Consider the following 54,153-nt stretch of genomic DNA (forward strand, 5'->3'; position numbering starts at 1 on the left):
TATGGCCGGCTGCAGCCGATCATCACGACGCTGGCCACCGGCGCGGTCTATTTCGGCCTCGCGCTGGGCCTGCGGCCGGTGCCGGGCGGCGACGTCCATGCCGGCCTGGCCGACGCGCTCACCGGCGCGCTGCCGGGCGGCGTCCCCGCGATGCTGGTGGTGCTGCTCGCGGTGGTCCTGCTGGTCTGGGTACCGTTTCGGCGGTCGGCGGTCGGCCGCGCGGCACTGGCGATCGGCTCGGCCGAAGCGGCGGCCTACATGTCGGGCGTCAACATCGGCCGCACCCGTCTCGTGACCTATACGCTGGCCGGATTGCTGGCGTCGATCGGCGGGCTGCTGCTGACTTTCGTCACCTATTCCGGCGAGGCCTCGGCGGCGATCGGCGGCGTCTACACCCTGAACTCCATCGCCGCCGTGGTCATCGGCGGCACCTCGCTCGCCGGCGGCGCGGGCAGCGCCATCGGCTCGGTGTTCGGCGCGCTGGTGCTGCGCACCATCGGCGACCTGCTCTTCGTGTTCGATCTCGAGCCGCTGTGGCAGCCGCTGTTCCAGGGCGTCATCCTGCTGGCCGCGGTCAGCCTCGGGGCGCTGCGGCTGCTGAAGGTCGACAACCGGCTCGACCTCTTCAAGTGACGCCGCCATCGTGACCGCGCTCGCCCTTCGCCTCCGGCGCTCCCGCCATTTGCCGGTCGTCGCGGCGGCGGCCTGCACGCTCGGGCTGCTGCTGGTCGGCAGCCTCTACTCGAGGAACTTTCTTTCGGCCGACTACCTGTTGCTGCAACTGCAGATCGCCTCGTTCCTCGGTCTCGTCGCGACCGGCGCGATGCTGGTCATCCTGCTGGGCGGCATCGACCTGTCGGTGCCCTGGCTGGTGACGGTCGGCGGTGTCATGTCGGCGGCCGCGGCCGGCTGGTGGGGCCCTGCCGGCGAGTGGCTCGCGATTCCGTTCGGCATTCTCTGCGGCTGCCTGTTCGGAATCGTCAACGGCATCGGCGTGGCCTACCTGCGGGTGCCGTCGATGATCTTCACGCTCGGCATCAATGCGGTGGCCCAGGGCCTGATCGTGGTCCAGACCGGGGGCTTCGCGCCGCAGGACCGCGCCACGCCGGCCATGCACCTGCTGGCCACCGGGCGCTCGCTGCTCGGCATTCCCAATCCGCTGCTGGTCTGGATCGTGGTGGGCGCATGCACCCTGTTCCTGTTGCACCGCACCACGCTGGGCCGTGCCATCTACGGCGTCGGCAACAGCGAGCGCGCCGCCTACCTGTCGGGGGTGGACACGCGGCGGGTCACGTTGCTGTGCTTCGCGATCGCCGGCGCCTGCTCGGCGGCGGCCGGCGTGCTGCTCACCGGCTATTCGACCAAGGCCTACCAGGCCATGGGAGACGCCTACCAGCTGCCCGCGATCGCCGCCGTCGTGCTGGGCGGGACCCACATCCTCGGCGGCCGGGGCTCGTATGTCGGCACGGTGGTGGGCGTGATCCTGATCACGCTGCTGCAGTCGATCCTCTCGGTGATGCAGATCCCCGAGATGGGGCGCCAGGTGATCTACGGCGCGGTCATCATCGCGATGCTGCTGATGTATGGCCGGGGGCGCCGGCATTCGCAGTAGGCTCCAGCGGATAGCCGGCCTCGCGCCAGGCCTTCATGCCGCCATCCAGCGCCACCGCGTGCAGGAAGCCCATCTCCCGCAGGGTCGCCGCCGCCAGGGTCGAGATGTAGCCCAGCTCGCAGCAGGTCAGGATGCGCCGCGTCGGGTCCGGCAGCTCCTGGTTGACGCGCAGCTCGAGCTGCCCGCGCGGCAGCAGCCGGGCGCCGGGGATGTGGCCGGCCTCGAAGGCATCGCGTTCGCGCACGTCCAGCACGATCAGGTCGTCCTCGGCGGCCTCGACCCGACCCTTGAGCTCGACCAGCGACATGAAGGGCACCGACGAGGTGGCTTCGGCCAGCAGCCGGGCCACGGTCTTGCCGCCGCTCATGTTGGTGCGCAGGGCTTCCGTGATGTGGGTCGGCATCGTGAGGTTGAGGCTGCGCATCATCTCGACGAAGGCGGCCCGCTCGCGCTTCTGCAGCCGTGGATTCGACACCAGTTCCTCGCCAATCGTCGAATGGCTGCGGCCCTTGTAGTCGTGAGCCGGGTACACCTTGAGCGCCGGGTCGAGATGCAGCACCCGGTTGAAGAGGCTGTCGTAGAGCGCCTCGGGGTCGCCGCTCGGCAGGTCGGTGCGGCCGGTGCCGCCGATCAGCAGGGTGTCGCCGGTGAAGAGCCGGTCGCCGACCTGGATGCACATCGAGTCCGCCGTGTGGCCGGGCGTGTGCAGCACTTGCAGGCGCATCTGGCCGACCACGATCATCTCGCCGTCGCCGAGCCGCATGTCGACGAAGGGCGCCGGGCTGGCCCGCTGCATCACGACCGGCACGTCGAGCTGGCGCGCCAGTTCCTTGGTGGCCGAGAAATGATCGGCGTGGGTGTGGGTGTCGATGAGGTAGCGGATGCGCACCCCGTTCTGCGCGGCGAGGGCCACGTAGTGGTCGATCTGGCTCAGCGCCGGATCGATCAGGACGGCGGCGCGGGTCTCGTCGCAGCCCACGAGGTAGGACTGGCAGCCGCCGGTTGCAACTTGCTCGAAGATCATGGTGGGGACCTCGCTGGCGGTCGAGTCTAGCGGGCTCTGCGGCCAGGGGAAAGCGCCCTTACGATAGCCGCATGTCCGACCTGCCACCACTCTCCATGCTTGCCGCCCGCGTCGGCGCCACCCTGAAGGAGCGCGGCGAGACGGTCGCGGTCACCGAATCCTCGGCCGGCGGGCTGGTCTCGGCGGCACTGCTGGCGATACCGGGGGCCTCGGCTTTCTTCCTGGGCGGCGCCGTGGTCTACACCCGGCGCGCCGGCCGGGCGCTGCTCGGCCTGACGCCCGCCGACGTCGCCGGCCTGCGCGGCGAGACCGAGCCCTATGCCGCACTGGTCGCCAACCGGGTCCGCCAGCAGCTGCGCGCCACCTGGGGCCTGGCCGAAAGCGGCGCGGCGGGGCCGTCGGGCAGCCCCTACGGCGACCCGCCCGGCCATGTGTGCCTCGCGGTCGCCGGCGCCGCGACGTCGACCCGGACCGTCGCGACCGGCGAAGCCGAACGGGCCTTGAACATGGACCTGTTCGCGCGCCACCTGCTGGCGCTGTTCGACGACGTGCTGCGGCAGTCCTAAGACGGCTCCTTGCCCGCCAGCGCCTGCGCGAACTCCGCCGACAGGCCGCGCAGGTGCAGGTCGCTCTGCGGCCGGGGCACCTCGATGCCGGCTTCCGCCAGGCCTTCGCGCACCGCTACCGCCAGGTTGCTGCGCACCACCACCCAGCTGACGCTGTCGGTGGTCCAGGCGCGCAGGTTGAAGTCGAGGGCGCCGGCAGTCAGGCCGGTCATGAGGGCGGCGGGTTCCGGCACCGTGGCCACGCCGTCGACGCTGCGGGCGATCGCAAGCAGCAGCTCGATGGTGGTGCGCGGGGGCACGTCGGGGCCGGTGCTGACGTTGATGTCGATGCGCCGACGGGTGCCCCGCAGCGTCCAGTTGACCAGCTTGTCGGCCAGCAGCATGCCGTTGGGCACCACCACGTCGGCGCCTTCGAAGGTGGTCACGATGGTGGCCCGCATGCCGATCTGGCGCACCGTGCCGGACATGCCCGCGACGTCGACCACGTCGCCCGGCTGGATCGGCCGCTCGAACATCAGGATCAGGCCGGCGACGAAGTTCTTCACGACGTCCTGCAGCCCGAAGCCGATACCGACGCCGAGGGCACCGAACACGATGGCCAGCTGTCCGATCGGGAAGCCCAGCACGGCCAGCGCCGACAGCAGGCCGACCAGCAGGATCGTGTAGTAGGTCAGGGTCGAGATGCTGTTGCCCACGCCACGCGTGAGCGCGAGCGAAGGCAGGATGTCCTCGGCCAGCAGCATGCGGATCGTGCGCGCCAGCCAGAAGGCCAGGAAGGCGGCGGCCACGAACGCCGCGATGTTCCCGAGGCTCAGCGACACCACGCCGATCGTGAATCCGTAGGAGAGGATCGTCAGCAGGAAGTCCGACAGCGGGCGATAGATGCGAAAGGCCTGCAGCCCGATGACGACGCAGGCAACGGCCATCAGCGTGCGGCCGATCCTGGCGCCGGCGTCGATCAGCGAGCTGGTGTTGCGGGCCCCCGGGCGCGCCGGTCCAGGCCGCGCCAGCAACACCCTGAACAGCGCCACCAGCACCGTGGCCCCGGCATACATGACCAGGGCGAGGTAGCTGGTGTCGAGCACGGCGCTGGTCAGCATGGCCGACAGCGACAGGTTGCCGAGCAGATTGGAGACCGCGGCCGCCACGAGCACCGCCGAGGCGGCGCCCAGCAGGTAGATCATCGGGGTCGGACTGGACGGCGCGTCCGCGGTCCCGGCGGCGCGGCGCGCCCGCGCGACCAGCCAGACCAGGGTGCCGGCCATCGCCAGGTCCATCGCGAGCAGCATGCTCCGGTACAGGAATTCGTTGCCGAGCAGCAGCGAGGCCAGCACGTTCAGGAAGTAGAAGACGGCGCTGAGATAGGCCCAGGGGCCGACGGCCTGCAGGATCCGCTCGGGCAGCAGGCGGAGCACGGGCACCCACGCCAGCAGCATGGCCGCCTGCTGGCGGATGGCCGGGCCCTGGAAGTCGAACACCACCGCACCGAGCGCCAGCAGCACCAGCCAGCAGGCCCAGGGGCGGGTCAGCGCCTGGAGCGAAGCGGCGCTCGCATGGCCCTGGGCGATCAGCTGCCCGGCGCGATGGCGCAGCCAGAACAGCAGCGGCAGCAGCACCAGTCCGACGGCCACCAGCACGCGCAGCACGGGTGCGTTCGCGGCGTCGTGGTCGCGCGCGAAGGCGGTCTCGATGGCCAGGCTCTTGCGCAGGCTGGCGTTGGCCGTCTCGGAGGCCCGGCCGGCGGCGGCGCCCTGCCACAGGGCCGGCGAATCCATCGACAGCAGGCGTCGGTCGAGTTCCTCGACCTGAGTCTGCACCGCCGCCTGGCCGGCCTCTACCTCGGCCGCGAGCACGCTCGCCTTGCGGCCGAGGTCGAGCAGTTCGGCCAGGGGTTGCGCGACCCGCTGCTCGGCTTGCTCGATCTGCGCGATCAGCTCGTCGATGCGCTGCAGCAGCGCCGGCGCCAATTCGGTCGACGCGGCGCGCGTGGCCTGCCAGTCGCTGCGGCGGGCGGCCAGCGAGGCGGCGTCTTCGGCGTGCGCGTGGGTGGTTCGCGAGAGGCGGGCGCGGCCGTCGGCGAGCTCGCGGGCATAGAGCTGCCAGTGCCTCTGCAGGCTCTCGAGGCGGCGCACCGGCAGCGCGGCGAGGTCGGTGCCGGTGGACAGCGTCGACAACGCCTCGACGGCGGCGGACTGGCGGGCCAGCACGTCTTTCGAGCGCTGCAGTTCTTCCGGCGAGGCAGCGCGGCGCATGGCGGCCTGGACGAACTGCTCGTCGGCGTCGGCGCGGGCCGTGATGTCCGCGGTTGCGATCGGGGAGGCCGCCGTGGCGGCGACCGGTGCATCCGCTGCCGTCGCCGACTGCGCGCCAATGAGCCACAACGCGCAGGCGATGAAGGCGAGGAGGCGCGTGGGCATGGTCGGTGGCGGCGATGTTGCTTTCGAATCCTGAAGGGTGTCAAGGAGAACGAAGAGGCGGGCGCACGCCGCGCAGCAGCCGCAGCCCGTTGGCCACCACCAGCAGGCTCGCGCCCATGTCGGCGAAGACGGCCATCCACATGGTCGCACTGCCGAACACCGCCAGCACGAAGAAGACCGCCTTGATGCCGAGCGCGAGCGAGATGTTCTGCCACAGCACCGCGTGCGTGCGGCGCGACAGGCGGATCGTCTCGGCGATCCGGCCGAGGTCGTCGTTCATGATCACGACGTCGGCTGCCTCCACGGCGGTGTCGGTGCCGGCGCCGCCCATCGCGAAGCCGATGTCGGCCTGCGCCAGGGCCGGCGCGTCGTTGATGCCGTCGCCGGTCATGGCCGTCGGGCCGTAGCGCTGGCGCATGCCCCGGATGGCCGCCAGCTTGTCTTCCGGCAGCAGGCCGCCGCGGGCATCGTCGATCCCGGCCTCGCGCCCGAGCGCGAGGGCGGTCGCCTGGTTGTCTCCGGTCAGCATGACCGGGGTGACGCCGAGGGCCCGCAGCGCGGCGATGGCCCGCACCGAACCGGGCTTGATCGTGTCGGCCACCGCGAACACCGCCAGCACGCCGCCCTCGTCCGCCAGCAGGGTGACGGTGCGGCCCTGGGCTTCGTGGGCCGCCAGTTCGGCTTCGAGCGCCGGGTCGGCCTGGCCGCGTTCGCTGATCAGGCGATGGTTGCCGAGGACCATCGTGCGGCCCTCGACCACCCCCTCGACGCCGCGGCCGAGCAAGGCCTTGAATCCGTCCACCGCCAGTGCGTCGTCTTCGATGCCCAGGGCGATCGCGGCCGACACCGGATGGTCGGAGCGCGCCGCCAGGCTCTTGGCCCACTGCCGTGCCTGGCGCTCGTCGGCCTCGCGCCAGGCCGTGAAAGCCACCAGCCTGGGCTTGCCTTCGGTCAGGGTGCCGGTCTTGTCGAGTGCCACGGCCTTCAGCAGGCGGGCGTGTTCGAGGTGGCTGCCGCCCTTGATGAGGATGCCGCGCCGCGCGGCGGCCGCCAGCCCGCTGACCACCGTGACGGGGGTGGAGATGACAAGCGCGCAAGGGCAGGCGATCACCAGCAGCACCAGCGCCTTGTAGACGGCGGCCAGCCAGGGCCAGCCCAGCAGCAGCGGCGGCAGCACCGCCACCGCCAGCGCGATGGCGAAAACGGTGGGCGTGTAGATGGCGGCGAAGCGATCGACGAAGCGCTGGGTCGGGGCCCGCGTGCCTTGCGCTTCCTCGACGGCATGGATGATGCGCGCCAGCGTCGAGTCGCTGGCCGTCGCGGTGACGCGGAACTCGAGCTCGCCGTTCTGGTTGATCGTGCCGGCGAAGACCGGGCTGCCCGGCTCCTTGTCGGCCGGAATGCTCTCGCCGGTGACGGGCGCCTGGTCGATTGTGCTGTGGCCGCGCGTGACCATGCCGTCGAGCACCACGCGCTCGCCGGGCTTGACGCGGGCGATCGCGCCGATGGCGATCCCGGTCGCCGGCACGCGGCGCCAGCTGCCGTCGGGCTGCGCCACCTCGGCGTCGGCGGGCGCGAGATCGACCAGGCCCTTGATCGCGTTGCGGGCGCGGTCGACCGCCCGCGCCTCGATCAGCTCGGCAATGGCGTACAGGGCCATCACCATGGCGGCTTCCGGCCATTGGCCGATGACGAAGGCGCCGGTGACCGCGACCGACATCAGGGCGTTGATGTTGAGCTTGCCGTGCCGCAGGGCGCTCAGGCCCTTGGCGTAGGTCTCGAGGCCGGCCAGCCAGATCGCCGCCGCCGCGACCGCCATGCCGGCGGCCTTCCAGGCCAGGATGTCGGGGGCGAGGAAGGAGATCGCCTCGGCGGCGGCCGCCAGCGCGAGGGCGGCCGCGAGCCGCAGGTGGCCGGGGCTCGCGCCGTGCGCGTGCAGGGCGCCATCGGGCGATGGCGCGGATTGGGCCGCGACATCCAGCGGTTCGGGCACGAAGCCGGCCTTGCGAATGGCCGCCAGCGCGAGCGGCACCGCGGCGTCGGTGCCGTCGATGCGCAGCGTCCGCTGGCCGAGGCGGAAATGCAGCCCCCGAATACCGGCGATCGGCTCCACCAGCCGGCGAATCTCGGACTCTTCGACCGTGCAGTCCATGGTGGCGATGCGGAAGGTGTTCGGCGCGTCGCCGGGTTCGACCCGCGTGGGGTCGGGCGCGCTGAGTGGCGGGGCGGCGCAGCAGGCATCCGCTGCGGCCGCCGGCGCGTGGGGGTGGTGGTGGTGTTGGGCCATCTCGTTGTCGCTTTCGAGGGTATTTCACACCCTATACCCACTACAAGGTCAAGCGGGCCTCCGGCGTCGGGCCCGGGCTGGTCAAAGGGTACTGCCTGCCGGACAATTCAGACCAGTTCGCCCGACTCGCCTCACGCCGGATCTCCCGTCACCCCACCGAGGAGCAGCACCATGACCCCCAGCCCCATGCATGCGGCGATCTCTTGCGTCGCCCTTGCGGCGTGCGCTGCCGCGATCGCGCAATCGTCCGGCCTCGACGCGGCCCGGGCGCGCTACGAGCGCACGCTCGCGGACTGCAATGACGGACATCTGCCGCGCCCGCAACGCGATGCCTGCGTGCGCGATGCGGGCATGACGTGGGACCGGGCCCAACGCGGACTGCCGCCCCTGGACGATGTCACGTCGCCCGGCGGTCGCGCCGTCGTGGTCGTTCCGCAAGGCGCGCCGCCGCCCTTGAGCGACTCCGACACGGTGACTTCGCCGGACGGCGACTCGACGATCGTCCTGCCTGCGGACGGCTCCAGGCCCCTGACGCAGTGACGGCCTGATGCGGCAACACGACGCGGCCGATTCGCTAGACTGTCGAGATGCCGGACCCCACCGTATTCATCATCGATGACGACGAGGCCTATCGCGACTCCGTGCGGGAACTGGTGAGCTCGGTCGGCCTCGCCACCGAGACCTTCAGCTCGGCCCTTGCCTTCCTCGAGGTGTTCGACGCCTCACGTCCCGGCTGCCTGGTGCTGGACGTGCGCATGGCGCGCATGAGCGGCTTGGCGCTGCAGGAACGGCTGGCGGCGATCGGTGCCCGCATTCCCATCGTGTTCATCAGCGGTCACGGCGACATCGCGATGGCCGTCAAGGCGGTCAAGGATGGCGCCGTGGACTTCGTGCAGAAGCCGTACCGCGAGCAGCAGCTGCTCGATGCGATCGACGAGGCCTTGCGCCGGGATGCGAAGCTTCGCACGCCCGTGGACGATGGGCACAACGACCTCGACAAGCGGATCGAGGCCCTGACCGACCGTGAACGCGAGGTGATGCAGCTCGCGCTGAAGGGATTGCCGAGCAAGCTCATCGCCAAGGAGCTGGACATCAGCCACCGGACCGTCGAACAGCATCGCAGCAGGCTGCTCGAGAAGCTGGGCGTGAGTTCGATGACCGAGTTGATACGTCTCAGCCTCGAGCGGCCGGGCGGGTAGGGCGCCCTGGTCATCGGGACCGGGTGCGGCGCAGCATCCAGTTCACCAGGCTGCGAAACAGCAGGTAGGGAACCACCGCGAGCACGAGAGCCACCATCAGCGCCTCGCCCGGATAGACCCAGCGCATCGCGACGAACTGGTAGATCGCGTCCATCACGACCGCCACGATGAACACCTTGCTGACATGTCCCCAGCCCTCGCGGATCAAGGCTCTGCGCTGCGTGCGGTCGCGTACCAGTGCCATGAAGTAGAGCGGGCGTCCGTCCAGTGCATCCCGCCTGCCGGCCCGGTACGCCAGGAAGGCCGCCACCGCCGGCTGCAGGATGAAGCGGAATGCCAGCGGCGCATGCCGGCCGCTCGTGATGTCGGCCCAGGTGCGGGTGAGGAAATCCATCGGAAGATCGACCATGAGTCCTCCGCCTCAAAGCACCCTGAAGCTGATGCCCATGAAAGCGCACAGGCCCGTGACCGCCATGATCAGCGCCATGACGAAAGAGGGCTGGAAGATGCGGAAGCTCTTGGCTTCGCGAAGCTTCCTGATCCGGTACCAGTACTCGACCACGCCCATCAGCATCGCCACCGTTCCGAGGCCGGTGAGGAACAGCCCCATGTCGCGCGGCACGTGGCTGGGCGGCAAGGCCGCGCTCTGTTCACGGATGCTCTCGAGAACCTTGTAGATCGTGAAGCCGAAGCTGATCATGGACAGCGCGGTCCTCACCCATGCCATCAACGAGCGGTCCGCGGCCATCAGGGTGCGATCGATCGCCAGTTCGGTGTTGAACAGCGCCAGCTCGCTGGAGGACTTCTGCGCCAGCGCGGCCGCGCCTCGGGTCGAGTGGGTCGGCGTGGCTGAGGAAGGGTCTTGCATGGAGATCCGTTTCGCATGGTTGCGCGCTGCGAGGAGGCATTGTGCGCACGGCGGCCGGACAAATCCAGTCCTGCGGCCACGTAGCGCCACGTACGTGGCACGGGTGTGCGCCGCCGATCGTCCTCATCCGGCCGAGCCGCGCACCGCCCGGACGCGGGTTGCGCTGCCGGCCATCGCCGGGGCGAATCGCTGCACCAGCAGCGGCCCGAGGATGGACGTGACCAGCACCATGATCAGGACGCCGTTGAACATCCGGGTGTCGAGCAATGGTTGGCCGGCGGCGTTGAATGTCTTGGTCGCCACCAGGGCGGCCGCCAGCGTCGCGGCAACCTGGGGCAGGGTCAATGCCCACATCGTCCTGCGGGCGGCCGGCGCATAGCCGAAGGCGCGGCCGCAGGACTGCGCCGCGATCCACTTGCCCAGCAGCAGGGCGGCGATGATGCCGCCCGCGAGCAGCGCGTCCTCCGACAGGCTGCGGGCCAACGCCAGCGGATCGATCAGGAAGCCGGTGACGACGAAGAAGATCGGGATGAACAGCGTCGTGCCCATGAACTCCAGCTTGCTCTTGGCCGGCTTGTCCTTCACGGCCGCGTTGACCGCCAGACCCGCCATGAACGTGCCGACGATGCCGGGCAGGTTGATGTACTGCGCGAGCAGCGCCGTCACCGCGAGAATGCCGAGCATCAGCACGAAATAGGTCTCTTCGTCGTTCTCCACCTTGTGCAGGACGTAGCCGGCCGCGCGACTCAACCCGGCCAGCACGAAGACGACGAACGCAACGATCTCGGCGACCTGGATGACGAGGGCGGAGGCCGAGAAGCCGCTGACGTACATCGGCACGCAGACGGCGAACACGAGCAGCGACAGCGTGTCCGACATCATGGTGGCGCCGATGGCCACAACGATGGCTTCCTGGCGCTGGACACCCAGCGCGGTGACGATCGGCAGGGCCAGGAGCGTGTGCGAGGCGAGGAGCGAGCCGACGACGATCGCCGGCAGCACGGGATAGCCGAGCCACCGCGCCGCCAGGGTGCCGAAGACCAGCGGAAGGGCGGTCGTGGCGAGGCCGAACACGAGCGAGCGGAAGATCTTCTGGCGGAACAGTTCCAGGTCGATTTCCCAGCCGGCGAAGAACATCAGCAGCAACATCCCGAGGTCGGAGAAGAATTCGGCGACGGGGTGGTCTCGTGGGAAGACATCGAGCATGTGCGGCCCGAGCAGCACGCCGCTCAGCAGCAAGCCCACCACCACCGGAATACGAAGGGCGCGCGCGATCCGCGGAATGGCGAGGATCAGCGCCATCATGATCGCGAACCTCGCGAGCACGGGAAGGAGGTCGATGGCCCGATGCACGAATTCGATGAATGACATGACACCACCTCCAGCGGAAAGTGCGCCCTGCACCGGATGGATTGAATCGCTGAATCGCCCCTGGCGGGGTCTTTCCAGCCACGTACGTGCTTGGTCGGTGCCGCCACTGCCAGGCTGGGGTTCCAGGACCTCCGGTCTCGCTCGGGCGTCGCGAGTGTCATACTCCGCCCCTGGCGGACGGATCGGAAGTCGCTGCCGGCGGGTTCGGGTTCGGCCATCGGGCAAGCGCATTTTCGAAGGAGCGGCCATGCGGCTGGCCAAGATCCTGAGGATCCTCACTCTTGCAACGGGCGTCTGCCTGGCTGCCGTTTCGCGGGCCGACGACGGCGGCCCGATCAGGTTCCTGGTGCCCTTCGAAGGCGGTTCCGCCACGGCGCTGGCGCTCTACCTGGCGGAACGTGCGAACGCCGACTATGGCGCCCACATCCATGTCGAGGAAAAGCCGGGCGCGAGCGGCCGCATCGGCGCCATGGTGCTGAAGAACGCGCCGCCCGACGGCAAGACCATGGCGCTCTTTCCCTTCGTCGTGCCGGTCCTGGCGCCGCTGATCTTCAAGGATGTCCACTACGACGCGGTGCACGACTTCGCGCCGGTCTCGCAGATCGCGGCATACCCCTTGGCGCTTGCGGTTTCGCAGGACCATCCCGCGACCTCGGTGGCCGGCTTCGTGGCCTGGGCAAGGGACCATCCGACCGAATCGTTCTACGGCATGGGCTCCACCGGAAGCCTGGCTCAGTTTCTCGGCGTCATGATTGCGCAGGAGGCGGGCATCGTCTTGAAACCCGTGCCTTACAAGGGTGCCGGGCCGATGACGGTCGATCTCGTCGCGGGCCATATTCCCGCCGGCATCTCGTCGGTCTCCGACCTGATCGAGATGCATCGCGCGCACAGGTTTCGGATCATCGCGGTGTCGGGCACCCAGCGCCTGGCGCAGCTGCCGGATGTGCCGACATTCATCGAGCAAGGCTATCCGTCGGTCCAGGCCATCGGCTGGGTCGGCATTTTCGCCCCTCGGGGAACACCGAAGACGGTCGTCGATCGATGGTCGACGATGTTCGCGACGATCGTGCATTCGCCGCAGGCGGCCGCCAGGCTCGCCGAGTTGGGTTTCGAACTCACCGGCACTTCGTCGGACGAGCTCGCAGCGACCCTGGATGCCGACATTGCGCGCTGGGCGCCCATCGTGAAGGCATCGGGCTTTCACGCCGACTAGGAACGCCGTCCATGGCTGCGCGACCATCCACTGTCTTGGGGACACCGACCGCGGCCCGGGTGCAAGGGCCGGCGCCGGTCTCCATGCACGACCTCCTGAGCTTCGAACGGCTCCTGTCGGATCTGTCGGCGAGATTCATCGCCCTGTGCCCCGGCGAAATCGACGGTGCCATCCACGACAGCCTGGCGCGCATCGTCTCGACGCTCGGCATCGATCGATCCACCCTCAGTCGGGTCTTTCCCTTGAGCGGGCGGATGCAGGTCACCCATTCGTTCGCGGCGGAAGGCATCGGGCCCGCCATGACGAATGTGTCGGCGCGCGAATTCGCTCCCTGGTCTCTCGAAATGATGATGGCCAACAGGCCGGTCGTGTTCGAGCGTCTCGACGACCTTCCGCCCGATGCCACCGTCGACAAGGAAACCTTGCGCAGCATCGGCCTCAAATCGCACGTGACGATGCCGATCATCGTGGCGGGCGAATTGCATGGCGCGCTGAGCTTCGGTTGCGTGCGCGCGGAGCGCCGCTGGTCGGAAGATCTTCTGAATCGCATGCGGCTGCTGGCGAATGTCTTCGGCAGCGCCCTCGCACGCAAGCATGCGCAGGAGCAGCTCGACCATGCGATCGGTTTCGAGCGACTGGCCAGCAGCATCCTGGCGTCCCTGGTGCTGGCCGAGCCCGGGAAGTCGGAAGTCGCGATCGGAATCGGCTTGCGCGAGATCGGACAGTTCATGGAGGCCGAGCGCGTCGGCCTCTGGGATCGCGGATCCGGCGACCTCATGTTTCGCGCGGTCCAACGCTGGCATGCCGATGGCTTCGTGCCGCCTTCGACCCTGGGCGAACCAGCCGATCTTCCCTGGATCATGCATCGACTGGCGGCGGGAAACATCGTGCGCCTGGCTCGGGTGGGCGAACTGCCGCCCGAAGCCGACGGCGATCGCGCTGCACTGCAGGCCTCCGGGGTGCGCTCGCTGCTGGTGGTGCCGATCTCCGTGCCGGTCGGGGTCACGGGCGCCTTGGCCATCGCCAGCACGCAGCGCGCGCAGGAATGGCCGGAGGCGCTGATGCCCGGCGTCAGCCTGCTGGCCGAAGTGTTCGGCAGCCTGCATGCACGCGACACGGCCGAACGCCGCAAGCTTGCCGCGGAGGTCGAGGCGGCACATTGGCGTGAACGGCTGGCGCATCTCGTGCGGGTCCATACGGCGGGCGAAATGTCGGTCGCGCTGGCCCACGAGATCACCCAGCCGCTCGGCGCCATCGAGAACTATGCGCTGGCGGCACGCCGGCGCGCCGGCGAGTCCGCGCCCGACATGACGCGGGTGTCGGAACTCCTGGACAAGGTCATCGGGCAGGCCACGCGTGCCGGCGAGGTGGTGACACGCATGCGCGACATGGTGCAGCGGCACGAACTGGAACCGAAGCTGATCGACATCCATCGCGCCATCGCCGAATGCATCGGCATGGTGAAGATGGACTGCGACCTGCGCGACATCGAGATCCGCCTGTCGGAGGCGAGCCGGCTGCCGCCGGTCATCGTCGACGAGATTCATCTGCAGCAAGTGGTGCTCAATCTGCTGCGCAATGCGATGGATGCGATCGGGAGTGGCAGCGGCGAGCGCGCCATCGGCGTTTCCGTCACGCGCAACGAGGGCGACGAGATCCAGGTGGAGGTCGCGGACACCGGCATCGGCATCGCCAACGGCGATCTGGAGCGGATCTTCGAATCCTTCTACTCGACCAAGGCGAGTGGACTGGGCGTTGGCCTGGCCATCTGCCGCAAGCTGATCGAGGCGCACGGCGGCAGGCTCTGGGCTTCGCATCGGGCCGGCGGCGGTGCCCTGTTCAGATTCACGATTCCGATCGCCGTCCAGGGCGATTGAAAACGCATGGCCCCGCCCCAACGTCCCTATGGTTGACGCCATTATTGGAAAAATGGAGCATGTCTTCGCTTAATCTCACGACACCATGAAGATCGGCGACCTGAGCAATGCAACCGGTGTCGACGTCGGCACCATCCGCTTCTACGAACGGGCAGGCCTGCTGGCGGCGCCGGCGCGCCAGCCCAACGGCTACCGGGCCTACGGGCAGGCGCACCTGGAGGGCCTGTCCTTCGTGCGCCATTGCCGGGCGCTGGACATTCCCTTGAGCGACATCAAGAGGCTGCTGGATTTCGCGGCGACGCCACAGCAGGATTGCGCCGACATCAACCAACTGGTCGACGAGCAGATCGAGCGCGTGCGCGCCCGGCTGAAGAGCCTCAAGGCCTTGGAGAAGCAGCTGACCGTGCTGCGCGGTCGCTGCTCGCAGCCTCACGCCACCCAGGAGTGCGGCATCTTGAGCGAGCTGGTGTCGGCGGCGCACGGCGAGGCCTGTGTTTGTCACTCCTGCTGACTGAACTGCGCCGGGCGATCCATTCACTTCCCGCCCACCAGCAGCCCCAGCAGGACGACCGTGACCACGCCCAGCAGCGCGGTGGCGCATTGCCAGAAGCGCACCGGATGCCGCTCGATCAGCGGCGAACTCCGTGGCCGCAGGAACTCCGGTCCCGGCGCCTTCAGATCATGCGCGAACTCGGACACCGCCTGCTGGCGCCGGGCAGGGTCCGGGTGCAGCGCCTTCTGCAGCACCGCATCGACCCAGGCCGGCAGGTCGGGCCGGAAGTGGCGCAGCGGCACGTAGCGCAGGCGCTTCGCGTCGGCGGCCGACCGAACGCGTGAAGCGTGCAGGCCGTACGGCAATTGCTTGGTCAGCATCTGGTAGACGATCACGGCCAGCGAGAACAGGTCGGAGCGGATGCTGCCGCCCTGGCCGATGAAGTACTCCGGCGCGGTGTACTGCAAGGTGCCGGCGATGGCGAGCGCGCGCCGCTCCCGGCCGCTGTCGGCCAGGCCCGCCACGTGCGTCGATGCCAGGTCGATGATCTTCACGGTGCCGGCGCGATCGATCATCACGTTCTCGGGCCGGATGTCCTGGTGCAGCATCTCCTTGCCATGCAGCGCCTGCAGCCCCTTGGCCAGCTGCTCGACGATGCTGCGCACGCTGTCCAGCGAAGGCCTGTGATGGTCGACCATCCATTGCGCCAGCGTCTGGCCATCGACGTACTCCATGGCGACGAACAGGTGCCCGCGCACGCGCTCGATCGTGCCGGCCTTGACGACGTGGGGGCTGTCGACCCGCCGTGCCACCCATTCCTCGAGGACGAAGCGGTCCAGGTAGTCGGGGTCGTCGCGCAGGTCGACCGACGGAAGCTTGAGCACCACGGGGTGCCCGCGGGCGTCGTCCAGCGCCAGGTGCACGTGGCTGCGCGCACTGACCTGAAGCTCGCGCACCAGGGTGAAGCCCTCGAAGCGCGCCCGCGGGGCGAGCGCGGGCGGGATCGCCAGCGCCTGGCGCTGCGACTGCAGCTGCGCGGCGTCCGCCGCCGGGAGTTCGTCGATGCGCAGCAGCTGGACCGTGCGGTCGTCGCCGCCCCGCGCGTTCGACGCCAGCAGGCGGGCGGCTTCGTCGAGGTCGTCGCCGCAGCGGGCCAGTGCGTGGTGCACCGTCCGGGCGTCGAGGCCGGCCCAGGCGCCATCCGTGGCCAGCAGGTAGACCTCGCCGACTTCCGCTTCCCAGCAGCGGTAGTCGATCTCCACGCTGGGGCCCGCCCCCAGGGCGCGCGCCAGGTACGACTCGACCGACGACAGGTGGACCCGGTGGTCTTCCGTGAGCTGCTCCAGGGCTTGCGGATGCAGGCGGTAGATTCGCGCGTCGCCGACGTGCAGCAGGTGCACGTCGCGGCCCTTGAGGACCAGTGCGCTGAAGGTGCAGACGTAGCCGCTGTCCTTGTCGAAGCGGGCGTCGCTGCGCTGGGTCTGGGCATGCAGCCAGGCGTTGGTGGCGCCCAGCACCCGCTGGGCCGAGCGGCGCACCGACCATGCCTCGGAGGTGGCGTAGTAGTCGTCGAGGAAGCCGCGCACCGCCGCCGCGCTGGCGACCTGGCTGACGCGGCTGGAGCCGATCCCGTCGGCGATCGCGATCGCGATGCCCTTGGTCGTCCGCAGCGATCCTTCCGGCAGCATGGCGCCGTGGAAATCCTGGTTGACCGGCCCCGGCCCGGCCAGCGAATGCTGGCCGAGCGTCACGCGCAAGGCGCTGCCCATGAAGGCGCTGCGCTCAGCCCACGACCCGCTTCGGCGCCGTCTTGTAGTGGGTCGCGTACAGGGTCGCGCCGACGAAGGTCAGGCCACCGACCAGGTTGCCCAGCACGGTCGGGATCTCGTTCCAGATCAGGTAGTCCATCAGCGTGAACTTGCCGCCCAGCAGCAGGCCGGTGGGAAACAGGAACATGTTGACGATCGAATGCTCGAAGCCCATGTAGAAGAAGACCATCACCGGCATCCACATGCCGATGGCCTTGCCGGACACCGTGGTCGACATCATCGCGGCGACCACCCCGGTCGACACCATCCAGTTGCACATCACGCCGCGGATGAACAAGGTCAGCATGCCGGCGGCGCCGTGCGCGGCATAGCCCAGGGTGCGGCCTTCGCCGATGTGGCCGAGCTTCTCGCCGACTGCATTGGGCGCCTCGCTGAAGCCGAAGGTGAAGATGATCGCCATGAAGACCGCGACCGTCAGCGCGCCGGCGAAGTTGCCGACGAACACCAGCCCCCAGTTGCGCAGGCAGCCGCGCCAGGTGGCGCCGGGGCGCTTGTCGAGCACGGCCAGCGGCACCAGCGTGAAGACGCCGGTCAGCAGGTCGAAGCCCATCAGGTACAGCATGATGAAGCCGACCGGGAACAGCATCGCGCCGACCAGCGCGTTGCCGGTGTTGACGGACACGGTCACGGCGAAGGCCGCCGCCAGCGCCAGGATGGCGCCGGCCATGTAGGCGCGGATCAGCGTGTCGCGGGTCGACATCAGCAGCTTGGATTCGCCGGCATCGACCATCTTGGTCACGAACTCGGCAGGGGCTAGGTAGGCCATGGGGATTCCTTGGAAATTTGAAAAGTCGTGAAGCTGCGAGGCGGTGGGGATCAGGCGAGCGCGACCAGCACGCGGCCTTCCTGCACGCGCACCGCATGGGCGCGCACCGAGTGCTCGGGCGCCTCGATGCATTCGCCGCTCTGCAGGTCGAAGTGGTTCTTGTAGAGCGGCGAGGCGACGACGATGCGTTCGCCGATGCTGCCCACCAGCCCGCGCGAGAGCACGCTGGCGCCCGCCTTCGGGTCGACGTTGTCGATGGCATAGAGCGCCTGCTGCCGGCCGACCCGGAAGATCGCGACATGCACGCCCTCGACGAGGGCGCAGACGCCGGTATCGGGCAGGATGTCGCCGTCGGCGCAGACGGCGGTCCAATGGCGTGATTCGTTGGTGGTCATATCGAAGGTCCTCAGTTGTTCAGGCGGTGGCGGCATCGGCATCGGCGCGTTCTTCGCCGCGGGCCGGCCGGATCTGGCCGCGTTCCTGCACGAAGACGATGTGCTCGTCCGGCTTCTCGCTGTTGACGAAGGAGCGGAAGCGCGCGCGCGTGACCGGGTCGTTCACCGCCGTCTTCCACTCGCACTGGTAGGTATCGACCACCTGCTGCATCTGCGCTTCGAGTTCGGCGCCGAGGCCCAGCGTGTCCTCGATCAGCACGCCCTTCAGGTAGTCGAGGCCGCCCTCCAGGTTGTCGCGCCAGGTGCTGGTGCGCTGCAGGCGGTCGGCGGTGCGGACGTAGAACATCAGGAAGCGATCGATCAGCCGGACCAGCTCTTCCTTGCCCAGGTCGGAGGCGATCAGTTCGGCATGGCGCGGCTTCATGCCGCCGTTGCCGCAGACGTAGAGGTTCCAGCCGCGCTCGGTGGCGATGATGCCGACGTCCTTGCCCTGCGCCTCGGCGCATTCGCGGGTACAGCCCGAGACGCCGAACTTGATCTTGTGCGGTGCCCGCAGGCCCTTGTAGCGGTTCTCCAGCTCGACCGCCAGGCCCACGCTGTCGGCCACGCCGAAGCGGCACCAGGTCGAGCCGACGCAGCTCTTCACGGTGCGCAGCGACTTGCCGTAGGCATGGCCCGATTCGAAGCCGGCCGCGATCAGTTCCTCCCAGATCGGCGGCAGCTGCTCGACCCGGGCGCCGAACAGGTCGACCCGCTGCCCGCCGGTGATCTTGGTGTAGAGGCCGTACTTCTTCGCCACCTGGCCGACCGCGATCAGCCCTTCGGGCGTGACCTCGCCGCCGGGCATGCGCGGCACCACCGAGTAGCTGCCGTCCTTCTGGATGTTGCCGAGGAAGTAGTCATTGCTGTCCTGCAGTGGGGCCAGGTCCTTCTTGAGCACGAACTCGTTCCAGCACGACGCGAAGATGCTGGCGGCGGTGGGCTTGCAGACCGCGCAGCCCAGGCCCTTGCCATGCCTGGCCAGCAGGTCCTCGAAGCTGCGGATCTCGCCGACGCGGATCAGGTGATAGAGTTCCTGACGCGAATAGGCGAAGTGCTCACAGAGGTGGTTGTCGACCGCCAGCCCGCGCTTGGCCATCTCGGCCTTCATCACCTGCGTGACCAGCGGCACGCAGCCGCCGCAGGTGGCGCCGGCCTTGGTGCAGGCCTTGAGTTCGGCGGTGGTGCAGGCGCCTTCGCCGACGGCCGCGCAGATCTGTCCCTTGGTGACGCTGTTGCACGAGCAGATCTGGGCGCTGTCGGGCAGCGAATCCACGCCGAGGCCAGGCTTGGCCTTGCCATCGCTCGAAGGCAGGATCAGGAATTCCGGGTCGGGCGGGAGCGTGATGCCGTTCAGCGCCATCTGCAGCAAGGTGCCGTACTCGGTGGCATCGCCGACCAGCACCGCGCCCAGCAGCTGCTTGCCGTCCTCGCTGACCACGATCTTCTTGTAGATCTGCTTGTGCTCGTTGACGTACTGGTAGGCACGCGACCTGGGCGTCTTGCCGTGGGCGTCGCCGATGCTGGCGACGTCGACGCCCATCAGCTTGAGCTTGGTGCTCATGTCGGCGCCGGTGAAGGCGGCGTCGTCCTGGCCGGCGATGTGCCGGGCGGCCACGCGGGCCATGTCGTAGCCCGGCGCGACCAGGCCGAAGGTCTGCTCGTTCCACGCGGCGCATTCGCCGATCGCGTAGACATTGCGGTCGCTGGTGCGGCAGTGGCTGTCGATCGCCACGCCGCCGCGCGGGCCGACCGCCAGCAGGCACTGGCGCGCGAGTTCGTCGCGCGGCCGGATGCCGGCCGAGAACACGATCATGTCGGTTTCCAGGTGGGTGCCGTCGGCGAACACCATGCGGTGGCGCGCGCTCGCGCCGTCGGTGATCTCGACCGTGTTGCGGCCGGTGTGCACGTGCAGGCCCAGGCCCTCGATGCTGCTGCGCAGTGCCCGTCCGCCGCCCTCGTCGACCTGGACCGCCATCAGCCGCGGCGAGAACTCGACGACATGGGTCTCGAGGCCCATGTCGCGCAGCGCCTTGGCGCATTCGAGGCCCAGCAGGCCGCCGCCCACCACCACGCCGCTCTTCGAGCGGGCGCCGCTGGCCTTCATGGCCTCGAGGTCCTCGATGGTGCGGTAGACGAAGCAGTGGGGGCGGTCGCGGCCCGGCACCGCCGGCACGAAGGGCGCCGAGCCGGTGGCCAGCACCAGCTTGTCGTAGTGCACCACTTCGCCGTCGGCCGTGGTGAGGGTGTTGTTGCGCCGCTCGATGGCCACGGCCCTGGCCGCCAGCTTCAGGCTGAAGCCGGTGCGCTCGAAGAAGCCCGGCTCGACCAGGGACAGGTCCTCGGCGGTCTTGCCGGCGAAGAACTCGGACAGGTGCACCCGGTCGTAGGCCGGGCGAGGCTCCTCGCAGAGCACGGTGACCTGCGCCTGCGAGAGCCCGAGTTCGTGGAGTTGCTCGAGAAACTTGTGGCCCACCATGCCGTGGCCAATCACTGCGATTTTCATGTCGGATCCTGCACGCAACCGCCCCTGACGGGGTGCAGGCGACCATGACTGGCTGTAGCTCAGCCGATGGCAGCGGGCCCCCGCGTGGAACGGATGCGACTTGGGTTGGAACAGGCGAACCGGCGGCGTCGTTGCTTTCGGTTCACTCGGATCCCTCGCCATCGTTAGCGGAGGCACTGCAAAAATCCGCGACAACGGTGTCGGCGGAACAGCGAAGAAGTTCAAGCAACAACCGTGCCTGCGGTTTTTGCCCTCGCGGGGCGTGCTTCTGCGGGGAAAGCGCGCGTGATCGGACCTGGAAGCCGGGCACCGTGCGCCGATGTGGCGCAGCGCTCGCCTGTTTGGTGCGGAGGAGGTCGGTGGCGCGGGCTCCTGTACACTGACCGCCCATGTCGTGCCAATTCATCCCTGCCGCATCGAGCGCCGCCCTCATGGGCCGCATGATGTCGCCTGCCTTCACGCGGGCGAACGGGGCATTGGGTTCACGAATGATTACCACCATTACCACCGCGGCCACCTGAGCACGCGCAGGTGGCCGTTTCGGCAGCCACCTGGTGTTCTCGCTCTCCCCCGAACGAATCCGACCCAGCTCTGGCAGCTGGGTTTTTTGTTTGTTCGTCCGTCCGGAGATCTTCATGTACCGCGATCCAGTCCAGTCCTTCGAGTGTGAGTCCCGCAGCCGCCTTCCCGCGGCGACCCGTCCCCTGCGCGTCGGCATGATCGGCATCGGCACCGTGGGCTCGGGCACCTTCCGGGTGCTGGCGCGCAACCGGGCCGAGATCGCCGGGCGGGCGGGGCGAGGGATCGAGGTGGTGATCGTCGCGGCCCGCAACCTCGTGCGGGCCGCGGCCATCGTCGATGGCAAGGCCGCATTGACCGCCGACCCGCTGGAGGTCGCGACCCATCCCGATGTGGACGTCGTGGTGGAAGTGGCCGGCGGGACCGGGCCGGCGCGCGACTGGGTGCTGGCGGCCATCGCCCACGGCAAGCACGTGGTCACGGCCAACAAGGCGCTGCTCGCGGTGCATGGCGGCGAGATCTTCGCCGCCGCTCGGCAGCGCGGCGTCAGCGTGGCCTATGAAGCGGCCGTGGCCGTGAGCATCCCGATCATCAAGGCGCTGCGCGAGGGCCTGACGGCGAATCGGATCGAATGGGTGGCGGGCATCATCAACGGCACCACCAATTTCATCCTCAGCAAGATGCGTGACGAGGGCATCGACTTCGGCAGCGCGCTCGCGCAGGCGCAGGCGCTGGGCTACGCCGAGGCTGATCCGAGCTTCGACATCGAGGGTGTCGACGCCGCCCACAAGCTCACGCTGCTGGCCGCCAATGCCTTCGGCATGCCGCTGCGTTTCGCGGATGCGCAGGTCGAGGGCATCGCTGCCCTGCAGGCGCAGGACGTGGCCGGCGCGGAGCAACTGGGCTATCGGGTGAAGCTGCTGGGGATCGCGCGACGCCGGGGGGATGGCGTGGAGCTGCGCGTGCAGCCGGCGCTGGTGCCCGCTGCGCACCTGATGGCACAGGTCGATGGGTCGATGAACGCAATCATGGTCAAGGCCGATGCGGCGGGACTCACGATGTACTACGGCGCGGGCGCCGGATCGGAGCAGACCGCATCGGCCGTGATCGCCGACCTGGTCGACGTGGCGCGGCTGGACGGCACCCATGCGGCGCAGCGCGTGCCGCACCTGGGTTTTCATGCCCATGCGATGACGGCGCTGCCGGTGCTGCCGCGCGCAGCCGTGTGCAGCGCGCACTACCTGCGGGTGCCGCTGCAGGCCGCATCGCAGGTCGAGGCGGTGGGGGCCTTGCTGGCGGCGCAGGGCGTGCCCGTGCGCCGGTTGCTGCTGGCCAGCGCGCGGGCAGGCCATGGCCCGCAGGCGCTGGTGTTGACGGATGCGGCGGCGCAGGGGGCGGTGGACCTGGCGGTGCGTGCGCTGCAGGGGCATCCGTCGGTGGCTGGCGCGATCGTCGGGCTGCGGGTGGAGGCACTGGGCCACTGATGGGCCGCGGGCCGGCCGGGCCACGACTACTCGCCGTCGATCGTGGTCGCGCGGTGGGCGTTCAGCGCCTCGAAGATCGGGGAATCGCTGAACCGGAAGAGGTCGAGGCAGACGTGAGCGGGGTCGCACTGGGCGCTGAAGGGCGCCCATGACGGCACGACGAACATGTCGCCGCGCTTCACCGACCAGACGCGCTCACCGACCTTCACCGTGCCGCTGCCCTCGAACACCTGGAACACCGAAGAGCCGACTTCCTGGCGCTTCAACGTGCTGGCGCCGGACTTGATGCGGTGCATTTCCGTCCGGATCGTCGGCAGCACATCACGGCCGGTGCTCGGATTGGTGAAGCGCACCGCCGCATGGCCGGGGCTCACGGTGCCGGCGTGGCCCTCGGCCTCGAGCACGAGCTGATCGGCCAGTGCCCGATCGGTGTCCACCCAACGATAGGCCAGGAGCGGCGTGGCGCTTGGCGCCTCGGGCTGCGACAGGGGGCGCAGTCCGGGATGGCCCCAGAGGCGCTCGGAGCGCGACCGATCGGGCGTTCCCATCTCGGTGCTGGCGACCCGCTCGCGTCCGAACTCGAAGAATTGGGACTCCGTGAGGTAGGAGAACGGGATGTCGAGGCCGTCGATCCACGCCATGGGCGCGGTGGCTGCGTTGTGATGCGAATGCCAGTTCCAGCCGGCCTGCGGCAGGAAGTCGCCGCGCGACATGCGCACGGGGTCGCCGTTGACCACGGTCCAGACGCCTTCGCCTTCGACGACGAACCGGAACGCATGCTGCGTATGGCGATGCTCGGGCGCGTTCTCGCCCGGCATCAGGTACTGGATGGCGGCCCACAGGGTCGGCGTCGCGAAGGGGCGGCCACCCAGCCCGGGATTGGCCAGCGCGATGGCACGCCGCTCGCCGCCGCGGCCCACGGGCACGATGCGCCCGGCCTCACCGGCGAGTTCCAGCAGCCGGTCCCAGCGCCAGAGGTGCGGCATCGCCTTGCTGCGCGGATGCTTCGGCATCAGGTCGCCGATCTCGGTCCAGAGCGGCACGAGGAGCTCGGCCTCGAAGCCGCGATAGAGCGCTTCCAGCGCCGGGGTTGGGTCAGGCTGACCCGGCCCGGCGACGGCCTGCAGGCGAACGTGAGAAGGGGCGGTGTCGTCGGTCATGGGACTCCGGATCTTATTCGGCCGGACCGATGTCGAGAACGATCTCTCCGACGCCAGCCACGCTGCCATCGATGCGGTCGCCAGGCTGCAAGGGGCCCACGCCTTCGGGCGTCCCCGTGAAGATCAGGTCGCCCGGCTGGAGATGGTAGAACTTCGACAGGTCCTCGATGAGTTCCGGAATATTCCAGATCAGCTTGTCGAGGTCGGAGGTCTGGCGTGGCTGGCCGTTGACGCTCAGGGTCAGCGCGCCGGTCTCGAGCACCTTGCCCGGCATCGGCACGATCTCGGACACGACGGAAGATTGCTCCACATCCTTGCCGAGGTCCCACGGCCGGCCCTTGTCGCGCGCGACCAGTTGCAGGTCGCGGCGCGTCATGTCGAGGCCGCAGGCATAGCCGTAGATGAGCTTGGAAGCGTCTTCACGTTTGACGCGGAAGCCCGGCGTCCCGATGGCCACCACCAGTTCCATTTCGTGGTGGTAATTCTTCGTCTCGGGCGGGTAGGCCACGGTCGCGCCGGACTCCACCAGCGTCGACGGGCTCTTCGTGAAATAGAACGGGACTTCGACCGACTTGTCGACCGGGCGTCCCATTTCGACCGCGTGCGCGTGATAGTTGCGGCCGACGAAGAACAGGCGGTTGACGGGAAGGCGCTCGGCCTTGCCGCGCACCGGCAGCGACGGGATGGCGGGAGGCGTCCAGAGATAGGTCGTGGTCATGTCTTTGTTCAAAAAGAAGGAGGTGAAGCTAGAGCTTGGCGAGCGCTACCTGGAGGTCGGCGAGTTGCCCCGGATCGACAGGGGTGCGGCGTTCGATCAGGCGCCGCGCGAACCGCAGCTCACGCGCGGAGTTCGGGCCCAATGCCGCCACCACGTGGTCGCCATCGAGAAAGAACATCACGAAGGCATTCGAGTCCGGGTCGCCCCGGACGACAACCTGATGCTGCGGGGCGGGCATGCCGTAGATCTGCAGATTGACGTCGAACTGGTCGGACCAGAACCACGGCAATGGCTGGTGCGTGACATCGGTTCCGAGTGCGGAGCGGGCGGCGGCAATGCCCTGCTCCTGCGCGTTCTGCCAGGACTCCAGCCGCATGCGCCGGCCGGCCCATTCGCTGTGCCAGACGGCGACGTCGCCGGCGGCGAGGATGTCGGGGTTCGATGACCGGCAATGCGCATCGACGCAGACGCCGCCGTCGCACGCCAGTCCGGCTTCGCGCGCGAGTTCGTCGTTGGCGATCAGGCCCACGCCGACGAGCACGGTGTCGCATCCGATCTCGCGTCCGTCGCTCAGGCTGGCGCTCAATCCGTTCGCCGACTCTGCCAGTCGCTCGACGCCGGCACCGAGCTCGATCCGCACGCCATGGGAGGTGTGCAGGCGCTGCAGGTAGCTGGAGATCCCGGGCGGAACGGTCCGTTCGCAGAGCCGGCTCATGGCCTCCACGACCGTGACTTCCATGCCTTTCTTGCGGGCCGTGGCCGCCACTTCGAGGCCGATCCATCCGCCGCCGATGACCAGCAGGCGACGGCCGGCGACCAACGCCGCACCCAGCGATGCCGCATCCTGGAGGTTTCGCAGCGTGTGAACGCCTGGCAGGTCGGCGCCCGGAATGGTCAGGCGGCGGGCACGCCCGCCGGTGCAAAGAATGAGCTTGTCGTAGCCGACGGACTCGCCGTCGGCGAGTCGTACCTGCTTGGCCGCCGGGTCGATGGCCGCCGCCGTTGCGTTCGGTCGCCAGTCGACCCCGAGGGCATCGAAGGCCTCCGGCTTCTGCAGGTAGGCCGTGTCGGCGTGGGCATCACCCGAAAGGATCGCCTTCGACAGCGGCGGACGCTCGTACGGCCGATGGGGTTCGTCGCCGATCAGCACGACCCGGCCCTTGAAGCCCTCGGCGCGCAAGGTCTGCGCCGCCCAGCCGCCAGCCTGGCCGCCGCCCACGATGACAATCGTCTCGGTGCGCATGGCCGCGAATCAGGCGAGCGACAGGAACACGCGGCCCGCCTCGATCTTCACCGGATAGGAGCGGATCGCTTCGGTCAGGGGTGCGCACATGGGGGCGCCGTTCCGGACGTCGAATCTTCCCTGGTGCAGGGGGCACTCGATCTCGTGGCCCTCCAGGAAGCCCTCGCAGAGGCGCGCGTGGCCATGCGTGCAGATGTTGTCGGTCGCGTAGATCTCGCCCTCGACGTTGTAGAGCGCGATGTCGCGGCCATCGACGTTGACGCCGATCACGTCGTCCGTGGGCACCCCGTCCAGAGGCACGGCGTCGGTCCATTGGGAATCGCTCATGACTGTCCTCAAAGCGGGTAGATGATCGAGTTGGGAATCATCTCGCTGTCGTAGATGACCTGCCGGGATGCGAACTTCAGTCCTTGCTCGGTGCGCACGACCGTGTCGATGTAGCGGCCGACGCTGAAGACCGACGACAGCTCGGACAACTTGGTGCGGAAGACCGCGTAGTTGGCCTCGCATTCGAAGCGGTCCGCCTCGGCCTTCAGGATGACCGGTGCACCCACCACATGACGCTGGTAGTAGGGATCATGGAACAGCGTCTCGCGGATGCCGTAGACGCGGTCCTTCAGCATGCCCTTGCTCTCGAACGAGAGGGTGGCGAGCGGAAAGCCGCGTTCGTGGTTCTCGCGCGGCTGCAGCCGGTAGCTGCATTCCTCGGTGAAGAATTCGGGCCAGAGTTCCCACTGGCCGGAGCTCACGGCGCTGGCGTAGCTGGCGTAGAGCTGGTTCAGGTCGAAGTAGTCCTGGAAGTTCATGTCAAGCCTCCATGACCTTGCGCCAGTACTCGTACATGCCGCGGATCAGCGTCTCCGTCACCATGTGGTCGGTGTCGCCGACCTCGCGGCCGCCGAGTTCCGCCAGCGTTCGATGGAAGGGCTTCTGCTCGAAGCCCTTCTGGGACAGTTCGATGACTTCGCCATCGTCGGCCGACACGAAGCCGGCCGGGCCGAACAGGTTGGCCTGGCGCAGCCGGCGCTGCGTCATCTCCGCATCGTCGTCCTCGAAGCCGAAATGCGTCCAGACGAAATCGAAGGCCCCCGGGCCGCTCGGCTGGATGTGCCGCGTCGACACGCTGTTGACCTGCTGCTGGAAGATCACGCTCGGGAACAGCGTCATCATCACCGCCGTCGGACCACCCCACCAGGGCTCGGGCACGATGTCGAGAAAGCGAGGGTCGTTGAGCTGCATGCTCTCCTTGAAGCTCGACACCTGCGTGACCTGGTCGGCCTTGCCGCTCGCGCCCCGGGTCGAGATCATCGCCGCGTGGCGGTGATGGCGATCCATGCGGAGTTCGGACTTGTTGTCCGCGCGCCAGAGGCCGAAGGTGACGAACCAGGTGTGGAGCAGGCCCGGGTGGTAGGGGTCCTTGATGTTCTCCTGCATCAGCTTCCAGTTGCCCGGGATGCGCTGCCGGTTGTAGCCGAGGATGGTCAGCTTGCGGCCGTTGAACAGGCGATCGAAGTAGCCGAGGATCTCCGGTCCCATGAAGTCTTCGAGCGATTCGACGTCAGCGTCGAACGAGGCGAACACCACGCCGCCGCGGCTGGCGACTTTGAGCTTGTTGAGTCCATGGTCGGCGGGCTTGAAGTCGGCAGGCATCCCGCCGTTGACCTTGCCATCCTGCTTGACGCCGCGGCGAAACGGCACGCCCTGGAGATCGCCGGTGAGCGAGTAGTTCCACTGGTGGTAGGGACAGGTGAATCCTTCGGCCTTCCGGTTGCCGTGGCGCTCACGGCAGAACTGCATGCCCCGGTGCGCGCACACGTTCTCGACCACGCTGATGGCGTTCTCGGCGTCGCGGACCATGATGACCGAGCGCTCGCCGACCACGGTGCGCTTGAAGTCGCCGACCTCCGGAATCTCCGCCTCGAGGCCGACATAGCACCAATGGCCCTTGTAGAAGAGGCGCTCGAGCTCGCGCTTGTGCTGGTCGGCCTCGGTGTAGGCCATGAAGGGAATCCGGTTGGTTCCCTTGTCTTCCCAGTGGATCTTCTGGGGAAACACTGCTGCTGTGGTGTCATCCATGTTTGTCTCCTGTGAGGTCGTGCGGGACGACCTGCGTATCGCGGGCAGGGCAATCATCGGCCGTTCGATCACATCGTTCAATAGAATATGGGCAATAGGCCATATTGATTCTGCGAATGGAAGGGCGGCATGGAACTCAAGGACATCGACCTGAACCTGCTGGTCGTCTTCCAGCAGCTGCTGATCGATAGACGGGTTTCTAAGGTGGCCGAGAGCCTCGGGCTGTCGCAGCCCGGGGTGAGCAACGCCCTGGCCCGATTGCGGAAGCTGACGGGGGACCCGCTGTTCCTCCGGACGCCCAAGGGCATGGAACCCACCCCCTTCGCCGAGCAGCTCGCCGAGCCGACGGAACGGGCGCTGTCGGTCATCCACCTGGCGATCAACCAGCGCGCGACCTTCGATCCTGCGACCTCCACGCGGGCCTTCAGGGTCGGGATGACCGACATCGGCGAGATCTACTTCCTGCCCAAGCTGATGAGGGAGCTCAAGCGCCTCGCACCCCACGTGTCGCTGAGCACGGTGCGCAGCGCCACGGTGAACCTGCAGGACGAGATGGAGGCGGGCCATGTCAGCCTGGCGATGGGCCTGCTGCCGCAACTCAAGGCCGGCTATTTCCAGCGCCGGTTGTTCAAGCAGGAGTACGTGTGCATGTTCCGGCGCGGCCATCCGCTGGACAAGCGATCGATCTCGCTGGCGGAATTTTCGGCCGCCGAGCATGTCGTCGTGATCTCGGAAGGCACCGGCCATGGCAAGGCCGACGAGTTCATGACCCGCAGGAAGGTGGCTCGAAGAGTGGTGCTCACCGTCCCGCACTACGTCGCGGTCGGCCACATCCTGCACGACTCCGACCTGGTGGCGACAGTGCCCGAGCGGTTGGCGCAAGCGTTGGCGGAACCTTTCGATTTGTCCTACGTCCGTCATCCGGCCAAGCTGCCGGAAATCGCAATCAACCTGTTCTGGCACGAGCGCTACAACAAGGATCCCGCCGTCGCCTGGCTGCGTTCGCTGATCGTCCGCCTGCACGGGGAAGGCGCGGCCGATTGAGGCGGTCCGGTTCTGTTCAGGCGGCACTTGATCGCGCCGCAGCTGCACGGAACTGGTGCGCCGATGGCGCGTGGGGCGTCCACGTACGTGCCAGTGCGTGGGCGCACGGATGGGCGAAGCCCGACCTGCAGCCTAGCATCGGATCGGTTCCGGTGCGAAGGCGCCCGGCTGCCGGCCTGGGGCACGCATGAGCCCGCCACATCGATCAGCCACCGAGGAAAAGTCATGAAGTCCCTTCTGATCATCGCGCTGCTCGGCATTGCCGGCTGCTCCAACTACCAGCCCCCGCCGATCTTCGCGGGTTTCATGTCGCCGCAGGTCTCGCGCACCAGCTGCATCGATGCGGTCTCGCGCGAGCGCAAGGTGCCCAAGGAGGACGTGAAGCCGCTCTACGACTCGCAGACCATGCAGGAGGGCTTCTACGTCGTCACGCTGAGCATCGGCGCCGGCCAGCGCAACATCAACTGCACGGTGAACGAGAACGGCGTCGTCTCCGACGTGATCAACGCGCGCTGAACGCCAGCACGACGCTGCGCCGCGGCGGCCGCAGCCGCCACCGCCTGGAAAACGGAGGCCCGCCATGTCCCATCAACTGATCGTCCTGCCGGACGATACCGCCAAGCCGATACTCGACGCCATCAACGGCGCCCGGACTGCGCTCAACATCCGCATGTTCCTGTTCACCGACGACACGCTGCTGGCCGCGGTGATCGCCGCCAAGCAGCGCGGCGTCAAGGTGCGCGTGATGCTGAACCCGGCACGGCGAACCGGCGAGACCGAGAACGAGGCCGCGCGCAAGGCGCTCGTCGATGCGGGCATCGAGGTGCGCGACAGCAATCCGAAGTTCGACCTCACGCACCAGAAGTCGATGGTCATCGACGACCAGCTCGGCTTCGTGGAATCGCTGAACTGGGAACCCAAGGATCTGACCGAGACGCGCGACTACGCGGTCCTCACCACGCACGAACTGGAGACCCGCGAGATGGTCGACTGCTTCGACGCCGACTGGTCGCAACAAGACTTCACGCCGCACCCCGACTCGCGCCTGATCTGGTGCCCCGACAACGGCCGGCCGCGGGTGGCCGCCTTCATCGACGGCGCCAAGCATTCGCTGTGGGTGCAGAACGAGCGCTACCAGGACACAGTGATCATCGAACGCCTGGTGCGCGCCGCGACCCGCGGCGTCGACATTCACATCCTCACCAAGCCGCCGCATTCCCTCAAGGCCGAAAAGCTGATCGAGGGCGTCGGCGGCCTGCGAATACTGCAGGACGTCGGTGCCAAGGTGCACACCATGAAGCACCTCAAGCTGCACGCCAAGATGATGCTGGCCGACGGCAAGCGCGCCATCGTGGGCTCGATCAACCTGGCGCCGGGCAGCTTCGACGGCCGGCGCGAGCTGGCGATCGAGACCGACCACGAAGCCACCGTGCAGCGGCTGGCGCAGACCGCAGAGCGCGACTGGGCCTCTTCGCACAAGATCGACCTGAGTGAGGCGGGCCTGCTGCACGACTTGGAGAAGCGGCAGCTCGATCCCAGCCACCTGGTGCTCGACGGCAGCGGCGACGCCGTCGAGCAGCCGGCGACGACGGCCAGGAAGCACCACAAGGTCAAGGGGAAGCACTGATCCTTTTCAGCGCCGCGCACCACGTACGTGGGCATACGTGGCCGCCCGGCTGGTCTTACCGCGTCGCCGCTTCCAGAATCGATCGCCGCGCCAACGAAGGAAACGTCATGAGCACACTTCTCGCAGCCACGATGGCCAGTTCGGTGATCGCACGGGGTCCAAGCACCATGAGTCGCCTCAAGAAAGTCGCTGCGGTGGCACTGGTCGCCATGGCCGCAGGCTGCGCAACCACCGATGCGCTGAACAACGACAACCTGGCGATCGCCGCCGGGTTCAAGATGATCACCCCGAAGAAACCGGACCAGCAGGCGATCCTCGCCAAGCTTCCCAAGGACAAGGTCAGCCCCGTGACCTACCAGGGGGCGATCTACTACGTGCTGCCCGATGCGATGAACAACGTGGCGTACGTGGGCGGCGCGACCCAGTACCAGGACTATCAGCGCTTGCGCGTCGCCAAGCAGCTGAGCAACAACAACCTCGAGGCCGCCCAGATGAACGAGATGGATTGGGGCGGCTGGGGCGGCTGGGGCGGACCCGCCTTCATCGGCTTCCGGCGCTAGCGGCGCGACGCCGGCAATACGCAAGGGGCAGGCATGAAGCAGCATCCATGCATCCGGGCCGTTCTCCTGGCCGCGAGCCTGGCCTGTGTGGTCGGGGCGCAAGCGCAACAGGCACGGACCGACGGTCCGGCGCCGCGGACCCGGGTCGCGCCGGCCGCGCCGCAGCTCGAAGCCAAGGCCATGGATCTGCTGCGCGCCATGAGCGGCGCGCTGACCGGGGCCTCGTCCATGATGTTCACAGCCGTGGCCAGCTACGAGACCCCCACGGCCATCGGCCCGCCGCTGGTCTTCTCGACCGTCTCGGAGGTGCTGGTGCAGCGACCGGACAAATTGCGCGTGATCACGAGCGGCGACGGCAAGGCCTCGGAGTACTACTACGACGGCAAGACCTTCACCGCGTTCGCACCGTCCGAGAACCTCGTGGCGATCGCGCCCGCGCCGCCTACCCTGGACGCCGCACTCGAAGCGGCCTTCAAGAATGCGGCGATCTATTTTCCGTTCGCCGACGTGCTGGGGGCCGATCCCTTCAAGAATCTCACCGAAGGCCTGACCAAGGCGTTCTACGTCGGTGACTCGAGGGCCGTGGACGGGACGACGACCGACGTGATCGCGGTGGTCAGCGACGAACTCTTCATGCAGATCTGGATCGGCGCCGACGACAAGCTGCCACGCCGGCTGCGCGCGACCTACCGGGGCGATCCGCTGCTGCTGCGCCACCAGGTGGACCTTTCGAAGTGGAAGCTCGACCCGGTCGTGGCCGCGGAAGCCTTCGCATCGGTCAACGCGGCCAACGCCCGCAGGATTCCGCTGGCCGCCCCGCACGCCGCGCCTGCAGCCCCCCAGGGCAGGGGCGGCAGGCCGGCCAAGACTCCCTGACGGGCCGAAAGGAACTTCGACATGAATCCACGGAATGCCACTCCTCTTCTGCTGGCGGCCGCGCTGCTGGCCACGGGATTCCCGACGACGGCGGCGGCGTGGGCACGGGCCAACGCGTGGGGGGGCCGCACGGTCGGCGGTTTCGGTGGCTTCACGCACGACAACGCGTTCGGCGGCAGCACGACGCACAGCTGGTATGGCGGAACGAGCCACACGAACCGCTTCGGTGGCACCACGACGGGCGCCTACGGCATGGGCGCCGTGCACACCACGGCGGGCGGCTTCACCACCTACCATCCACCGGCCTATGGCTACGGCGGCTATGCGCCGTACTACCGGCCCGTGGGCGTGCCGTACTACCACCCGGGCTGCTACTACGACTGCGGCGGCGCCGTGGCCGCCGGCGCCGCGGTCGGGCTGGCAGCGGGCGCGGTCGCCGGCGCGGCGATCGCACGGGCCAACACCATCCCGGCCTACCCGCTGGGCGCCGACTTTTCCACGCTGCCGGCCGGCGCGACCTATGTCGACCGCGGCGGCGTCACGTACTACCAGGTCGGCGGCTCCTGGTTCCGGCCTTCCTTCGGGGCCAACGGCGTCTACTACAGCGTCGTCGCGGCGCCCTGACGGCCTCCCGAGTCGCACGCGGCCCAAGGAGCAGGCATGCACCGAGCCGGAGCTTTCATCGCCACCCGGCAGGTCGCGGGCATCGTTGCGGCGTTCGCGTCGCTGTCGGCCGCGGCGCAGGTTGCACCTTCGCAGGACGCGTGGCAGTTCGAAATCATTCCCTACCTCTGGGCGCCGGGCATCTCGTCGGATCTTCGGCTCGGTCCCTTGCCTGGCAGCAGTTCGCACGTGAGTTCCACCGGCGTCCTCGGCGCGCTGGACTTCGGCGCCATGGGGACGCTGGAGGCCCGCCGAGGCCCCTGGGGCGCGCTGCTCGACATGCAGTACGTCAAGCTCGGCGTGTCGCGTCAGGGCGTCCTGGGCGCCCCGCTCGGCCTGGACGTCGACTACACGCAGCAGATCTACACGCTGGCGGGCCTCTACCGCGTCCTCGACAGCCGGGTCACGGTCGATCTGCTGGCGGGCGGACGCTACGTGAACGCCAGGACCGAGATCGACCTGGCCCCCCACCTGCCCGGGCCCCGCCGAGAGGATTCGGTCGACTGGTGGAACGGCATCGTCGGCGCCCGCGTCATCGCACCGATCGACGACAAGTGGTCGCTGATGGGCTACCTCGACGCCGGGTGGGGCAACTCGACATCGAGCTGGGAAGCGATCGCCGGCGCCAGCTACCAATACTCGCCGTCGGTCTCCTTCAAGTTCGGCTATCGCTACCTGCGCTTCAGCCGCGACGAAGGGCTGCTGAACATGGTCGCGCTCGGTGGCTTGTTCGCGGGTGCCGGATTCCGGTTCTGACGGCGCCCGCTGCGTGATCTGCCTTCCCAGGTCGTTTGTTCGAGGTGGCCTGGCACCTCCCCAACCCGAGGAAAAATCATGACGACGAAGAAGCCCAACATCCTGATTCTCTGGGGCGACGACGTGGGCTGGTGGAACATCAGCTACAACAGCCGCGGCCAGATGGGGTATCGCACGCCCCACATCGACCGCATTGCCAATGAAGGCGTTGCTTTCACCGACTACTACGCGCAGCAGAGCTGTACCGCGGGCCGGGCCGCCTTCATCACGGGCCAGAACCCGATCCGCACCGGCCTCACCAAAGTAGGCATGCCGGGCGCCGCCGTGGGGCTGCAGAAGGAGGACCCGACGATCGCCGAGATGCTGAAGCCGCACGGGTACGCCTGCGGGCAATTCGGCAAGAACCATCTGGGCGACAAGGACGAGTACCTGCCCACGATGCACGGATTCGACGAATTCTTCGGCAACCTCTACCACCTCAATGCCGAGGAAGAACCCGAGGACCCGGACTATCCGAAGGACCCTGCTTTCAAGAAGCGCTTCGGCCCGCGCGGCGTGCTGCATTGCCTGGCCGACGGCAAGGGCGGGCAGACGATCGAGGACACCGGCGCCTTGACGAAGAAGCGCATGGAGACCATCGACGACGAGACGACGGAGAAGGCGTTGAAGTTCATCGACAAGTGCCATGCGGACGGCAAGCCCTTCTTCCTCTGGTACAACACCACGGCCATGCACTTCAGGACGCACTGCGCCGACAAGCACAAGGGCAAGAGCGGCGGCCAGGGCGACTACAACGACGTGATGGTCGCGCACGACGAGCACATCGGCGAGATGCTCGACAAGCTCGACCAGCTCGGCATCGCCGACGACACGATCGTGATGTATTCGACGGACAACGGCCCGCACTTCAACAGCTGGCCCGACGCCGGCATCACGCCCTTCCGGGCCGAGAAGAACACCAACTGGGAAGGCGGCTGGCGGGTGCCGTGCTTCGTTCGCTGGCCCGGCAAGTTCAAGGCCGGCACGGTCATCAACGGCATCGTGTCCCACCAGGACTGGATGCCGACGCTGCTGGCCGCTGCCGGCGAGGAAGACATCAAGGAGAAGCTCGTCAAGGGCTGCAAGATCGGCGAGAAGGACTTCAAGGTGCACCTCGACGGCTACAACATGCTGCCCTACCTGAGCGGGCAGGCGAAGGAGAGCCCGAGAGAGGCGTTCTTCTACATCAGCGACGACGGCGACATCATGGCCATCCGCATGAAGGACTGGAAGGTCGTGCTGATGGAGCAGCGCGCGAAGACCCTGCAATGCTGGTTCGAGCCCTTCGTGAGATACCGGGCGCCGAAGATGTTCAACCTGCGGCGCGACCCGTTCGAGCGGGCCGACGAAAACTCGAACACCTACTGGGACTGGGTCATCTCGCATGCCTACATCGTCTACGCGATGCAGGGCGCGGTGGCGCAGCAGATCGAGGCCTTCGTCAAGTTCCCGCCGCGGCAGAAGCCGGCGGCGTTCAATCTCGACGAGGTCATGCGCAAGCTGCAGGAGTCCTCGAGCGCGGCCCACTGAGGCCTTGCCTGAAAGCGCGCCATGGCGATCTCCGTCCAGCTGACCGTCAACGGCAAGCCGGAGACGCTGCGGGCCGACGACCCGGCCATGCCCTTGCTCTATGCCTTGCGCAACCAGCTGGGCCTGCACGGCTTGCACTTCGGCTGCGGGCTGGCGCAATGCGGCGCCTGCACCGTGCACTACGACGGCGAGCCGCTGCGCAGCTGCGTGATGCCGCTGTCGGCAGTGGCCGGCGCCCGCATCGTGACGCTCGAAGGCCTCGGCACGCCGGACCGGCCGCATCCCCTGCAGCAGGCCTTCGTCGACGAGCAGGCGGCGCAGTGCGGCTACTGCATCAACGGGATGATCATGCAGGCGGCGGGGTTGCTGGCGACCAACCCGCATCCGACGGAGCAGCAGGTGCGGCAGGCGCTGGCCGCCAACCTGTGCAAGTGCGGCACGCACGTGCGCATCCTGCGCGCGGTGATGCGCGTGGCGGACCGCAATCCCTGAAGGGCGCGAGATGGCCGCACCCCCGGTTCCCCTGTCACGGCGCGCGATGCTCCGAGCCGGCGGTGCGCTCGCGGTGGGCTTCACCCTCCGTGTCCCAGCCCAGGCAGCCGACGAGTCGTCGGCGGGGAGGGCGGCGCGCGGTCGGGTCGTCTCCGCGGACGAGGTCGACGGCTTCATCGTGATCGACGGGCAAGGCGGCGTCACGCTCTACAGCGGCAAGGTAGAACTGGGCACCGGCGCCCTCACTGCGCTGACGCAGATGGCGGCCGAGGAACTCTCGCTGCCATTCGAGCGCTTGACACCGGTGCAGGGCGACACGCTGCTCACGCCCGACCAGCGGCCGACCTATGCGAGTTTGTCGGTGCAGCAGGGCGGCATGCAGATCCGGCGCGCCGCGGCGACGGCGCGCGAAGCCTTGCTCGAGCGGGCGGCGCGGCAACTCGGCACGACCAAGGCGGCGCTGCGCGCGCAGGGCGGCCGGGTGGTCCCCGTGGCGGGAGGCGGGGAGGGGCTGTCCTATGCCGAGCTGGTGGCGGGCGCGAGCCTCTCGCTGCCTGTCGATCCGGCGGCGCCTCTGAAGGACCCGCGCGACTACACGGTCGTCGGCAAGCCCGTTCCTCGCCTCGACATTCCGAGCAAGATCTTCGGCCGCTTCGATTTCGTCCATGACGTCCGCGTGCCCGGCATGCTGCATGCGCGCATGGTGCATCCCGCGTCGGCCGGCGCCAGCCTGGAAGCCTTCGACGACACGCCGTGCAAGCGAATTCCGGGTTATCTGCGCACGGTACGCAAGGGCGACTTCCTCGCCGTCGTCGCGACGGACGAATGGGCCGCGGTTCGCGCATCGACCGCAATCGTGGCGCGCTGGAGCGCATGGGCCGGCCTGCCCGACGAGGCCCGTCTGGTCGAGTATCAGCGCGGCGCGAAGGTCGACCGCGACCAGGTTTTGCAGGCGCACGGCGGCACCCCCATCGGTGCGGCCGTGGCGGGACGCCAGCTGCGCGCCAGCTACGACTTCCCGCTCAACACCCACGGCTCGATCGGGCCTTCGTGCGCGGTCGCCGACTTCAAGGACGGCCAGCTCACCGTGTGGACGCCGTCGCAGGCCAGCCACCTGCTGCAGAAGCAGCTCGCCGCCATGCTGGGGCTGGCGACCGGCAAGGTGCGCTGCATCTATGTCGAAGGTGCGGGCTGTTACGGACGCAACGGCTCCGACGACTGCAGCTCCGAGGCGGCGCTGATCGCCATGCAGATCAACCACCCGGTGCGGCTGCAGTGGATGCGCGCCGACGAGCACGGCTGGGACCCCAAGGGCCCGCCGACCCTGCTCGACTACCGGGCCACGCTCGACGCAGAAGGGCGCATCGCGGCCTGGGATGCCGACATCTATCTGCCCGAGCGGCCGATGCGGCGCTCGGGCGCGACACTGCTGGGTGCCGTGCTGGCGGGGCTGCCGCGCTACGGGTCAGACGAAGGCATCTATGACCCGGGCCTGGGCATTCCCTACACGCTTCCCGACAACCGGCTCACGGCCCACTGGCTGGTCGACACCCCGCTGCCCGCCGCATGGATCCGCGCGCCCGGCCGCATGCAGAACACCTTCGGCACGGAGAGCTTTCTCGACGAGATCGCGGCGGCGACGGGCACCGATCCCTTCGAGCTGCGGATGCGGCACCTGAGCGACCCGCGCGGCCGCGAGCTGATGGAGCGGCTGCGCAGCTTCGCCCGCTGGGAGCCGCGTGCCTCCCGGCCGCGCGACCCCGGCGAACTCGCGCGCGGACGCGGCATCTCGTATGCCAAGTACGAGCTGGTGCGCACCTACGTCGGCGTGGTCGCGGACGTCGAGGTGCATCGCCCGACCGGCGCGATCCGTGTGCTGCGCGTCGCGGTCGTCCACGACTGCGGCCAGATCATCAACCCTGACGGCCTGCGCAACCAGATCGAAGGCAACGTGGTGCAGACCGTCAGCCGCACCCTCATCGAGCAGTTGCGCTTCAGCCGCAGCGCCGTCACCAGCCTCGACTGGGCCAGCTACCCGATCCTCACCTTTCCGGGCGTGCCCGAGGTTGCCGTCGACCTGATCGACCGCCCCACCGAGGTGCCTTGGGGCGCGGGCGAGCCCACTACCTCTGTGATTCCGTCCGCCATCGCCAATGCGGTCTTCGACGCCACCGGCGTGCGCCTGCGCTCGGTGCCGTTTCGGCCCGCGGTGGTCCTTGCCGCGCTCGCGCAAGTCGAGAGGAAATGACCGCCATGCCATCGCACGACGCGACATCGAGGGACCATGTCTCGGCCTCGTCCCTGGCCGAGAACGTCGCCTTCCACGGCAGTCCGCAGGAAATCGAGCGCATCGGCGATGCCGGCCCGAGCGGCGCCTTCGCGGTCGCCGGGTTGGCGGTGTTCGTGCTGCTGCTGCTCTGGATCGCCTTCTTCTTCTTCGTCTTCGCGCCGCGGGGCAGCAGTGGCTGAGGTCGACCTGCTTCCCGGCGTGACCGACGGCTCCGAGCGCCGCTGGGCGCGCGTGGTGGCGGTCGTCGTCGCGCTGGTGGTGGCGCTGATGATCTACAGCGGCCTGCACTGGAGCGCGATCGCGCCCGCGCCGGTGCAGGCGATCGATGCCGCCACGCTGCACCTGTCGGGCGAATTCATGGAGGCCAACCTGGGCACCGCCATCGAGCCCGACGGCTCGGCGGTGGTGCGCGTGCTGGCACAGCAATATGCGTTCGTGCCCGCCTGCATCGTCGTGCCGGCGAACACGCCGGTCACCTTGCGCATCACCAGCCCGGACGTGGTGCACGGCTTTCTGATCGTCGGCACCAACGTCAACAGCATGGTGGTGCCGGGCTATGTGGCCGAGTTGCGCACCCGCTTCGATCGCGCCGGCGAGCATGTCATGCCATGCCACGAATACTGCAGCGTCGGCCACGAAGGCATGTGGGCGCGGGTGAAGGTGCTCGAACGCGCCGAGTTCGATCGCCTGCACGGCAGCGAGCGGAGGGCCTCCTGTGCAGGGTAGCCGCAAGCTCGTGCTGGCCCACTTCGGGGCGGCCTTCGCGATGCTGGCATTCGCGATTCCGCTCGGTGCCTGGCAGATGCTGGTGCGCAGTCCGCTGCACCGCTGGGTCGACCCCGAGCGCTACTACATCGCCGTGACGGCCCATGGCAGCACACTCGCCTACATCTTCCCGACGCTGGTCGCGATGGGTTTCGGCTATGCCGTGTGCGCGGTCGCGCTGGGCCGGCCGATGCGCGGCATGGCCATGGCGTGGCTGTCGCTCTGGCTGGTGCTCGGCGGCGCCGCCATGGCGCTGCTGACGGTGGCTGGCGGCAAGGCGACGGTGCTCTACACCTTCTATCCGCCGCTGCTCGCGAGCGCCTGGTACTACCTCGGCATCCTGTGCGCGGTCGCCGGATCGTGGATCTGGGTCTGGCTCATGGTCTGGCACTTCAGGCAATGGAAACGCGACCATGCAGGCCTGCCGGTGCCGCTGGCGATGTTCGCCACCACCGCCGCGGCGCTGCTGTGGGCCTGGACCTCGCTCGGGGTCGGCGCGGAGATCGTGTTCCTGATCCTGCCCAATGCCTTCGGCTGGACGAGCTCCATCGATCCAGGCCTGGCCCGCGTGCTGTTTTCCTGGACCTTGCATGCCATCGTCTATTTCTGGCTCATGCCGGCCTACATCGCGTTCTATGTGCTGCTGCCGCAGGCCGCGGGCGGGCGTCTCTACAGCGACCGGATGGGCCGCATCGCCTTCCTGCAGCTGCTGGTGTTCTCGATGCCGATCGGGCTGCATCACCTCTTCACCGACCCGCAGGTCGGCGCCGGCTTCAAGTTCCTGCATGCGGTGTTCACGGGCATGGTCGCGGTGCCGACGCTGCTCACGATCTTCACCATCTGCGCTTCGCTGGAGATCGCGGGGCGGCTGCGCGGCGGTCGCGGCCTTTTCGGCTGGGTGGCGGCATTGCCCTGGCAGCAGCCGATGGTGCTGGCCTCGGGCCTGTCGCTGCTGATGCTCGGGCTGGGCGGCGCCGGCGGGCTCATCAACATGAGCTACGCGATGAATGCGACGGTGCACAACACGCAGTTCGTCACGGCGCACTTCCACCTGATCTTCGGCGGCGCGGTGGTCATCATGTACTTTGCCATCGCCTACGAGCTGTGGCCGCGGCTCACCGGCAGGGCGTTGCCGTCGGCGCTCATGCGGCTGCAGCTGTGGAGCTGGTTCGCGGGCATGCTGATCGTCACGCTGCCATGGCACGTCGTCGGCCTCATGGGACAACCCAGGCGCATGTCCTACTACGACTACACGGACCCGGCGCTGGCGCCGCAGGCGATCTGGGTCGCGCTGTCTGCAGTCGGCGGCTTCGTGCTCGTGCTCTCGACGCTGCTGCTGGTCGGCATGCTGCTCGCTTCGTTCCGAAGAGGCATCAGCGTGCAGCCACCGTTGCGCTTCTCGCTCGCCATCGATCCGCCGCGCAGCCTGCCTGCGTCCTTGAACGGATTCGGCGTCTGGGTGGTGCTGGTGGCGGCGCTCACGGTGACCAACTACGGCTTTCCGATCGCGCAGGCGCTGGCGGCGCGCGGCAGTGCGGTGGCGGCATTCCCGACGGGGGGGTGATGACCACCGGCTCGCGACCGCCCCCTCGCGACCGCAGGTTCGCGGTCTGGATCGGATCGATCGCGGCGCTGCTGGTCGCCGCCACGGCAGCGGGATTCGTCTGGCTGCCGGCGGTACAGGCCGGGCGCGACGGGCCCGGCTTGTGGGACGCGATCTGCAGTGCGATCGGGCTGCCCTCGCGCGACGCGCGCGCCGCCGCGGTCGCGGGCGCCGAGCCGCCATCGAACGTCGCCTGGACCGCTGCCACGCAGCAGCTGCTCGCGGGCGCGAATCCAGGCCGGGGCGCCGCGCTGGCTGCAGCATCCTGCAACGGCTGCCACGGACCGGCGGGCGTGAGCGACGACGCCATCTTCCCGAATCTTGCGGGCCAGAGCAGGGCCTCGATCTACAAACAGCTGCAGGACTTCAAGAGCGGGCGGCGCGATCCGGCCGTGATGGGCGGCTATGTGGCCGCTCTGAGCGATCGCGATCTCAGCGATCTGGCTGCGCACTATGCGGCGCTCCCGGTGCCGGGCACGGCGCGGGGGCAAGGGCAGGCGCAGCAGGCCCCGGTCGATGCCGCGACGCTGCGGCTGGTCGACCACGGCGATCCCATGCGCGGCATCGCGGCCTGCGCCGCCTGCCATGGACCCATGGGATTCACCGCCGCCGCACCGCGGCTCGAGGGCCAGCAGCGGGCCTACCTCGAGGTCCAACTGGAAGCGCTCGCCAGCGGCGCAAGGCACAACGACATCGGCGCGCAGATGCGCGGCATCGCTCGCCAGCTGACGGCGCGGGAGATCAGTGGGCTGGCCGCCTACTACGCGGCCGCGCCCGCCGGCGATACCGATTCGCGATCGAAGTCGACCCGCACGAAGTAGCCTTGGAATCGGGGCTGCGCGGACACGTACGTGGGTGTAGGTAGGCGCCCCTCTGGATGTTCGCCCCCCGAACTTTCACAATGGAACGCCGGGTGCGTCGAGAGTCACTCGACCTGCCCGGACCATTCAACCTGCTGGGGACATGCAATGAGCAAATCGGTCGCGGTCATGGTCGCAGGCCTTCCTGCCGTGAGACGCTTCGCCTTCGCAGCCGTCGTCGCCGTCTCGCTTTCGGGTCTGGCCCGGGCCCAGGGCGACGGCGGCAGCCAGACGGCCTGCGAGTTGCAATACAGCACCTGCAAGCAGACCGCGCGTGCCGACTACCAGTTCTGCCGCAATGCCTCGGAGAAGAATTGCCGCCAGCGCTTGAACCGGTCGCTGCAGAGTTGCAGGAGCAGCCAGAGCCGATGCGCCAACTCGACAGCGGGTATCCAGTTCAGCGGATGACGGAGGGCGTCGGAAAAAGCTTGCCTTGGTCTCGCCGATCGCCGATATTCGCCCCAGCCGTTGGTCTCCGTTCATCCTCAGACGGGCCTTTGGTCAGAGCCATCGCGGATGTTGCTCCATCGGCGATGGCTCGATTGATTCCAGTCGGCCCATTGCGAGTTTCCTGTCAACCGAAGGCACGAGGCCTTCGTTGTGCCATGACCTCCGCCGATGGCCGAGGCGAATCGCCCTTCAAAACACACGAGGAAATTCGATGACCAAACTTCTCGCAGTCATGCTCACTGGCCTGTTTGCAGCAGGCGCCTATGCCCAGAACCCGGCTGGCGCATCGTCGGAGCAACAACCGGTAACAAATAGCAAAGCGCAGAATCGCGCCCAAGCGAGGGTCGAGTCGCGTCCCCAGGGCAAGGTACGCAAGCCCACGGGCGATGAAGCCAAGTCCAGCGAGATCAACCCCGAAGCGGCTGGTGGGAAGGCCGCCGTCGCAGGCCAGAACAGGGCTGATGCGAAGCCCCAAGGGATGGCAAAGAAGCCGGTGGGCGATCTGGGCACCACGCCTGAACTCAATCCGGAGGCCAGCGGTGGCAAGGCGGCGGCAGCGGGGCAGGCGAAGGTCGGTGCACGCGACGCGAAGGCTGCAGCGAAGAAGCAGGCCGCCACGAACTGACCGGCCCTGGCGGCGGGGCGAACTGGCCTCTGGTGGCCTATCGTCCTCCCGCCGGGCAGTTCATCGCTTGACGTAGGCTTTCAGATTCTTGCAGGCGCTTTCGAACATCGATTCGAAATACATCTTCGACAGCGGACCGCCCAAGCTGACCGTCAGATGGGGCTCCATCGCAACGCGGTAGTTGAATCGGGTCTTGCCCGGCTCGATCTCTTCGAGTTGATAGTCTTCCGCCAGTGCATGGGCGAGCGGCATGGAAGTGCCGGTCGCGTAGAACGCCATGCGGCGCCCCGGCTCCCAGATGAAGAAGTGCTCGTCGATGCTGACAGTGGCCAGCGAGGCAGTGCGTGTGCTTCCGACGCCATAGGGTTTCTCGCTGGTCCAGACCACCTTGTGAATGGCGTGGAACCAGCGGGGCCAGGACTCGCCATCCTCGAAAATGGCAAAGACCCTGGACGGCAGCGCGTCGAGGTCGACGACGTTGCTGAACAGCATCGGCGCGGTGTCGAAGAACGCCGCGTCGACGGGGCGACATTCGAAGTGCACGGCGAGCGCTTCTGCTACTTGGCGGCCGGCATGCCGGGGGTACCGGGCGGCGCAGGGTATTGACCCGGCGTCTTGCCCGGATTGCCGGCCTCCCGGGCGTTGGCGCGCGCCTGACCCGCTGCTGCCGCCTTGCCCGAGCCGATGTCGTCGTTCAGGGGGGAGGTCACCTCGTCACCACCGACCTTCTTGACCTTGCCGTGCGCCCGCGCATTGTCCTTGGCCTGCGCCCGCTCCTGCGGCTTGCTGTTGGTGATGACCTGTTCCTGCGACGATGCGCCCGGAGGGTTTTGTGCGTATGCGCCGGCCGTGAACAGGCCGGCGATCAAGGTGGCGAGAATCTTGCTCATTGAGGGCTCCTTGGTGGGGTTGAGATTGCTCCTTGCAGCCATGAAGAACGACTGCCGCCACAGGCCATCTGCGATGGACCGGCCAACTCATTGTGTGAGTGCTTCCTCGACAAGACCATCCCGGCGGCCACCTACCGTCACGTACGTGAGAACCATGGCTGATCCTTGGATCGAACAGGCCAGCCGAGGCTCGCAGCTCAGTGCCAGGCGCCCCGCCATTGCGGATCGATCGCGATCCAGGCGGCGCCGTCGCTGCGATCCCAGCCCACGATCCGGAGTTCGAAAGAAGGCCCGTCCGTGTCCGCGGCCAGCGGCGTCGACGCGGAAGCAGGCACCGCGCCGCCCCCTCGACCGACGGCGGCGACCACGCCCAAGGATGCGAGCATGCCCCCGCCCGCGGCGATGCCGCTGCCGAGCACGAAGGTCCTGCGATCAATCGGCATGGCCGGGCTCCGGGTGAGGCTGTGCAGCGGCCAGCGGCGACTGCAGGAAGGCGGGCGTCGACCCCCAGCGTTGGCGGGCGGCGGCCAGGATGCTGGCGGCTTCCAGTGCCTCGCCGGCCTGGATCGCCGCGGCATGGGCTTTCTCGAAAGCCCGCAGCGTCGGGCGGTTCGCGAGGTCGATGGCGGTCAGCTCGAAGGCCCGGCGCGCGTCGTTGCCGCTGCCGGCATAGAACTCCGCCGCGTGGTCCGCGAAGGCGAGCGGATGCCGCGCAAGCAAGCGCTCGAAGCCGCTGCGGGCCGCCTCGCACAGCGCCTGCGCCTCGGCTGGCCGGCCCTGCGCCATCGACACGTCGCAAAGACGCCAGCTCACTTCCGGGTCGGCACTTGCGAGCACCGGAAGCAGCAGCGCGCGCGCCTCGGAGCAGCGTCCTTCGGCCGCTTCGATCTCGGCCAGGTGCACACGCGCCTTGACGTAGCCGGGCAGGTCCTCGATGGCCTTGGCGTACCAGCGGGCCGCCCGTGCGTGTTGTGGCCGGGGCGCGCGTTCACCCCACAGCACGCCGAGCAGGAAGCAGACCCAGGCCACCGCGAAGGGCGAGACGTCGCGGTAGGCGTCGAGGGCGCGGCAGTAGGCGCGCTCGGCCGCGTCGAACTCGCCGAGGTCCACGAGCAGCGAACCCAGTGGCACCCAGTCTTCCAGCCGGCCCGTTTCCCGGGCGTGGCCCCATCGCTGTTCCAACAGGACTTCGAGCGATACGCCGCAGGCCTGATCGATGCTCATGGCGAGCCTTTGGGCGGCGAGCGCGGGGCAGCCTCGATGCGTCGCCCGTGCCAGGCAGTCCCTCGCGAAGGCAAAGCGATGGGTCGAAGCTGCGACCTGGGCCTCGATGAGTGCCGTGCGCGCGGATTCCGGATCCAGCCGGACCAGGTGGCCCGCCAGCTGCTCCAGCCGGTCGTATGCGTCGAGATCCCCGAGGAACTGCGCATTGAGCTGCTCTTGCTCGATGAGACCTTCGGCGATGCCCGCTCGCAGCGGCGCCTGCCAGAAGCGGTTCCATGACTGGGCCAGCGTGCTGCGCAGGTTGATGGCTGCGATGACGCCGTCGGTGGCCTGGACCGGGCCGGTCGCGAGAGCGGGCTCGGCGATCATTGGGGGACGCCGAAACGCGGCTTCAGGCTGTCGAGACCAGTCTTCAGCAAGGTCGAACTGATGGTCTTCACGATGATGTCGGGCTGGCCGCCCGGCATGTACTGGACGCGCCATTCGACCGAACTGCCGCTGCCCTTGGGCTTGACGTCCAGAACGCCCGTGTAGTCGGTGGCGGGGATGCCGGCGATGGACGTGTAGCGGTAGCTGCGCCGCGCGTTGTCCATGGCGTCCAGACGTTCGATGAGCTGCTTGCCATCGATGGTCTCGATGGTGCGCAGCTGGCCGACACCCGTGCCGGTCAACTTGATGCTCGCGACCAACGGATGCCACTGCCCGCCGAAGCCGCCGATGAGCGCCCAGACCCGGTCGGGTGGTGCGGCGAGGTCCACGGAGAAAGCGATGTTCTGCAGTTCCGCATTGGGAGCGGCGAGGTACGGAAAGCGCGTCGTCCCCGGCTTGGTCGCGCCGGTCGAGCCGCCCTGCAGGAATTCCCGGTCGTGGTTCACCATCCAGGTGAGCAGGATGTCGATGACATCGGAATCCACCGTCCGCCCGCCGCCGGTCTGGTAGGGACGGCCCGCGAGCGTGCTCTTCTCGATCTCCAGGTGGCTGGTGTCCGAGGTGGGTTTCGTCACGTCGATCGTCATGAAGTCGTCGAGGAACATGTTGGCGTTGGCGGCCAGCGCCGCAGGCGTCCAGTCCTCCTTGCCGTCGCGCATGTCCCAGTTCTTCAGGCTGTCGACCATGCGCTTTCGGAACAGGGGCATCAACTCCTCGGAGATCGCGAACGGCGTCTGCTGGTTCCACAGGTCGCGAACGTCGTCGGTGCCTTCCATCCCGTTGTTGTTCAGCCGCATGTTGGTCTGCTCCGGACGGCCGACCCAGTCGATGCGCGGTGGGTCGTGGCCGATGAAGCCGCCAGGCTTCGGAATCGGAATGGTTTCGGCGATGACCCCGAAGAGCGACCCCTTCGCGGGGTCCAGCACGCGGCGGGTGTCGAACTCGATCAGGAAGGTCAGCACGTTGTCGTGTTGAAGCAAGTTGGGAAACTTTTTCATCTCGGCCACGATCCAGGCCAGGTAGAACGGATCCGAGCGCAGTCCCGCGAACACGCGGTAGGTGCCATCGGCCGAGGTCGAGCCGTTTTCATCGTCGACCACGAAGCGGATCGCCTGGCCACCGGGAACGGTGCAGGTGCCGCGCTGCAGCGGCCGCTTGCCCTGCGTGGCGCGCTCCAGGACGTCGAAGCGAAAAGTGAAGCGAAGTTCCGGATCGCTCGGCTTGAACTGGGTCTTCTCGCCCGTGCCGGCGATCGTCAGGCGGCGCGCGACGATGGCATGGTCGATGGCGTTCGAGAACATCGCCTGCGTGCCGGCGGACGGAAACACGTTCGCCGCCAGCACGGTGCGATTCGGGTCCGCCGGGCTGATGAAGGCGAACAGGTCGGTCAGGTCGGCCGAGGGGTCGCCGATCTGGCGCGGGCCGTCGACATGGTCGGACATGGCGTCGGGCTTTTCAGTTCCGCGTCCACGGGCCGGTGCCGGTGACAGCGTTGGGTGGGCCGCCGAAGGGCGTGACCCGGCCCGGCTCCTCGGGAATCGACTTGAGGTATTCGACCAGCTCCCAGCGCTGCGCATCGGTCAGCAAGGGGCCGATGATGCCGTTGCCGAGGGGCCCGTTCTCGAACGAATGCCCGGCGTTGGAGTTGCCTCGCAGCGAGGTGTCGAGCAGGAAGCGGCCGGTCCTGCCGCTGGTGTCCAGGCCCACCTTGACCGGATCGAATTCGCGGCCGACATAGAAGGTCTTGGTCCGCTCCTTGGCGGGGACCAGCATCTCGTAGAGATTGGGCACCGATCCGTTGTGCATGAAGGGCGGCGTCGCCCATACGCCGTCGCGCGGGGCGGCCTTGTACACGTCCTCGCGCTGGCGGGGCGTCGGCAGTTCGCGGTAGCCGTGCAGGTTGATGGTCTGCTGCTCGTCGAGCTTGACCTGTGACAGCGCCCGATCCAGCACCAGCTTCTGCGTGATCAGGTACAGCGCGCCGGTCGGAACGGTTTCCTTGCCCTTGAAGGGTTCCGGAAGATAGGGCGCGAGGTTGCCCGTGATGGCGTAGGGCCGGAGGTTGTCGAACTGACCCGGGTCGGTGCCCACATAGGCATGCGGCACGACCCCGACCTCCAGGAAGCGCTTGCCGTACTTGTTCGGCGCGGTCCATGTGTAGGGCCACGCGTTGTGGCAACTCGCGCAATGGGTCGCGAACAGCGCCTTGCCGGCGGCCGCCTTCTGCCGGTCGATCCGCCCGAAGATGTCCTCCGGCCACTTGGGCGGGGCGAGCCGCGTCAACTGGTTCTCGATCTGCTGCAGGTTCAGCAGCTGGGCGTTCGACTCGAAGAGCCCTTCCTCCGGCGTCCTGGCATGCAGGTTCATCGGCAGGTAGACACCCATGGATTCGACGAGATTGCGGTTGATCGGGTCCTGCTGCGAGGCGCGCCACTGGGTCCACGAGCCGTGCGGCGCGTTCCACAGGAAGGGTGGCTTGGTGGGCGCGAGCGGCGTGGAGTGGTTTTCCGGGATGCGGGTTTCGATGGCCAGCAAACGGTTGACGATGGCGGAGATCGCATCGATCCGGGCCGGGCCCCAGACGATGGGCGTGGCGAGCGTGCGCGTGCGGTAGTCGTGGACCGGAATGGCTTCGCGTTCGAAGCGCTTGCCCAGCTCGCTCTTCGCGTCCGCGCTCATCGCGCCGAGCTTCGCCGCGAGACGGTCGAACTTCTGCTTGTCCGCCAGCGTGGCCTGCATCGCATCGTCGAGCGCGGCGACGTAGCCCATCATGTCGAAGGTGTTGGCGACGCCGCCGTCGATGCGGATGCGTTTGCCCTGGTAGTTGAGCTGCGCGTTGTGGCAGGCGGCGCAGGTCAGGCCGATTTGCACGTCTTCGACGTTGCTGCCTTTCCTCTTGACGACCGTCTTGCTCAGCCCGATCGGCAGCGCATCGGGGTTGTTCTGCGGATCGGCGGGCTGGGTGATCAGGCCGAAGCGATCGCTGTTGGCATCGGATCGGAACAACTCCTGGCTGCCTGCCGTTTCGAGGTTCAGGAACAGGTCGTACGACATCACGGCCGAACCTTGCGAGACCTGGTAGTACCAGGCACGTTCGGCGGGCGTCCAGCCCTGGTCGAGGAAGACCACGGGTCCCGATGGACTGGTTGCGGCTTGCGCCACCGCGGCCGACGGCGCCAGACTCAGCAAGAGGGCGCATCCGGGCGCCAGAAGACCGAAGACCGTGATGGTGGAGCGACGCTTGCGAGACATGGGCACTCTCCGAAAATCGGCCGCCTTCCGGGCCCGTTGGGGGATTCTCAGACCGATGACGCCGGCGACCTATCCCGGTGGCCACGTAGGCCACGTACGTGGGGGGCCGGGCAGGACACGTACGTGGTCCTGCGTGGCCGTCCGGATGGCGCGCGGCATCGCAATCCTGAAAATCCGCAGTGCGGGGTGCGAGCGCTCCGCCTACCGGACGTGAAAGGAAAACCTGAAATGAAAGCAGCCCAGTACACAGTTCTCGCACTGGCTTCGGCGCTGGCCTTCAGCGCGCCGGCCCTGGCGCAGCCGAGCACGCCTTCAGCCACCCCCAAGGTGCTGGATGTCCGTGACATGCTCAAGGAAGTCTCGATCTCCGCGCTGGTGACCGCGATCGACCCGAAGAACCGCATCGTCACGCTCAAGGGGCCGGAGGGGAATGAATTCGCGGTCATGGTCGACCCGCGGGTCAAGAACCTGGCACAGGTCAAGGTCGGCGACATGGTCGACGCCACCTACATCCAGTCGGTGGCGCTGGACTTCCAGACCGGCAACGGGATACGGATGGCGACGTCGACGGCGGCCGTCGACCGCGCCCAGGTCGGGCAGCTGCCCGGCGGGGCTGCGATGAAGCAGACCACGCTGGTGTCGAACATCTGGGCCATCGACCAGGCCAAGGGCACCGTGATGGTCCGGGGGCCCTTCGGTCACTTCACCGAAGTGAAGGTGAAGGACCCGGCGATGCTGAACGGCGTCAAGGTCGGCGACCAGATGAAGATGACCATCACGCAGGCGATCGCCACATCGGTCGTCAGGAAGTCCTAGCCGCATTCTTGCCGGACAGCCTGGTGGGCGTGTGACATGGCGGCTTCGTCGGCTGTCCTCGCGCGCCGCCAGGGCCTGCTGTCGCTCCTGCTGGCAGGGATGGTGCTCGCACTTGGCGCCTGCACCAGCTACGGCGTGGTCGACAACCTGCCGTTGTCGCCAGGTCGGCAGGGACCGGTCTACTCGCTGGGTGAGTTCGCTCGCGACCCGCAGCGGCATTCCGGCGAGTTGACGCTGGCCGTTGCGTTCTCGGGCGGCGGTACGCGCGCCGCCGCCCTCTCCTACGGCGTCATGCAGGAATTGCGCGACACGCGCGTGCGCATCGACGGCAAGGAGCAGCGCCTGCTGGATGCGATCAATGTCATCAGCTCGGTGTCCGGCGGGAGCTTCACGTCGGCCTACTATGGCCTCTACGGCGATCGCCTCTTCGTCGACTACGAGCAGCGCTTCCTGCGCAGCGACGTCGAGGGCGCCCTGCTGCGCGGCTTGCTGAACCCCGTGCGGTGGTTCAGCAGCCACGGCCGCACCGAAATGGCGGTCGCCTACTACCAGCAGACGCTGTTCGGCAATGCGACCTTCGGGGATCTGGCCCGGCGGCCGGCGGCGCCACTGATCCTGATCAACAGTTCGGACCTGAGTTCGGGCGGCCGGTTCTCCTTCGTCCAGGAGTACTTCGATCTTCTGTGCTCGGACCTGAGCAGTTTCCCGCTGGCCCGCGCCGTCACGGCGTCCAGTGCCGTTCCCGTGCTGTTCGAACCGGTGGTGGCGGAGAACTACGCGGGTTGCGCCGCCGGCATGCCGCCATGGCTGGTGGCCGCGCAGCGGCGTGATGCCGACAACGACTACCTGAGCATGGTGGTGCAGGATGATCTGGCCTACCGGAACAAGGTGACGTACCGCTATGCCCAGTTCGTCGATGGCGGGATCACGGACAACCTCGGCCTGCGCGCCCTGCTGGACGCCGTGGAACTCGCGGGTGGTGCCGAGAAATACCTCCGCACGCTCGGCATCGCCGCGCCGCGTCGCATCGCGATCATCTCGGTCAACGCCGCCGCCGACACGCCCGCGGGCATCGGGGAGAGCAACCGTGCGCCGTCCTTCGAGCAAACGATGAACGCTGTCACCAATGTGCAGCTGGATCGGTACAACGTGTCAACGCTTCAACAGACGCAGCAGGGCCTCGAGCGCTGGACGCGCGAACTCTCGACGCCGGAACGGCCCGTGACCTCGTACTTCGTCCGCCTCAGTTTCGAGGACGTGCCCGATCTGCCGCTGCGCCGGTTCCTGAACGGGATCCCGACCAGCTTTGCGCTGGACAAGGAGCAGGTCGAGCGCCTGATCGCCACCGGGCGGGATCTGTTGCGCAGCAACCCGGAGTATCAGCGCTTGCTGGCCGGTCTGCGAGTGCCGATAAAGTCGACCGAGGCGACAGGCGCTGCGCCGTGAAGCTTGCCGACGAGGCTCCGTATGACCTGGACATATCCTCCGGCGACGTGGGCCTGCTGAAGCACTCCCTTGTCCCTCAACAGCCGGTGCATCCGCCGCAGGTTGTAGGAGGGAACGGTCGGCACCAGGTGATGCTCGATGTGGAAGTTGACGAAGTTGGGTGCGAACAGCAAGCGCTCCCACCACGCCGCGAGGACCGTCCGCGTGTTCGACCAGATGTCTTGGCTCACCGTGCCCGGAAGTGCGCCATGCTCGGCGGCATTGCGGATGCGGCTGACCATCATGTACGTGGTCAGCCAGGTCGCCGGCCACAGCAGGTAGGCGATCGCGTGACCGCAGGTCCACAACAGGACCAGCGCCAAGGAATGTACGAGCAGGATGCGGCGGGAGTTCCACAGCAGGTGTCGCACTTTGCGCTTTTCGGAACCATCGCCATCCATTGCCGCGGGGTCGGCGCTCTGCTTCTTGTAGGCATAGCCGAATCGCAGCTTCTCAGGCTCCGCATGCGCATACAGCACGGCGAGAGTGGCTGCCGCCTTCAGGCCTGTGAGGCCGAGCAGGTCGCGAAGAACCTTGCGTGCCAGTGAGGATGGGCTGACCGGATAGCCACGGTAGTTGGCCAGGTCCGGATCGTCCTCTGTGCCGGTCTTCATGTGGTGGGTCATGTGATAGCTGCGATAGATCGACAGGTCGGCGAACACTGGCGCGGCGCACAGCCACTGGCCGATCCAGTCGTTCAGCGGGCGAGAGGGCGTCAAGGAGCGATGCGCGCACTCATGCATGAGGATGCCCAGCCCCAACTGGCGGCCGGCCAGCACCAGCATGGCGAGCGCTACCGTGGCGATGCCGGGCCGGGCGATGACCACGGCAAAGCTCGCCGCGATCAGGCCCCAGTTGACCAACAGCATCCAGGCTGCCTTCCAGGTGGACTTGCGCTGCAACATCAGCAACTCGTCGCGGTCCAGCAGTTTGCGTGCTTCATTCATGGGGAACATTCAAATGCAATCTCGAATGCTCCGATTGAATCAAAGGCAGCGCAGAATCTGTTGTCATGAAGCGCCAGATACTTGACACGAAAGCACCTGCCACCGCTCCTGTGCGCGTGGCCATCCTGCTTCCCGAGCGCCCGTGGGCAGGCTCGGTGCTGCTGGTGCGCGACCTGCTCCAGGCCGCCGGCACCCTTGCGGCGCGCAACAGCGACATCGCCGCGAGTGCACTGTTCGACGTTCGCCTGGTGGCGCGGAGCAAGGCTCCGGTCATCAGCTTCGGCGGCCTGCCGCTGACGCCGGACCTGACGCTGAAGCGATCGGGTGAATTCAGCGTGGTGGTCGTGCCCGCCCAGTTCGCGCCGGCAGCCGAAACGACCGAAGACGACGCGGCGTACTGCCAATGGCTGTGCCGGCAACATGCAGGTGGCGCGCTGGTGATGAGCTTCGGCGGCGCGCTGCTGCTGGCCAAGTCAGGCTTGCTCGATGGGCGCGAGGCCACCGGATTGCTGAGCGAGCGATCGATCATCCGTCGCCGCTTTCCGGAGATCCGCTACCGGTCCTCCCTCAGGATCGTGGCGGCCGCCGACATCATCACGGTGTGCGGCATCGGTCCCACGGTGGATGCATGTGCCCACCTGATCGAGCGGTTCTTCGGCATGCAGCGCGCACGTCGCTTCCTGAGGCACACCAGTACCGAGGCGCTTCCTGCCGACAACAAGCTCGCGCTTTGGAGCGCCGCGTACAAGCGGCACGGCGACGCGCAAGTACTTGCGGTGCAGGAAATGCTCGAGCGCGATGTGGATCCGGTGCCGAGCTTGGCTACGCTGGCACAGCATGTCGGTTTGAGCGAACGCAGTCTGTCGCGACGCTTTGCCGACGCCGTCGGCTTCAATGTGCGGCAGTACGTGGCGAGGCTGCGTCTGGAACACGCGGACCACCTGCTCACCACGAGCCGCATGGCGCTGGCGCATGTGGCGCGCGAATGCGGCTATTCGAGCGCCAGCGCCCTGAGTCGTGCGTTTGCGCTCATGCGCGGCAGGACGCCCCGTAGCCACCGACTAGAGCATGCGGCCTGGCATCAGCGACGATGAACAGGTGCTCTCCTGCCGGTGGTCAGGTAGCCGCCGCCAGATCGTCTACGTGTGATCGCCTGCATAGGCCGCACCCCGCTTCAGAAGCTCCGGCGTTCCGATCACCTCGTTGAGCTGGTCAAAGTCCAGCATCTGGCTGCGCAGCGGCTGCGTGGTGCCCTCGGCCTGCAGCGAGGCGAAGTAGCGCTGCAGGCCGGCTGCGACCCAGCGGGCCGTCCCACCAGGAAAGATCACGATGCGAAAGCCCAGCGAGCCCAGGTCGCCCGCACTGCTGATCGGCGTGTGCCCGCCTTCGATCATGTTGGCGAGGAGCGGTACGCGGTGGCCGAAACGCTCGCACGCCGCACGCATTTCCTCGCGGGAACGCAAGGCCTCGATAAAAAGCGCATCCACGCCGCATTCGAGATAGGCCTCGGCCCGCTCGAACGCAGCTTGCGTGCTCTCGACGGCGACCGCATCGGTGCGCGCCAAGATCAGCGTTTCGGCGCTGCGCCGCGCATCCAGTGCGGCACGCAGTTTGCCGCACATCTCCTGGCGGCTGACGAGCGTCTTGCCGGCCAAGTGGCCGCAGCGCTTCGGAAAGCGCTGGTCTTCCAACTGGATCATGGCCGCGCCGGCACGCTCGAAGTCGCGCACGGTGCGCTGCACGTTCAGCGCGTTGCCGTAGCCGGTGTCGGCATCCACGATCACCGGGAGCTGCACCCGATCGGTGATGCGGGCGAGTACGTCCGCCGTTTCGCTGGCGGTGGTCAGCCCAACGTCGGAACGGCCCAGCTGTGTGTAGGCGACCGCGCCGCCCGAGAGGTAAAGTGCCTCGAAGCCGGCCTGCTGGGCGAGGAGGGCAGTCAGTGCGTCGTAGACGCCTGGCGCCAGCAGAGGCAGGTCTCGGCGCAGCCGTTCACGCAGCCCGCTCATTCCGGCTTCGCTCCCGTTGCCTGGACGATCTTTCCCCAGCGGACGATCTCGCTCTTGACGAAACGGCCGAACTCCTCCTGGCCTGTGCCCATGGCGATGAGACCCTCGCTTTTGAAGCGTTCGCGCATGGCAGGCGAGCCCAGCGCCTCGCGCGCAGCGGCGGAAATGCGCGCCGCCTCGGCCGGCTGCATGCCCGCGGGCCCGAACAGGCCATACCAGGAGCTGAAGTCGAATCCGGGCACGGCTTCGGCGATGGCGGGCACCTCGGGGAAATCCGCCAGCCGCCGCTTGCTGGTCACACCCAATGCCTTGACCTTGCCAGCACGCAGAAGCTGTTGCACGCTGGCCACGCCGGAAATCACCAGGTCGATCTGGCCGGCCAAGACGTCCTGCAGCGCCGGACCGGTGCCCTTGTATGGAACACCGGTGATATTGATGCCCGCGTCCAGTTTCAGCACCTCACTGGCGAGGTGATTGGAGCTGCCCAGTCCGGCAATGGCAATGTTGAGCTTGCCCGGTTTGGACTTCGCCAGCGCAATGAGTTCCTTGATGTCATTGGCAGGCAGGTCGGGACGGGCTACGAGGATGCCCGGCAGAGATGCGATGCCTGCCAATGGCGTGAAGTCCGCGACCGCATCGAAAGGCAGCTTGCCATACAGCGATGGGTTGATGGCGTGGCTGGTGTAGCTCAAGAGCAGCGTGCTGCCATCCGGCGGCGACTTGGCCACTGCCTGGGCTGCGATGTTTCCCGCGGCACCGGGCCGGTTGTCGACGATGAACTGTCGGCCCAGGCGCCTGCTCAGTTCCAGAGCCAGCTCGCGGGCGACGATGTCGGTGCCGCCGCCGGGCGTGGCGCCCACCAGCATACGGGTCACGGTCTGGGCCTGTGCCCACGGGGCGGCCAGGGCCGCCGCGCCCGCGCCCAGCAGGAGCAGTGTCTTGCGTCTATTCATGTCTTGTCTCCTTTTTCGGGTGGCGCGAAGGTTGCTCCGCGTCAGCCGGCGTTCGCCGCAGCGGTCTCTCGCGTCACTGTTGGCCGCCAGGGTCGCCAGGCCATGCCCAGTGTTCGGGCATGGCGCTCCTCGTAGGCCAGGAATTCGGCGCTGATGGCGCTGCCGCGGACGCCGCCACGCACGGCGCCCGGGCGCACGTCCCCGTAATACTCCTCCCACTGCGGGGGCAGAGGCTGTGAAGAAGGTATCGACAGCCACAGGCGCAGCAAATGGCGCTTCTTGTCGGGCTCGTCGAAGTCCTCGAAG

General features: G+C 67.9%; 55 protein-coding genes (2 of these 55 running past the window's edge). 28 read left to right on the plus strand and 27 right to left on the minus strand.

Annotated elements, in window-relative coordinates; translation table 11 throughout:
• Positions 1–633, plus strand: the 3' portion of a protein-coding gene (locus AC1DF3_RS09595; protein ID WP_286531027.1) for an ABC transporter permease. The gene continues 351 nt to the left of window position 1, outside the view; 633 of the gene's 984 nt are visible here — the last part of the coding sequence; its start codon lies off the left edge, out of view; the stop codon is at positions 631–633.
• A 10-nt stretch (positions 634–643) separates the two neighbouring features.
• Positions 644–1,612: an ABC transporter permease gene (locus AC1DF3_RS09600; protein WP_286531029.1), complete on the plus strand. Its 969-nt coding sequence runs from the start codon at positions 644–646 to the stop codon at positions 1,610–1,612.
• Here the strand turns inward: AC1DF3_RS09600 and AC1DF3_RS09605 are convergent.
• Entirely contained in the window at positions 1,563–2,636 is a 1,074-nt protein-coding gene (locus AC1DF3_RS09605; RefSeq protein WP_478139487.1) for an MBL fold metallo-hydrolase, read from the minus strand. The two genes, AC1DF3_RS09600 and AC1DF3_RS09605, sit on opposite strands and share 50 nt — an antisense overlap.
• Positions 2,637–2,707: 71 nt before the next feature.
• On the opposite strand from AC1DF3_RS09605, the gene AC1DF3_RS09610 reads away from it, so the two are divergent.
• Entirely contained in the window at positions 2,708–3,202 is a 495-nt protein-coding gene (locus tag AC1DF3_RS09610) for a CinA family protein (RefSeq protein ID WP_478139488.1), read from the plus strand.
• On the opposite strand, the gene AC1DF3_RS09615 is transcribed toward AC1DF3_RS09610, so the two are convergent.
• Together AC1DF3_RS09615 and AC1DF3_RS09620 are read right to left on the minus strand one after the other, a co-directional pair.
• Positions 3,199–5,619 carry a mechanosensitive ion channel family protein gene (locus AC1DF3_RS09615; protein WP_478139489.1) on the minus strand — a complete coding sequence of 807 codons (2,421 nt, stop codon included), beginning with the start codon at positions 5,617–5,619 and terminating at the stop codon, positions 3,199–3,201. The two genes, AC1DF3_RS09610 and AC1DF3_RS09615, sit on opposite strands and share 4 nt — an antisense overlap.
• 40 nt (positions 5,620–5,659) lie before the next feature.
• A complete protein-coding gene (locus AC1DF3_RS09620) occupies positions 5,660–7,906 on the minus strand; it encodes a heavy metal translocating P-type ATPase (protein ID WP_478139490.1) in 2,247 nt (748 codons plus the stop codon).
• Between the two features lie 171 nt (positions 7,907–8,077).
• Between AC1DF3_RS09620 and AC1DF3_RS09625 the strand changes: the two genes are divergently transcribed.
• Both AC1DF3_RS09625 and AC1DF3_RS09630 read left to right on the plus strand, forming a co-directional pair.
• Complete coding sequence (locus AC1DF3_RS09625; protein ID WP_478139491.1) at positions 8,078–8,446, plus strand: hypothetical protein; 369 nt, start codon at positions 8,078–8,080, stop codon at positions 8,444–8,446.
• A gap of 47 nt (positions 8,447–8,493) precedes the next feature.
• Positions 8,494–9,105 carry a response regulator transcription factor gene (locus AC1DF3_RS09630; RefSeq protein WP_478139492.1) on the plus strand — a complete coding sequence of 204 codons (612 nt, stop codon included), beginning with the start codon at positions 8,494–8,496 and terminating at the stop codon, positions 9,103–9,105.
• 10 nt (positions 9,106–9,115) lie between these two features.
• Here the strand turns inward: AC1DF3_RS09630 and AC1DF3_RS09635 are convergent, their stop codons facing one another.
• The 3 genes from AC1DF3_RS09635 to AC1DF3_RS09645 all read right to left on the minus strand — a co-directional run bounded on the left by AC1DF3_RS09635 (position 9,116) and on the right by AC1DF3_RS09645 (position 11,344).
• Positions 9,116–9,514: a hypothetical protein gene (locus tag AC1DF3_RS09635; protein WP_286531039.1), complete on the minus strand. Its 399-nt coding sequence runs from the start codon at positions 9,512–9,514 to the stop codon at positions 9,116–9,118.
• A gap of 12 nt (positions 9,515–9,526) precedes the next feature.
• The gene (locus AC1DF3_RS09640) at positions 9,527–9,973 is read right to left on the minus strand and encodes a YidH family protein (protein WP_286531040.1); all 447 of its coding nucleotides are present in this window, start codon (positions 9,971–9,973) and stop codon (positions 9,527–9,529) included.
• Between the two features lie 123 nt (positions 9,974–10,096).
• The gene (locus AC1DF3_RS09645; protein ID WP_478139493.1) at positions 10,097–11,344 is read right to left on the minus strand and encodes a cation:proton antiporter; all 1,248 of its coding nucleotides are present in this window, start codon (positions 11,342–11,344) and stop codon (positions 10,097–10,099) included.
• 247 nt (positions 11,345–11,591) lie between these two features.
• Between AC1DF3_RS09645 and AC1DF3_RS09650 the strand changes: the two genes are divergently transcribed.
• From AC1DF3_RS09650 to AC1DF3_RS09660, 3 genes are all read left to right on the plus strand, one after another.
• The gene (locus tag AC1DF3_RS09650) at positions 11,592–12,557 is read left to right on the plus strand and encodes a tripartite tricarboxylate transporter substrate-binding protein (protein WP_478139494.1); all 966 of its coding nucleotides are present in this window, start codon (positions 11,592–11,594) and stop codon (positions 12,555–12,557) included.
• An 83-nt stretch (positions 12,558–12,640) separates the two neighbouring features.
• A complete protein-coding gene (locus AC1DF3_RS09655) occupies positions 12,641–14,434 on the plus strand; it encodes an ATP-binding protein (protein ID WP_478139495.1) in 1,794 nt (597 codons plus the stop codon).
• An 85-nt stretch (positions 14,435–14,519) separates the two neighbouring features.
• On the plus strand, positions 14,520–14,945 hold the full coding sequence (locus tag AC1DF3_RS09660) for a Cd(II)/Pb(II)-responsive transcriptional regulator (RefSeq protein ID WP_286531046.1): 426 nt from the start codon (positions 14,520–14,522) through the stop codon (positions 14,943–14,945).
• 23 nt (positions 14,946–14,968) lie between these two features.
• Here AC1DF3_RS09660 and AC1DF3_RS09665 read toward each other — a convergent pair whose 3' ends face one another.
• The 5 genes from AC1DF3_RS09665 to AC1DF3_RS09685 form a co-directional block, all read right to left on the minus strand.
• Positions 14,969–16,696 (minus strand): bifunctional protein-serine/threonine kinase/phosphatase, encoded by a 1,728-nt coding sequence (locus tag AC1DF3_RS09665; protein ID WP_478139496.1) that lies wholly within the window; start codon positions 16,694–16,696, stop codon positions 14,969–14,971.
• A gap of 13 nt (positions 16,697–16,709) precedes the next feature.
• Positions 16,710–17,522, minus strand: coding sequence for a formate/nitrite transporter family protein (locus AC1DF3_RS09670; RefSeq protein WP_286531049.1), 813 nt, complete (start codon positions 17,520–17,522; stop codon positions 16,710–16,712).
• 50 nt (positions 17,523–17,572) lie between these two features.
• A complete protein-coding gene (gene nirD / locus AC1DF3_RS09675) occupies positions 17,573–17,917 on the minus strand; it encodes a nitrite reductase small subunit NirD (protein ID WP_286520365.1) in 345 nt (114 codons plus the stop codon).
• A gap of 19 nt (positions 17,918–17,936) precedes the next feature.
• Positions 17,937–20,462: a nitrite reductase large subunit NirB gene (gene nirB / locus AC1DF3_RS09680; RefSeq protein ID WP_478139497.1), complete on the minus strand. Its 2,526-nt coding sequence runs from the start codon at positions 20,460–20,462 to the stop codon at positions 17,937–17,939.
• 142 nt (positions 20,463–20,604) lie between these two features.
• Positions 20,605–21,099 carry a hypothetical protein gene (locus tag AC1DF3_RS09685; protein WP_286531052.1) on the minus strand — a complete coding sequence of 165 codons (495 nt, stop codon included), beginning with the start codon at positions 21,097–21,099 and terminating at the stop codon, positions 20,605–20,607.
• On the opposite strand from AC1DF3_RS09685, the gene AC1DF3_RS09690 reads away from it, so the two are divergent.
• Positions 21,098–22,465, plus strand: a complete 1,368-nt coding sequence (locus AC1DF3_RS09690; RefSeq protein ID WP_478139498.1) for a homoserine dehydrogenase — start codon at positions 21,098–21,100, stop codon at positions 22,463–22,465. The two genes, AC1DF3_RS09685 and AC1DF3_RS09690, sit on opposite strands and share 2 nt — an antisense overlap.
• A gap of 26 nt (positions 22,466–22,491) precedes the next feature.
• Here the strand turns inward: AC1DF3_RS09690 and AC1DF3_RS09695 are convergent, their stop codons facing one another.
• Genes AC1DF3_RS09695 through AC1DF3_RS09720 form a run of 6 tightly spaced genes read right to left on the minus strand, consistent with a single transcriptional unit; the run spans position 22,492 to position 27,662 of the window.
• Positions 22,492–23,625 (minus strand): cupin domain-containing protein, encoded by a 1,134-nt coding sequence (locus AC1DF3_RS09695; protein ID WP_478139499.1) that lies wholly within the window; start codon positions 23,623–23,625, stop codon positions 22,492–22,494.
• Between the two features lie 13 nt (positions 23,626–23,638).
• On the minus strand, positions 23,639–24,343 hold the full coding sequence (locus tag AC1DF3_RS09700) for a fumarylacetoacetate hydrolase family protein (RefSeq protein ID WP_478139500.1): 705 nt from the start codon (positions 24,341–24,343) through the stop codon (positions 23,639–23,641).
• 28 nt (positions 24,344–24,371) lie between these two features.
• The gene (locus AC1DF3_RS09705) at positions 24,372–25,586 is read right to left on the minus strand and encodes an NAD(P)/FAD-dependent oxidoreductase (protein WP_478139501.1); all 1,215 of its coding nucleotides are present in this window, start codon (positions 25,584–25,586) and stop codon (positions 24,372–24,374) included.
• 9 nt (positions 25,587–25,595) lie between these two features.
• Complete coding sequence (locus tag AC1DF3_RS09710) at positions 25,596–25,913, minus strand: non-heme iron oxygenase ferredoxin subunit (RefSeq protein WP_478139502.1); 318 nt, start codon at positions 25,911–25,913, stop codon at positions 25,596–25,598.
• An 8-nt stretch (positions 25,914–25,921) separates the two neighbouring features.
• Positions 25,922–26,392, minus strand: a complete 471-nt coding sequence (locus tag AC1DF3_RS09715) for an aromatic-ring-hydroxylating dioxygenase subunit beta (protein WP_478139503.1) — start codon at positions 26,390–26,392, stop codon at positions 25,922–25,924.
• Between the two features lies 1 nt (position 26,393).
• Positions 26,394–27,662 (minus strand): aromatic ring-hydroxylating dioxygenase subunit alpha, encoded by a 1,269-nt coding sequence (locus AC1DF3_RS09720; RefSeq protein ID WP_478139504.1) that lies wholly within the window; start codon positions 27,660–27,662, stop codon positions 26,394–26,396.
• Positions 27,663–27,791: 129 nt separating this feature from the next.
• Here AC1DF3_RS09720 and AC1DF3_RS09725 point away from each other — a divergent pair, with 129 nt between their 5' ends.
• From AC1DF3_RS09725 to AC1DF3_RS09800, 16 genes are all read left to right on the plus strand, one after another.
• Positions 27,792–28,706 carry a LysR family transcriptional regulator gene (locus AC1DF3_RS09725; RefSeq protein WP_478139505.1) on the plus strand — a complete coding sequence of 305 codons (915 nt, stop codon included), beginning with the start codon at positions 27,792–27,794 and terminating at the stop codon, positions 28,704–28,706.
• 225 nt (positions 28,707–28,931) lie between these two features.
• The gene (locus tag AC1DF3_RS09730; RefSeq protein WP_478139506.1) at positions 28,932–29,222 is read left to right on the plus strand and encodes a hypothetical protein; all 291 of its coding nucleotides are present in this window, start codon (positions 28,932–28,934) and stop codon (positions 29,220–29,222) included.
• 64 nt (positions 29,223–29,286) lie between these two features.
• Positions 29,287–30,333, plus strand: coding sequence for a phospholipase D-like domain-containing protein (locus AC1DF3_RS09735; protein WP_478139507.1), 1,047 nt, complete (start codon positions 29,287–29,289; stop codon positions 30,331–30,333).
• A 107-nt stretch (positions 30,334–30,440) separates the two neighbouring features.
• A complete protein-coding gene (locus AC1DF3_RS09740; RefSeq protein WP_478139508.1) occupies positions 30,441–30,893 on the plus strand; it encodes a hypothetical protein in 453 nt (150 codons plus the stop codon).
• Positions 30,894–30,926: 33 nt separating this feature from the next.
• Entirely contained in the window at positions 30,927–31,769 is an 843-nt protein-coding gene (locus tag AC1DF3_RS09745; protein ID WP_478139509.1) for a DUF2092 domain-containing protein, read from the plus strand.
• Between the two features lie 21 nt (positions 31,770–31,790).
• On the plus strand, positions 31,791–32,393 hold the full coding sequence (locus AC1DF3_RS09750) for a hypothetical protein (protein WP_478139510.1): 603 nt from the start codon (positions 31,791–31,793) through the stop codon (positions 32,391–32,393).
• Between the two features lie 36 nt (positions 32,394–32,429).
• Positions 32,430–33,188 (plus strand): porin family protein, encoded by a 759-nt coding sequence (locus AC1DF3_RS09755; protein WP_478139511.1) that lies wholly within the window; start codon positions 32,430–32,432, stop codon positions 33,186–33,188.
• A 78-nt stretch (positions 33,189–33,266) separates the two neighbouring features.
• On the plus strand, positions 33,267–34,757 hold the full coding sequence (locus AC1DF3_RS09760; protein WP_286531087.1) for an arylsulfatase: 1,491 nt from the start codon (positions 33,267–33,269) through the stop codon (positions 34,755–34,757).
• Between the two features lie 21 nt (positions 34,758–34,778).
• On the plus strand, positions 34,779–35,249 hold the full coding sequence (locus AC1DF3_RS09765) for a (2Fe-2S)-binding protein (RefSeq protein ID WP_478139512.1): 471 nt from the start codon (positions 34,779–34,781) through the stop codon (positions 35,247–35,249).
• Between the two features lie 10 nt (positions 35,250–35,259).
• Positions 35,260–37,497 (plus strand): xanthine dehydrogenase family protein molybdopterin-binding subunit, encoded by a 2,238-nt coding sequence (locus AC1DF3_RS09770; RefSeq protein ID WP_478139513.1) that lies wholly within the window; start codon positions 35,260–35,262, stop codon positions 37,495–37,497.
• A 5-nt stretch (positions 37,498–37,502) separates the two neighbouring features.
• Positions 37,503–37,718 (plus strand): hypothetical protein, encoded by a 216-nt coding sequence (locus AC1DF3_RS09775; protein ID WP_286531092.1) that lies wholly within the window; start codon positions 37,503–37,505, stop codon positions 37,716–37,718.
• 88 nt (positions 37,719–37,806) lie between these two features.
• Positions 37,807–38,265, plus strand: coding sequence for a cupredoxin domain-containing protein (locus tag AC1DF3_RS09780; RefSeq protein WP_478139586.1), 459 nt, complete (start codon positions 37,807–37,809; stop codon positions 38,263–38,265).
• Positions 38,255–39,868 (plus strand): cbb3-type cytochrome c oxidase subunit I, encoded by a 1,614-nt coding sequence (locus AC1DF3_RS09785; RefSeq protein WP_478139514.1) that lies wholly within the window; start codon positions 38,255–38,257, stop codon positions 39,866–39,868. The genes AC1DF3_RS09780 and AC1DF3_RS09785 overlap by 11 nt, the downstream gene beginning before the upstream one ends.
• Positions 39,868–40,728, plus strand: a complete 861-nt coding sequence (locus tag AC1DF3_RS09790; protein ID WP_478139515.1) for a c-type cytochrome — start codon at positions 39,868–39,870, stop codon at positions 40,726–40,728. Before AC1DF3_RS09785 ends, AC1DF3_RS09790 begins: the two co-directional genes overlap by 1 nt.
• A gap of 147 nt (positions 40,729–40,875) precedes the next feature.
• Positions 40,876–41,175, plus strand: a complete 300-nt coding sequence (locus tag AC1DF3_RS09795) for a hypothetical protein (RefSeq protein ID WP_478139516.1) — start codon at positions 40,876–40,878, stop codon at positions 41,173–41,175.
• A 253-nt stretch (positions 41,176–41,428) separates the two neighbouring features.
• Positions 41,429–41,842 carry a hypothetical protein gene (locus tag AC1DF3_RS09800; RefSeq protein WP_286531098.1) on the plus strand — a complete coding sequence of 138 codons (414 nt, stop codon included), beginning with the start codon at positions 41,429–41,431 and terminating at the stop codon, positions 41,840–41,842.
• 60 nt (positions 41,843–41,902) lie between these two features.
• On the opposite strand, the gene AC1DF3_RS09805 is transcribed toward AC1DF3_RS09800, so the two are convergent.
• The 6 genes from AC1DF3_RS09805 to AC1DF3_RS09830 all read right to left on the minus strand — a co-directional run bounded on the left by AC1DF3_RS09805 (position 41,903) and on the right by AC1DF3_RS09830 (position 47,637).
• Positions 41,903–42,334 (minus strand): SRPBCC family protein, encoded by a 432-nt coding sequence (locus tag AC1DF3_RS09805; protein WP_286531100.1) that lies wholly within the window; start codon positions 42,332–42,334, stop codon positions 41,903–41,905.
• 65 nt (positions 42,335–42,399) lie between these two features.
• The gene (locus tag AC1DF3_RS09810) at positions 42,400–42,732 is read right to left on the minus strand and encodes a cell envelope biogenesis protein TolA (protein WP_286531101.1); all 333 of its coding nucleotides are present in this window, start codon (positions 42,730–42,732) and stop codon (positions 42,400–42,402) included.
• 197 nt (positions 42,733–42,929) lie between these two features.
• Complete coding sequence (locus AC1DF3_RS09815) at positions 42,930–43,175, minus strand: hypothetical protein (protein ID WP_478139517.1); 246 nt, start codon at positions 43,173–43,175, stop codon at positions 42,930–42,932.
• Complete coding sequence (locus AC1DF3_RS09820; RefSeq protein WP_478139518.1) at positions 43,165–44,325, minus strand: tetratricopeptide repeat protein; 1,161 nt, start codon at positions 44,323–44,325, stop codon at positions 43,165–43,167. The genes AC1DF3_RS09815 and AC1DF3_RS09820 overlap by 11 nt, the downstream gene beginning before the upstream one ends.
• Positions 44,322–45,827, minus strand: coding sequence for a DUF4331 family protein (locus tag AC1DF3_RS09825; RefSeq protein ID WP_286531107.1), 1,506 nt, complete (start codon positions 45,825–45,827; stop codon positions 44,322–44,324). The genes AC1DF3_RS09820 and AC1DF3_RS09825 overlap by 4 nt, the downstream gene beginning before the upstream one ends.
• A 13-nt stretch (positions 45,828–45,840) precedes the next feature.
• Complete coding sequence (locus AC1DF3_RS09830; RefSeq protein WP_478139519.1) at positions 45,841–47,637, minus strand: di-heme-cytochrome C peroxidase; 1,797 nt, start codon at positions 47,635–47,637, stop codon at positions 45,841–45,843.
• Between the two features lie 228 nt (positions 47,638–47,865).
• On the opposite strand from AC1DF3_RS09830, the gene AC1DF3_RS09835 reads away from it, so the two are divergent.
• Both AC1DF3_RS09835 and AC1DF3_RS09840 read left to right on the plus strand, forming a co-directional pair.
• The gene (locus AC1DF3_RS09835) at positions 47,866–48,453 is read left to right on the plus strand and encodes a hypothetical protein (RefSeq protein WP_286531110.1); all 588 of its coding nucleotides are present in this window, start codon (positions 47,866–47,868) and stop codon (positions 48,451–48,453) included.
• A 135-nt stretch (positions 48,454–48,588) separates the two neighbouring features.
• Positions 48,589–49,899: a patatin-like phospholipase family protein gene (locus AC1DF3_RS09840; protein ID WP_478139520.1), complete on the plus strand. Its 1,311-nt coding sequence runs from the start codon at positions 48,589–48,591 to the stop codon at positions 49,897–49,899.
• Here AC1DF3_RS09840 and AC1DF3_RS09845 read toward each other — a convergent pair.
• Positions 49,833–50,885 carry a fatty acid desaturase family protein gene (locus AC1DF3_RS09845; protein ID WP_478139521.1) on the minus strand — a complete coding sequence of 351 codons (1,053 nt, stop codon included), beginning with the start codon at positions 50,883–50,885 and terminating at the stop codon, positions 49,833–49,835. The two genes, AC1DF3_RS09840 and AC1DF3_RS09845, sit on opposite strands and share 67 nt — an antisense overlap.
• A 65-nt stretch (positions 50,886–50,950) precedes the next feature.
• Here AC1DF3_RS09845 and AC1DF3_RS09850 point away from each other — a divergent pair, with 65 nt between their 5' ends.
• Positions 50,951–51,979, plus strand: a complete 1,029-nt coding sequence (locus AC1DF3_RS09850; RefSeq protein WP_478139522.1) for a GlxA family transcriptional regulator — start codon at positions 50,951–50,953, stop codon at positions 51,977–51,979.
• 45 nt (positions 51,980–52,024) lie between these two features.
• On the opposite strand, the gene AC1DF3_RS09855 is transcribed toward AC1DF3_RS09850, so the two are convergent.
• The 3 genes in view from AC1DF3_RS09855 to AC1DF3_RS09865 are tightly spaced (at most 41 nt apart) and all read right to left on the minus strand, a layout consistent with a single transcriptional unit that may run on beyond the window.
• Positions 52,025–52,894: an isocitrate lyase/PEP mutase family protein gene (locus tag AC1DF3_RS09855; protein ID WP_478139523.1), complete on the minus strand. Its 870-nt coding sequence runs from the start codon at positions 52,892–52,894 to the stop codon at positions 52,025–52,027.
• Positions 52,891–53,847 carry a tripartite tricarboxylate transporter substrate binding protein gene (locus AC1DF3_RS09860; RefSeq protein WP_286531119.1) on the minus strand — a complete coding sequence of 319 codons (957 nt, stop codon included), beginning with the start codon at positions 53,845–53,847 and terminating at the stop codon, positions 52,891–52,893. Before AC1DF3_RS09860 ends, AC1DF3_RS09855 begins: the two co-directional genes overlap by 4 nt.
• A gap of 41 nt (positions 53,848–53,888) precedes the next feature.
• A protein-coding gene (locus tag AC1DF3_RS09865; protein ID WP_286531122.1) for a TauD/TfdA family dioxygenase crosses the window boundary here: on the minus strand, positions 53,889–54,153 show its 3' portion. The gene runs 863 nt beyond the window's last position; only the last 265 of its 1,128 coding nucleotides appear in the window; the start codon falls outside the window, past its right edge; its stop codon occupies positions 53,889–53,891.

This window comes from Variovorax sp. 10N432 (genome assembly GCF_056394465.1).

Bases quoted from the DNA above. Each gene is read 5' to 3' on its own strand.
- AC1DF3_RS09855 (WP_478139523.1), bottom strand. From the start codon at position 52,894: ATGAGCGGGCTGCGTGAACGGCTGCGCCGAGACCTGCCTCTGCTGGCG.
- AC1DF3_RS09730 (WP_478139506.1), top strand. From the start codon at position 28,932: ATGAAGTCCCTTCTGATCATCGCGCTGCTCGGCATTGCCGGCTGCTCC.
- AC1DF3_RS09700 (WP_478139500.1), bottom strand. From the start codon at position 24,343: ATGACCACGACCTATCTCTGGACGCCTCCCGCCATCCCGTCGCTGCCG.
- AC1DF3_RS09710 (WP_478139502.1), bottom strand. From the start codon at position 25,913: ATGAGCGATTCCCAATGGACCGACGCCGTGCCTCTGGACGGGGTGCCC.
- AC1DF3_RS09620 (WP_478139490.1), bottom strand. From the start codon at position 7,906: ATGGCCCAACACCACCACCACCCCCACGCGCCGGCGGCCGCAGCGGAT.
- AC1DF3_RS09655 (WP_478139495.1), top strand. From the start codon at position 12,641: ATGCACGACCTCCTGAGCTTCGAACGGCTCCTGTCGGATCTGTCGGCG.
- AC1DF3_RS09810 (WP_286531101.1), bottom strand. From the start codon at position 42,732: ATGAGCAAGATTCTCGCCACCTTGATCGCCGGCCTGTTCACGGCCGGC.
- AC1DF3_RS09775 (WP_286531092.1), top strand. From the start codon at position 37,503: ATGCCATCGCACGACGCGACATCGAGGGACCATGTCTCGGCCTCGTCC.
- AC1DF3_RS09660 (WP_286531046.1), top strand. From the start codon at position 14,520: ATGAAGATCGGCGACCTGAGCAATGCAACCGGTGTCGACGTCGGCACC.
- AC1DF3_RS09685 (WP_286531052.1), bottom strand. From the start codon at position 21,099: ATGAAGATCTCCGGACGGACGAACAAACAAAAAACCCAGCTGCCAGAG.
- AC1DF3_RS09615 (WP_478139489.1), bottom strand. From the start codon at position 5,619: ATGCCCACGCGCCTCCTCGCCTTCATCGCCTGCGCGTTGTGGCTCATT.
- AC1DF3_RS09605 (WP_478139487.1), bottom strand. From the start codon at position 2,636: ATGATCTTCGAGCAAGTTGCAACCGGCGGCTGCCAGTCCTACCTCGTG.
- AC1DF3_RS09715 (WP_478139503.1), bottom strand. From the start codon at position 26,392: ATGAACTTCCAGGACTACTTCGACCTGAACCAGCTCTACGCCAGCTAC.
- AC1DF3_RS09670 (WP_286531049.1), bottom strand. From the start codon at position 17,522: ATGGCCTACCTAGCCCCTGCCGAGTTCGTGACCAAGATGGTCGATGCC.
- AC1DF3_RS09640 (WP_286531040.1), bottom strand. From the start codon at position 9,973: ATGCAAGACCCTTCCTCAGCCACGCCGACCCACTCGACCCGAGGCGCG.
- AC1DF3_RS09645 (WP_478139493.1), bottom strand. From the start codon at position 11,344: ATGTCATTCATCGAATTCGTGCATCGGGCCATCGACCTCCTTCCCGTG.
- AC1DF3_RS09760 (WP_286531087.1), top strand. From the start codon at position 33,267: ATGACGACGAAGAAGCCCAACATCCTGATTCTCTGGGGCGACGACGTG.
- AC1DF3_RS09825 (WP_286531107.1), bottom strand. From the start codon at position 45,827: ATGTCCGACCATGTCGACGGCCCGCGCCAGATCGGCGACCCCTCGGCC.
- AC1DF3_RS09805 (WP_286531100.1), bottom strand. From the start codon at position 42,334: ATGCTGTTCAGCAACGTCGTCGACCTCGACGCGCTGCCGTCCAGGGTC.
- AC1DF3_RS09850 (WP_478139522.1), top strand. From the start codon at position 50,951: ATGAAGCGCCAGATACTTGACACGAAAGCACCTGCCACCGCTCCTGTG.
- AC1DF3_RS09830 (WP_478139519.1), bottom strand. From the start codon at position 47,637: ATGTCTCGCAAGCGTCGCTCCACCATCACGGTCTTCGGTCTTCTGGCG.
- AC1DF3_RS09755 (WP_478139511.1), top strand. From the start codon at position 32,430: ATGCACCGAGCCGGAGCTTTCATCGCCACCCGGCAGGTCGCGGGCATC.
- AC1DF3_RS09770 (WP_478139513.1), top strand. From the start codon at position 35,260: ATGGCCGCACCCCCGGTTCCCCTGTCACGGCGCGCGATGCTCCGAGCC.
- AC1DF3_RS09795 (WP_478139516.1), top strand. From the start codon at position 40,876: ATGAGCAAATCGGTCGCGGTCATGGTCGCAGGCCTTCCTGCCGTGAGA.
- AC1DF3_RS09630 (WP_478139492.1), top strand. From the start codon at position 8,494: ATGCCGGACCCCACCGTATTCATCATCGATGACGACGAGGCCTATCGC.
- AC1DF3_RS09610 (WP_478139488.1), top strand. From the start codon at position 2,708: ATGTCCGACCTGCCACCACTCTCCATGCTTGCCGCCCGCGTCGGCGCC.
- AC1DF3_RS09625 (WP_478139491.1), top strand. From the start codon at position 8,078: ATGACCCCCAGCCCCATGCATGCGGCGATCTCTTGCGTCGCCCTTGCG.
- AC1DF3_RS09750 (WP_478139510.1), top strand. From the start codon at position 31,791: ATGAATCCACGGAATGCCACTCCTCTTCTGCTGGCGGCCGCGCTGCTG.
- AC1DF3_RS09780 (WP_478139586.1), top strand. From the start codon at position 37,807: ATGATCTACAGCGGCCTGCACTGGAGCGCGATCGCGCCCGCGCCGGTG.
- AC1DF3_RS09835 (WP_286531110.1), top strand. From the start codon at position 47,866: ATGAAAGCAGCCCAGTACACAGTTCTCGCACTGGCTTCGGCGCTGGCC.
- AC1DF3_RS09845 (WP_478139521.1), bottom strand. From the start codon at position 50,885: ATGAATGAAGCACGCAAACTGCTGGACCGCGACGAGTTGCTGATGTTG.
- AC1DF3_RS09860 (WP_286531119.1), bottom strand. From the start codon at position 53,847: ATGAATAGACGCAAGACACTGCTCCTGCTGGGCGCGGGCGCGGCGGCC.
- AC1DF3_RS09695 (WP_478139499.1), bottom strand. From the start codon at position 23,625: ATGACCGACGACACCGCCCCTTCTCACGTTCGCCTGCAGGCCGTCGCC.
- nirD (WP_286520365.1), bottom strand. From the start codon at position 17,917: ATGACCACCAACGAATCACGCCATTGGACCGCCGTCTGCGCCGACGGC.
- AC1DF3_RS09650 (WP_478139494.1), top strand. From the start codon at position 11,592: ATGCGGCTGGCCAAGATCCTGAGGATCCTCACTCTTGCAACGGGCGTC.
- AC1DF3_RS09820 (WP_478139518.1), bottom strand. From the start codon at position 44,325: ATGATCGCCGAGCCCGCTCTCGCGACCGGCCCGGTCCAGGCCACCGAC.
- AC1DF3_RS09705 (WP_478139501.1), bottom strand. From the start codon at position 25,586: ATGCGCACCGAGACGATTGTCATCGTGGGCGGCGGCCAGGCTGGCGGC.
- AC1DF3_RS09735 (WP_478139507.1), top strand. From the start codon at position 29,287: ATGTCCCATCAACTGATCGTCCTGCCGGACGATACCGCCAAGCCGATA.
- AC1DF3_RS09745 (WP_478139509.1), top strand. From the start codon at position 30,927: ATGAAGCAGCATCCATGCATCCGGGCCGTTCTCCTGGCCGCGAGCCTG.
- AC1DF3_RS09635 (WP_286531039.1), bottom strand. From the start codon at position 9,514: ATGGTCGATCTTCCGATGGATTTCCTCACCCGCACCTGGGCCGACATC.
- AC1DF3_RS09765 (WP_478139512.1), top strand. From the start codon at position 34,779: ATGGCGATCTCCGTCCAGCTGACCGTCAACGGCAAGCCGGAGACGCTG.
- nirB (WP_478139497.1), bottom strand. From the start codon at position 20,462: ATGAAAATCGCAGTGATTGGCCACGGCATGGTGGGCCACAAGTTTCTC.
- AC1DF3_RS09720 (WP_478139504.1), bottom strand. From the start codon at position 27,662: ATGGATGACACCACAGCAGCAGTGTTTCCCCAGAAGATCCACTGGGAA.
- AC1DF3_RS09800 (WP_286531098.1), top strand. From the start codon at position 41,429: ATGACCAAACTTCTCGCAGTCATGCTCACTGGCCTGTTTGCAGCAGGC.
- AC1DF3_RS09815 (WP_478139517.1), bottom strand. From the start codon at position 43,175: ATGCCGATTGATCGCAGGACCTTCGTGCTCGGCAGCGGCATCGCCGCG.
- AC1DF3_RS09790 (WP_478139515.1), top strand. From the start codon at position 39,868: ATGACCACCGGCTCGCGACCGCCCCCTCGCGACCGCAGGTTCGCGGTC.
- AC1DF3_RS09725 (WP_478139505.1), top strand. From the start codon at position 27,792: ATGGAACTCAAGGACATCGACCTGAACCTGCTGGTCGTCTTCCAGCAG.
- AC1DF3_RS09690 (WP_478139498.1), top strand. From the start codon at position 21,098: ATGTACCGCGATCCAGTCCAGTCCTTCGAGTGTGAGTCCCGCAGCCGC.
- AC1DF3_RS09740 (WP_478139508.1), top strand. From the start codon at position 30,441: ATGAGCACACTTCTCGCAGCCACGATGGCCAGTTCGGTGATCGCACGG.
- AC1DF3_RS09665 (WP_478139496.1), bottom strand. From the start codon at position 16,696: ATGGGCAGCGCCTTGCGCGTGACGCTCGGCCAGCATTCGCTGGCCGGG.